Raw genomic sequence first — 55,958 nt, forward strand, 5'->3', positions numbered from 1 at the left:
ACGGGCGTCGGCGGCGATGCCGTACTCCGCCGCCGTACGAGCCGCGTGGGCACGAGCGTCGTACCGTGCTCCCCGCTCTCCTGCCCGTCCCGCCGGCCCTGGCTCTCCACCCCGCCCTCCCGCATCTTGCTCAGCACGCCCGCCACGCACAGCCGCCCCACCTCCGCGAAGTCCTGGTGGACGGTGGTGAGGGGTGGCAGGAAGGACGCGGCCTCGGGAATGTCGTCGAACCCGACGACACTGACGTCCTCGGGAACGCGACGCCCGCGCTCGTTCAGGGCCCGCAGCAACCCCAGCGCCATCTGGTCGTTCGCGACGAACACGGCCGTGCAGTCCGCCTGTTCGGCGATCCGCAGCCCGGCCCGGTACCCCGACTCCGCCGACCAGTCGCCCCGCACCAGCGGTGGCGCCGGGCGCCCGGCCTCGTCGAGCGTGGCGCGCCAGGCGTTGGCCCGCCGCTGCGCCGCGAAGGAGTCCTCGGGCCCGGCCAGATGCCACACCGTCCCGTGCCCCAGCTCCAGCAGATGCCGCACGGCGTCCCGCGCGCCGCCCGCCTGGTCGGTGTCGACGACGGTGTACCGGTCCCCGGCGTCCGAGTCCGCCACCACGACCTGCACCCCGGGCGGCACCGACACGGTGGCCGCGTCCAGCAGATGCACCTCCATGATGACGATCACGGCGTCCACGGCCAGCTCCCCGAGCCGTGAGAACGCCCCGTTCACCTCGTCCTGCGTCGGCACGGCGACGGGCAGCAGCGTGACCGCGTACCCCTCCCGCGCGGCGGACGTGGCGATCGCGTCGAGCGTGCGGATGTTCCCCAGGGTGGAGAGGGAGAAGGTGATCACGCCGAGCGTCCGGAACTCCCCGCGCCGCAGCGCCCGCGCGGCGCTGTTGGGCCGGTACCCCAGCTCCCGCATCGCGGTGAGCACCTGCCGCCGGGTGTCCTCGTTGACTCCGGCGAACCCGTTGGACACCCGGGAGACGGTCTGGGAGGAGACACCGGCGAGCCGCGCGACGTCACCCATGGAGGGCCCCTGCCGGGGCCGGGCGGAGCGTCTCCTCGTCGTGCTACGACCGTCGGTCGCGTCCACGTGATTCCCCCGACTCTTCCTGCTGGTCCGGCCCTTGTGCCACTTCCGGCACTTCCGGAACGACGTGTTGATCTCTGACGAATCCTTGACCGCCGCGATTCGGACAGTGTAGACATCCGCCTCAGTGGATGTTTACGTAAACATGCATCGCGACAAACCCTACGAGAGCGCATCGAACCACTCCGTACCAGTCTGAACCCGTACCAGCCCGAACCGCACCACCACGCGTCGCACGAACCGCACCACGCCGAACGCCGGCCCCTTTCTCCGTGTCTCGCCGGGACGCGACCCACGGAAGAGTTGGAGTACTCGAATGGCACACCGCACCCGTACGAGACGGCTCTTGGGGGCCATCGGCGTCACGGCCCTGGCCACCGGAACGGCCATGGCCACGACCTCGCTGCCGCTGGCGCACGCCGACACGGCCGCCGTCGCCTCGGTGACGGTCCGCCCCGACCCCTCCTACAAGGCGGCCGGCTTCGAGGGCTGGGGCACCAGCCTGGTGTGGTTCGCCAACGCCACCGGCGACTACCCCCCGGCGGTCCGCGAGAAGCTGGCCGACCTCCTCTTCGGCAAGGACGGCCTCGACCTCAACATCGCCCGCTACAACATCGGCGGCGGCAACGCCCCCGACGTCAAGGACTACCTGCGGGCCGGCGGCGCGGTGGAGGGCTGGTGGAAGGCTCCGGCGGGCACCACCCGCACGGACGTCGACTGGTGGAGCGCCGACGACAAGAACGACTGGAACAAGGACGCCGACGCCACCCAGCGCTGGTGGGTCGACCGCATCAAGAACGACATCGACCACTGGGAGACCTTCAGCAACTCCCCGCCGTGGTTCATGACGGAGAGCGGCTACGTCTCCGGCGGCTTCGACTCCTCCAAGGACCAGCTGAAGGCGAGTTCGGTCGACGACTTCGCCAAGTACCTGGTCGGCGCCACCGAGCGCCTGGAGAAGGCGCACCACATCAAGGTCGACACCCTCGACCCCTTCAACGAGCCCAACACCCCCTACTGGGGCACCAAGCTCGGCGCGGACGGCCAGCCCACCGGCGGCCGCCAGGAGGGCGCCCACATCGGCCCGGAGCTGCAGCAGAAGGTCCTCAAGGCGCTCGCCCCGGTCCTGGACAAGTCCCGTACGGACGCGGAGATCTCCGCGATGGACGAGACCAACCCGAGCATCTTCGCCACGAACTGGAACTCCTACCCGCAGGACGTCCGCGACCTCGTCGGCCAGATGAACGTCCACACCTACGGCACCGGCCAGCGCACCATGGTCCGTGACCTCGCCAAGGCGGCCGACAAGCCGCTGTGGATGAGCGAGGTCGAGGGCGACTGGGGCGACGGCCAGAGCTTCACCGACATGCGCCCCGGCCTGGGCCTCGCCCAGCAGATGGTCAACGACCTGCGCGAACTGGAGCCCCAGGCCTGGGTCTTCTGGCAGCCGGTCGAGGACTACGACAACATGAAGCCGGGCGGCGAGTCCGCCAAGGGCGGCAACTGGGGCTCCATCCAGATGTCGTTCTCCTGCAAGTCGACGGACACGCTGAAGTCGTGCCCCATCTACACGAACACCAAGTTCGACACGGCCCGTAACTTCACGCACTACATCAAGCCGGGCGACCGCCTCATCAAGACCGACGACACGTCGAGCACGGCGGCGGTCGCGAAGAAGGGCAAGAAGGCGACGGTCGTCCACGTCAACAGCACGACGGCACCGCGCGCGGTGACGCTCGACCTCTCCCGCTTCGGCGACGTCGGCAAGCACGCGCGGGTCACCCCGGTGGTGACGGACGCCTCCGGCAAGCTGGTCCGCCAGAAGGCCGTGGACGTCCGGGACAAGAAGGCCACCATCACGGTTCCGGCCCAGTCGGTGACGTCGTTCCTGATCAGCAGCGTCTCGGGCGTCGCCGCCTCCGCCGCCGAGCTGCAGGACGACCACACCTACACCCTGACCGGCGTCCAGAGCAGCAAGAACCTCGCCGTCGCCGCCGACGGCAAGAGCCTGGTCATCAAGAACCCCAACACGACCGCCGCGGCCGGCCAGCGATGGACCTTGGACCGCGTCGGCACCGGCCCGACGGACAACCGCACCCGCTACGTCCTGACCGAGGCGGCCTCCCACAAGCGCCTGGCGGTCCGCAGCGGCTCCCTGGTCGCCGAGCCCGACACGGGCACCCGCGACAAGGCCGCCCAGTGGATCCTCTCCACCACCGGCGACTCCACCTGGACCCTGGTCAACGCGGCCACCGGCCAACTCACCGACGTCGGCGGCCAGTCCACCAACGACGGCGCGGGCGTGGGCCTCTGGATCCCCAACTCGGGCTCGAACCAGCGCTGGAAGCTGACGGATGTGACGCCGGCTTCGTAGCCGCCGGAAGCGACCGTCCACGGCCCACGAGGGAGCCCCAGGCATCGTCCTGGGGCTTCTTCGTGCCTTCGTGCCTTCGCGCCTTCGTGCCTTTGTGTCTTTGTGCTTGCGGGCTCTGGTACCAGCTCCCCTCCGCTCCGCCCGATGGTCAGCCTTACCGCGCGTCGAGCGGCCCTCCGCCGGTGGTCTGTGCCTGTGCCTGTCATGTGGCGGATCCTGTCAGTCGGCGCTGACAGCACCCGCGCATACCCGACGTTGCTGCCGCAGCGTCGCTCCGACGCTCGTACGGGCGCGCCGAACCCTGGCGTGTGGCGCTGAAAGGGACGCGTAACCCCCGCCTTCAGGAGGTGCGTGCGTGGGCCCCTCACGGCCGCCCCACCTACGCCGAGTGGGACGACGCGCTCGACGCGGGGCGGCTGCCCCACCCCGGCCGCGCCCAGGGAAACTGCACGGTGCTCTACGTCGACGGCCGGCCCTCACAGATCGGTCACTGGGGGGTCACGGCCGATTGGATCCGCAGCCAGGGCGAGGAGTCGTCGCGGGATGCGGCGGAGTCGGCTCGAACAGTCGAGAAGGCTTGCGTCGTGGCAGGGCTGCCCTGTGCGCCCGCTAGCCGGTGACGCCTGGCGGCAACTCGGCCCCTTCGCGGTCTCACACACCCCGACGTTCGGGATCTGGACCGTGAGCCGGGCCGGGCCGCCGCCGCGACGGTGCCGCATCGCGTGAGGCGTCGTGCGTGGCCTCGGTCGCGAGTCCGGTCACCTGGAAAGAATGTCCGGTGCACCGAACCTCCGCCGGGCAATACCCCTCTTGAGGTGCGTAGGCGCGCATCGACCTGGCGCGCCGATTCGTACGCGAGGGGAATCCGTAACTTCATGAAGAGCAAGCTGACCGTCATGGCCCTTGCAGCCGTCGTCGTCGCCGGTACTGCCGCCACCGCCTTACCTGCCTCGGCCGCCGCCAAGGCCGCGCCCACCCGCTGCCACACGGCCGACCTGAAGGCCGGCTTCGCCACCGGGGGTGACGCCGCGCCGGAGATGGGGCAGACCGAGAAGCAGACGCAGGCGTACATCTGGTTCACCAACCAGAGTGAGCGCACCTGCACCCTGTCCGGCTTCGCCGGTGTCGACATGGTCGGCGCGCAGACGACCGACGGCACCTGGTCACTGGTGCGCTCCTCCAGGACGCCCTCGAAGCTGACCCTGGAGCCGGGCGACACGGTGGACTTCAGCATCACGCTGCTCCCGGTGGCCGCTTCCACTCCGAAGGCGGAGAAGTTCGTTCCGGCGAAGTTCGTGGTGACCCCGCCTAACGAGACGAAGTCCTTCACCCTGAAATGGCCGTTCGGCGGCCAGATCCTGAAGCAGGACGGCGCCACCCACCCGGGCACCTTCCTCGACCCGATCGGGCTGTGACCATCCTGACCTGCGTCTGAGCCCTCCTCAGGCGGTATCGGCGGCGGCCACCGCCGGACTCGCGGTACGAGTCGAGGCCCCTGGGCGGAGCGGTGGCCACGTCCGAGAGGCGGTACGCCTGCCTTCCCTCAGACCTTGATGACGGTGATGCGGGAGCCGCACAGGGCGGTCAGGTCCTCGGGGTCCGAGGTGAGGACCGTCGTGGGGCCGGGGGCGGCGAGGGCGGTGGCGCCGAGCATGGCGCCGATGGCGTACTTGTGGCCGTGCAGGCGCGCGTCGGCGAGGAGTTCGGCGGCGTGGCGGGCGATGGGCTCGGTGACCGGTTCGATGACGAGACGGGAGAGGGTCCATTCGAGGGCCGGGCGGTTGATCCGGGGATGGATCACTTCCGCGAGGGTGGCCGCGGAAGTGATCACCCGCAGATCATCGGCGCGGGCGAGGGCGAGCCAGCCGGTGACGGTGCGGTCGCGGAGAACGGCCTTCGCCAGCCCTTCGCTGTCCAGGACCAGGGTGCCGCCGGGGGCGGCGGCCGAGGAGCGGGTCATGCGGCGCTCGCACCGCCGTGCGCCTGCTGCCGTCGGGCCTCGTGCAGCTGGTCGCGCAGGGCCTGGATCTCTTCGTCGGTGACGGGCCCGTGCTCGGCCTCGGCGACCTGGATGAGCTCGTTGAGATTGTCCCGCTCGATCTGGCGTGCGACGGCGGCGGCCACATAGGCGGACAGGCCGGAGGGGCCGCTGCGGGCTTTGGCCGCCTCGGCGATGTCGCGCGGCATGGTGATCGAGTACTTGCCGGTAGGGTCACTCATGCTACTTATCCTACCTCCAATCCTCCTCCTGGTCCTGCGTCGAAGCCCCACATGTCACGCCATATACGCCGCGCAGAGCACCGGTCCATCGAATCGCAGACCACGCTGACCAGCACGAACCTTGTGACAGAGACTCAGCAACTGCTTCACTGTGGCGACCTACGGGCCGTGTGGCAGTCTCGCCATCTCCGCTGCTGTCATGCCGTCATCCAGGAAGCGGGGGCATGAACGATTCAGCGCTGATCACGACCGGTTTGCCCGTCGCGCTCGCCGTCATCATGTTCGGCCTCGGGCTCTCGCTCACCACGGGCGACTTCAAGCGGGTGGCCCGTTCGCCGAAGGCGGTCGTATTCGCCCTGACCGTGCAGGTAGCGGTCCTGCCACTGCTCGCCTTCGGGCTGGTCGAACTCTTCGACGTGGACCCGCTGCTCGCCGTGGGCGTGATGCTGCTGGCCGCCTCCCCGGGCGGCACCACCGCCAACCTCTTCAGCCACCTGTTCCGCGGCGATGTGGCGTTCAACATCACCCTCACCGCCATCAATTCCGTGCTGGCCGCCGTCACCATTCCCCTCATCACCAACCTGGCCATCAACCACTTCGATGCCGAGGGCGACCTGGGACTGCAGTTCGGCAAGGTGCTGCAAGTGATCGCCATCGTGCTCGTCCCGGTCGGTCTCGGGATGCTCGTCCGGAAGCGCTCCGCGGACTTCGCCGCCCGCGCGGACCGCCCGGTCCGCGTGTTCTCCATCGTCATCCTGGTCGCGGTGTCCCTGGGGGCGCTGTTGGGAGAGCGGGAGAACCTCGCGGACTACCTTCGCCAAGTCGGCCTGGTCACCGGACTCTTCTGTCTGGCAAGCCTCGGTATCGGCTACGGCGGCGCCAAGGCCCTTCGCCTGAACGAGCCCCAGGCTGTCGCCAGCGCCATGGAGGTGGGCATCCACAACACCACGGTGGCCCTCACCATCGCCCTGAGCATTCTCGACAGCACCGAGGTGGCGGTTCCCAGCGCTGTCTACTCGGTTCTCATGTATGTGTTGGCGACGGCTTTCGGCTACGCCATCACCCGGAACCGCTCAGAGATTCCCTCGACGGCGAGCTGAGCCCGTGAGCGCGTACGGAGAGGGAGGGACGGCCGTGACGACCATCGCGGTGACCGGGCATCTTGATCTGACCGAGAACACCGTCCCCCTCGTGCGGGCGGCCCTGGACGCGCTGCTCCGGCCGTACGCCGCCGACGGGGGGCTCATCGGGGTGTCGTGTGTCGCCAAGGGGGCCGACACCCTGTTCGCCGAGGCCGTGCTCGCGCTCGGGGGGCGGCTGGTCGTCGTCACGCCGTCGCGGGACTACCGCCGGAACACGGTCGAGGCCGAGCACGGGGCGTCCTACGACCGGCTGGTCGAAGCCGCCGAGGAGGTCGTCGCGCTGCCCTACGAGACGGCAGGACGGCAGGCATACGAGGCCGCCAACGCCGTACTCGTCGCGCGCGCCGACCGACTCGTCGCCGTATGGAACGGCGCACCGCCCACCGGCAACGGCGGCGGCACCGCCGACGCCGTCCTCGACGCCCGAGCGGCCGGCATCCCCGTGGACGTGGTGTGGCCGGACGGGGCCGCCCGGCGGGGCTGAGGGAAGCGGGGGAGAGCGGGTCCCTCGGGGGTGCGGGTGGCCGCACCCCCGGTTCGGTGAGGGTCGCATGGTCCTGGGCACTCGGGTGCGGGACCGTGGAGTGAGGCGGGTTCCGCGAGCGCACGGTTCCCAGACGGAGGGAGACTCCCCATGAAGTCGACGCGGCCTTCGAAGCCGAGCGCCACCGGGACGGAGACGCACGCCCCCGAGGCACGGGACGACGGCGGGTTCGGCCCGTTCCTCGTCGCGTGGGACCGGGCGCACCCCGCCCCCGTCGCCGACCCCGACTGGCGGCATCTTCTGGACGAGATGGTGCACCCCGGCACCACCCGGGCGTTCCACCGGCTGGCCGAGGCCAGGGCGGTGGCCTGAGACGTCGTCGTCCTGACCGCGTCGGGAGGAAGTCAGGACGACGTCGGGATGACCGTCGGCCGCGTCGCCCGTGTCATCGCGACGTCAGGACGACCAACCGCTGCGTCGCCCGTGTCATCGCGACGTAGTGGTCCACCGCCCCCTCGATGCCCTCGCCGAAGTCCTCCGGATCGATGAGGACCACGAGGTCGAATTCGAGGCCCTTCGACAGCTCGGGGGTCAGGGTGCGGACCCGGGGCGACGTAGGGGTCGTACGGGGCGGCGGCCCCGGCGCCGCGATGACGCAGGCGATGCCGTCCGCGTGGGCGGCCAGCCACGTCTCCAGGGCCTCGTCCAGGTCCGAGACCGGGCCGTGCACGACCGGTACGCCCCCGCTGCGGATCGACGTCGGGACGTTCGCGTCCGGGAGCACCGCCCGGATCACCGGCTCCGCCTCCGTCATGATCTCCTCCGGCGTCCGGTAGTTGATCGTCAGGGACGCCAGGGTGACGCGGTCGAGGCCCACGCGCTTCAGGCGTTCCTGCCAGGACTCCGTGAAGCCGTGCCGGGCCTGGGCGCGGTCGCCGACGATCGTGAAGCTCCGGGACGGGCAGCGCTGCAACAGCATCTGCCACTCCGCGTCCGTCAGCTCCTGCGCCTCGTCCACGACGACATGGGCGAACGGACCGGCGAGCAGGTCGGGGTCGGCGACGGCCAGCTCGGAGTCGTCCACCAGGCTGACCTGCGCGTCCTCGCCCCGGAGCATGTTCACCAGGCCGATGCCCTCGTCCCCGTCGGCGCCGGAGTTGGCCACGGCCTGGACCAGGTTGTCGACGACCTGGCTCATGCGCTCGCGCTGCGCGGCGAGGGTCGCCGCGTGCCGGCGCTTGCGGCGGGCCGTCTCCGGGTCGCCGAGGCGCTGACGGGCCGCGTCCAGGAGGGGAAGGTCGGACGTCGTCCAGGCCTGGGGCTCCTCGCGCTGGAGGCGCTGAACCTCCTCGCGGCTGAGCCAGGGCGCGCACATCCGCAGGTACGCCGGCACCGACCACAGGTCTCCGACCAGGTCCGCCGCCTCCAGCAGGGGCCAGGCACGGTTGAAGGTCGTGACCAGGTCGCGGTTCTGGAGGAGGGACCTGCGCAGGAGCGCGGGGGTGGGGGCGGCGGTGGTCTCCGGGTCGGGATCGGGGTCGGCCTCGGCGTCGTGCTTGTCCGTCAGGATCGTCAGGAGCTCCTCCCAGACCTGGTGCCGGGCCTCGTTGTGCGGGGTGCCGGGTTCCGCCGCGTCGAAGGCGGCCGCCCAGTCCTCGGGACTCAGCCAGATGTCGGACCAGGGGGTGGTGACCGTCATGCCCTTGGCGGGGGGTTCCTCGTAGAAGCGGACGGCCTTCTCGATCGAGCCGACCAGAGCCGCCGACGACTTCAGGCGCGCCACCTCCGGGTCGCCCTCCGTACCGGCCGCCGCCCCTTCCGCGACCAGGTCGCGCAGGATGCACGTCTGTACGCCCTCCTCGCCGAGGCTCGGGAGCACGTCGGCGACGTAGGAGAGGTACGGGCGGTGCGGACCCACGAAGAGGACGCCGCCCCTGCGGTGGCCGAGCCGGGGGTCGGAGTGGAGGAGGTACGCCGAGCGGTGCAGGGCGACGACGGTCTTGCCGGTGCCGGGGCCGCCGTCCACGACCAGCGCGCCCCGGGAACTCGCGCGGATGATGGCGTCCTGGTCGGCCTGGATGGTGCCGAGGACGTCCCGCATGCGCTCTGACCGGTTGGTGCCGAGGCTGGCGATGAAGGCCGACTGGTCGTCGAGGGCGGCGGCGTGGTGGCCGGTGCGTCCGTCCAGTTCGTCGCGGGAGAACACCTCGTCCCAGTAGTCGCTGATCCGGCCGTTCGTCCAGCGGTAGCGGCGGCGGCTCGTCAGGCCCATCGGGTTGGCGTGGGTCGCGCCGAAGAACGGCTCGGCGGCCGGGGAGCGCCAGTCGATCAGCAGACGGCGGCCGGTCGCGCTGTCCGTGAGGCCGAGGCGGCCGATGTGGACGGGGTCGGGGTCGTCCGGGCTCACCATGTGGCCCAGGCACAGGTCCAGGCCGAAGCGGCGCAGGGTGCGCAGGCGGGCGGTCAGACGGTGGACCTCCGTGTCCCGGTCCATCGCGTGCCGGCCCATCCCGCCGGGAGCCCTGCGTGCGGCGTCGAGCTGGGCGGACACCTCGGCGATCGACCGGTCGAGACAGTCGGCGAGCGCGGCGAAGTACCGCTCGTCGGCGGCGATCAGCGCCGGGTCGGCCTTGGCGGAGAGGCGGTCGGGGAGGTCGAACGCGCTGGGGCTGGTGGTCGGGGGGTTCATGTCAATCGCTCCGAACGCTCCGAATGGGGGGTTGTCTACGACCATGGGTGCTGCTGGGTGTCCTGCCTGCGGTGTTACTGGTCCTCCTGGGGTGTGTGGGACAAGCCTGCACGGTCGGTGGTGCGGGGCGCGTGGTGGGTGTCGCCCGGCGGGTGTCGCTCGGCAGGTGGGTGGCTCAGCCGCGCACGACCGTGTCGAGGAGCAGCTTCGCCGCCACCGCCGCCCCGTCCGTACGGACCGTGGCGGCGACGTCGGCCGCCCGTACGCGCGTCCCGGGTGCCAGGGCCACATCCAGCGCCGCCGACAGGGACGCGAAGGTCGGGGCCGGGCCGTCGTGCGCCGCGCCGATGCCGAGGGCGGCGACCCGGCCCGCGAAGTACGGCTGGTCCCCGCCCTGGGCCACCACCACCTGCGGCGCGCCCGCCCAGGCCGCCGTGGTCGTCGTACCCGAGCCGCCGTGGTGGACCACGGCGGCGACCCGGCGGAACAGGGCGTGGTGGTTGGCCTCGCCGACGACGAAGCAGTCGTCCCGGTCGTCGACCGGCGCCAGCTCCGTCCAGCCCCGGGAGACGACGGCGCGGCGGCCCTGTGCGCGGACGGCCTCGACGCAGGCGCGGGCGGCGGCCCCGGAGTCGCCCAGAGCCATGCTGCCGAAGCCGACGTACACGGGTGGTTCGCCGACGTCCAGGAAGGCCGTCAGCTCGGGCGGGAGCGGGCGTTCGTCGGGCACGATCCAGGTGCCGGTCTGGACGACGCGGGGGGCGGATGATCCCTGTCGCGGGTCCGGGGCGGGGCCACGAGACGCCCCTGCGTCCCACGGGTCGAGCACCGGGTCCGTCGCCAGCCACGGGTGATCGGTGAAGACGTGGTCGCGCACCTCGTCCACCGGTGCCAGACCGACCGACGCCCGCCGCTCGTTGACCACCTCGCGGAACAGGTCGTTCGCGCTCCGGGCGTCCACGTCCCACAGCGCACGGTTGTCGGTCTCGTCCGGCGGCAGAGGCCTGCCCGGCCGCGGCATGGGCGGATGGTGCGGTGACGGCAGGGAGACGGACTGGAAGCTCGCGTACACGTACGGGACGTCCAGCTTGTCGGCCACCGCCCGCACACAGGCGGCGGCCGGGAGCAGGCCCGTCGCCACCAGCACATCGCAGCCCTCGGCCGCCTCGGCGACGGTGTCGAACCGCGCGAGCAGCTCGGCCGCGCGCCGGGGCACGCCGTCCGCCGTCGGCGGCGTGGCCGCGGTCATCAGCGCGCGCACCGGCCGACCGAACGGCACCAGCGGTACGTCGACCCCGGCCAGCCGTCGCGCGAACTCCTCGTCCGGCGGCGCGCACACGCGCACCTCCACGCCGAGTTCGCGCAACCGGACCGCCAGCCCCAGCAGCGGCTCCAGCCCTCCACGCGAGTCGTAGTTCGCCAACAGCACACGCATGCAACGCCCCCGGTTCCCCTCGACACTGGCTCAGGCCGGAGATTCTGCGCCACGACGGGGGCCTTGCCGCAAGCCCCCCGGTGCGCTATACGTTGAGAGTGGCAAGGAGAGCGTGACCTCCTTGCCTTTGCTTTTGCCCGGGCGCCGAGGGCGCGCGACGCCGGACGCGCGTCGGCGTACCGGGGCGACGAACCCCCGGTACGCACGACGGCGAGGCCAAGGGGAGCACACCAGGCATGCCGGACGCCATTCCCGCCCCCGTCCTCCGAGAAGTCGTGGCGGAGATCCGCAGATGGTCGTCGACGCGATGTCATGAGCCCAGCCCCCGCGACATCAGGGTCGTGGCGACCACGCGCGACGCCGCTCATGCCTTGCTGCACCCAGGCACCAGATCCAGCGAGGTCCCGGTGTTCTTCGCTGTCGCCCGAGGGGACTTCCACCTGACCGGCTCGGGAGCCACGCGCAACGGGGTGTGGGTCGCGCTGTTCGTCACCCACCCCCCGGCACGCGTCAGCACGTTCACGCTTCGCCCGGAGGCGTACGTCCCCCTGCTGGATCTCACCACCCTGGGCCAGGTGCACCCCGCCCCCCGGACCCACTGAGCCGGGACCCATCGAGCCCGGCAGTGCTCGTTCACAACCTCGGATGGGAAGCCGGTAGCAAGGCGATCCCAACTCCCCTCAACGCCCTGGCGCCAGTCCCGCCTTTGGGTTCCCCAGCAACCTGAACAGCAGATTTTCGCCCCTCCGAGGCGGCACCCACCACTCTCCCGCGAATTCATCCATGTGAACACAACCCACGTACCAGTCTATTGACGTGTCCAGAACATCCTCAGACACTCAACTGGAGAAAGCGCTTTCTGACTCTCATCGGCCAACCCGTCCAGGAGATCAACGATGCATACGACGCATATGAGACCCGTCATGGCGACGGCGAGCGCGGCTCTGGTGGCAGGCCTGCTGGTCGCGGCGGCCGGTACGGCGGCGCGGGCCGCGAGCGCGCGGTACGAGGCCGAGGTGTCGCCGGCGGTCTGCACCGGCACGATCGACTCCGACTGGGCCGGCTACTCGGGCAGCGGATTCTGCAACGGCACCAACGCCGCCGGCGCCTACGCGCAGTTCACCGTGACCGCACCCGCATCGGGCACGGCGACCCTGTCCGTACGGTTCGCCAACGGCACCACCGGGGCCCGTGCCGCGAGCGTCACGGTGAACGGCACCACCGCCGCGACCACGTCCTTCGAGAGCACCGGCACCTGGACGGCGTGGACCACCAAGACGCTGACCGTGCCGGTGACATCGGGCAGCAACGTCATCCGCGTCAACCCCACCGCCGCCACCGGCCTGCCCAACATCGACTACCTCGACGCCACCGTGCCCGACGGCGGCACCACGCCCCCGCCGACGACCGGCTCCACGCTGTACGTCGCGCCGAGCGGGACGGACTCCGCGGCCGGCACGATCTCCGCCCCCACCACCCTGACCTCGGCGGTCAGCCGGATCACCGCGGGCGGCACCATCTACCTGCGCGGCGGCACATACGCCCAGGCCGCGACCGTCACCATCCCGGCCGGCAGCTCCGGAACCGCCGCCGCCCGCACCAAGCTCTCGGCCTACCCGGGCGAGAAGCCGGTCCTCAACTTCTCCGCCCAGAGCGAGAGTTCGTCGAACCGGGGGCTGCAGCTCAACGCCTCGTACTGGCACGTCTCCGGGCTGATCGTCGAGCGCGCCGGGGACAACGGCATCTACGTCGGCGGCAGCGACAACATCATCGAGCGGACCGTGACGCGGTTCAACCGGGACACGGGGCTGCAGTTGGGCCGGATGGCCTCCACCACCCCCGCCGCCGACTGGCCCTCGGACAACCTGATCCTGAGCGCCGAGTCCCACGACAACGCCGACTCCGACGGCGAGGACGCCGACGGATTCGCGGCGAAACTCACCACCGGAACCGGCAACGTCTTCCGCTACGCCGTGGCCCACAACAACATCGACGACGGCTGGGACCTCTACACCAAGACGGGCACCGGCCCCATCGGCCCGGTGACCATCGAGGACTCGCTCTCCTACGAGAACGGCACGCTCACCGACGGCTCGCAGGCCGGCAACGGCGACCGCAACGGCTACAAGCTCGGCGGCGACGACATCGCCGTGAACCACGTCGTCCGGCGCAGCATCGCCTACGACAACGGCAAGCACGGTTTCACGTGGAACAGCAACCCGGGCTCGATGGCGGTCTCCGGGAACGTGAGCATCGACAACACCGAGCGGAACTTCAGCTTCGACGGCGGCACGTCGGTGTTCCGCGACAACACGTCGTGCCGCAGCGGCAGCGGTACGAACGACCGGATCATCGGCAGCTCCGACAGCTCCAACCAGTTCTGGTCCGGGACGAACGGCTCCCGCTGCTCCTCCTACTCCGGCGGCCTGCACTGGTCCTTCGGCGGCGACGGCAAGCTGAACGTCACCTTCGGATAGTCCCCGCCCCGCCGTTGCCCCGCCCCCGCCCCCGTCCGTGACGGTCCGCCCTCACGGACGGGGGCTCTCTTCTGCCCGACCGACGCCGGCACCCGCATCCGCATCCGTACCCGTACCCGCATCCCCACTCGCCCCGGCCCCGTCCACGAAGGCCGTCACCGCCCGCGCGTACGCCTCCGGGTGAGTCACGTGCGGGATGTGACCCGCGCCCTCGAACGTGAACGTGTCCGCCTGGGGGAGGGCCTCCATGAGCCGCCCGGTGATCGGGGCGAACCACGGCGGACTGTCCGTGCCCCGGGTCAGGAGGACCGGGCCGGTGTAGCCGGAGAGGCCGGCGAGGTCGAGGTCCGCCCAGTGCGGGTCGCCGTGCTCGTCGAGGAACGTGGGGGCGTTGGCCAGGAACGTCTGCCGGACCGGGGGCGGCAGCCGTTCCCAGGTGCCGGGGCCGAGAGCGATCTCGTCGGTGAACCGCCGTGCCGCCGTCAGGGGTTCGTGTGCGCGGAGGTGGGTGAGGACGGAGGCGAACCGCTCGCCCACGGCCCTCATGAGCGGCCGTGCGCGGGGGTCGTCGGGGACGATGCCCGTGAGCGGGGGGTCGTGCGCCACGATTCCCCGGAAGAGGTCGGGGCGGCGCGCGGCCAGACCGAGGGCGGTCGAGGCGCCGAAGGAGTTGCCGGCGACGTACGCCGGGGCGAGGCCCAGGCTCTCCATCAGGGCGGCCAGGTCCTCCTCGTCCTCGCGCCGGGCGCCCTGTCCCGGTGGGCGTTCGCTGCGGCTGTGGCCGCGGCGGTCGTACACGAGGACGCGGAAACGCCCGGCGAGGGCGGGGAGGACGGGGAGCCAGTGGTGGTGGTCGCCCCAGGAGTCGTGCACCAGGACCAGCGGGTCGCCGGACCCGGTCATCTCGTAGAAGAGTTCGACACCGTTCGCCTCGGTCCTTGGCACGCCCGGTCTCCTCGGTTCGTCGGTCCACTGGGGGTTGGTGCTGTGGACTTCAACGAGGGGGCGCCCCGCGCGGCACTGTGACGCCGGTCCTCAGCCCTGGGGCTCGCCGATGTTCACCATCCACGGCACGCCGAAGCGGTCCGTGCACATGCCGAAGACGTCGCCCCACATCTGCTTGTCGAGGGGGACGGAGACGCTGCCGCCGACGGAGAGCTTCTCCCAGTAGCCACGCAGTTCTGTGTCGTCGTCACCGCTGAGGCTGACGGAGAAGTTGGACCCGGGGGTGTACTCCATACCGGGCGGAGTGTCGGCGCCCATGAGGGTGAAGCCGCTCGGTGTCTCCAGCATGCCGTGCATGATCTTGTCGGAGACCGGGGTGCCGGGCTGCCCGAAGTCGCCGAAGGTGTTCAGCGTCAGATCGCCGCCGAAGACCTCCTGGTAGAACTCCAGCGCCTGCCGGGCGTCGCCGTCGAAGCTGAGGTAGGGGTTGAGTCGCGAGACCACGAGAACCTCCTGAAGGGACTCGGAAACTCCTGAAGAGGAGCAAACGGTCAGTTGTCCGGAGACTAGCCCCGGCCACTGACAACGGCATGCCGTGGCCTCTGTCACAAACGCCTGTCGACGCGTCAAGTCTTCACAAAGTACCCATGGGTAGCGGGAGTCCCGGCTGTTACTTTCCCTTTCAAGATTCGCGCTCGCGCGATGCCGACGCAGCTTCTCGAACCTCTCGAACCTCCCCCACCCCGAGGCCCCCCATGTCCAGCTCCCCCTCCCCGTCCACCGTCCTTCGCGCGAGCGGCCGGCACCGCAAGGCCAAGGCGCCGAACCCGGCGCTGCGACGGGCGGCCGTGCTCGCCGTGGTCGCGCCGGTCGCCGGGACGATCCTGGCCGGCACGTCCGCCTTCGCCGCCGACAAGACGACCGCGAAGCCCGGCGCCGCCGAACTCGACGCCGCGGAGCAGAAGATCGCGGACAACCTGAACACGCGCAGCCAGGACACGCGTCTCGGGAACAGGCTCAGTGGTGTCGTCATCGACGCCAAGTCCGACAAGGTGGTGTGGGGTCACGACGCGGACACCGCGCTGATGGCCGCGTCGAACACGAAGCTGGCGACCGCCACCGCGGCGCTGACGGTGCTCGGCCCGGACCACCGGTTCACCACGAAGGTGGTGTACGGGGACGGCACGCTCACCCTCGTCGGCGGCGGCGACCGCACGCTGACGACCGCCGACCTCGACGCGCTCGCCGAGACCGCCGTCGCCGGGCTGAAGAACGCCGGCCTCACCTCGGTGAAGGTCCGCATCGACGACAGTCTCTTCCCCGAGCCGACCCTGGCCAACGGCTGGAACACCGGCTACTACCCCGACTCCGTCGCCCCCGTACGCGCGCTGGTCGTCGACTCCCACAACGTCGACGACACCTCCCTCGACGCGGGCGGCGTCTTCGCCAAGCAGCTCGCCGCGCGGGGCGTGACCGTCGACGGCGGGGTCACGCGCGGGGTCGTCGGCACGGGCGACGTGCCGGTCGCGACGCACACCTCCGGCAAGCTGTCCACGGTCGTCAAGCAGATGCTCAAGGTCAGCGACAACGACATCGCCGAGTCGCTGCTGAGGCTCACCGCGCTCGGCGCCGGCCGCTCCGCCACCTTCACGGACGGCACGGCCGTCGTCCGCGACGTCCTCACCCGGTACGGCATCTCGCTCGCGAACTTCGAGATGTACGACGGCAGCGGGCTGTCCCGCGCGACCCGCATCCCGGCGCGGACCATCGCCGACATCGTCGACCTGGCCGCCGACCCCCGGCACGCGCAGACGCTGAAGTACGTCATCGACGGGCTGCCCGTCTCGGGCGAGGCGGGCGCCACGCTGGGCCCGGAGTTCGGCCGCTTCGACACCGCCGACTCCCAGTGCGCCGTCGGTCAGGTCAAGGCCAAGACCGGCACGCTCACCGGCGCCGTCGCCCTGAGCGGTCTGACCAAGGCCCAGGACGGCGAGTGGAAGGTCTTCTCCTTCATCGAGAACGACTCCACCGCCGGGCCGTCCGACATCAAGGACGCCCTGGACGGCCTCGCGGCCACGGTCAACGGCTGCTGGGTGTAGGGCTGTAGGGGGCCCACCCCTCAGAACTCCACGGACGCCGGGTGTGGGGACGGCCGGCGTCCGTGGGGCACGTCGGCGCCCGTCAGAGGCCGAACTCCTGCGGCGACAGGTTGAGGGCCGCGCACGCCTCGCGCAGGACCTGCTCCTCGGACTGGGCGATGTACCCGTCCGCGCCCGCCACCACGAAGCCGGTCTGCACGACGGCCCGTGCCTCGGTCGGCTTCTTCGCGGCCTTGGCGATCTCCTGCATGGCCTCGGCCTTGCCCTGCTGGAAGTTCCGGGACAGCAGGTCGACGTGCTTGTGGAAGCGCTGGCGCAGCTGGTCGGCCGGGAAGTTCTGCAGGACGTCGTTGTTCAGGATGAGCGACTCCACGTGCGCCCGCTCGTGCTCGTCCACGTTCCCGTCGGCGGCGGCGACCAGGGCGCACATGGCCATGCTGGCGTCCCGGTAGGCCCCGCTCTTCAGCTCCGTCTTGAGAGAGGTGAGCTGGGACTTGAGCGCGCTCACCAGCTGGGCCTTCGAGCCGCCGCCGGACCGCCCGGAGCCGGAGGACCCGGTGGAGCCCAGGGGCCCCGCGCCGGGCCGCCCGTGTGCGGTGCCGCCCCGCGCTCCCTGTGCCTGCTGCTGCAGACCCTTGGCCTGGTCCTTGATCCGATCCCACATCGCCATGCGTTGCCACCTCGGCTTCAGCCCGTGTCGTGCCGGTCGTTCGTCCGCGTGCGTTCCGCACGTCACCCGGTGAACGGCCGCCACCCCCTTCGAAGTTCCGAGGCCCGCGCCGCCGCTGTCAGCGGCCGTTGCCCTTCGCGGGGGCACGGCGGCGGCCCTGGGCGGGGCGGCTGCGCCGGTTGCGCGAGGACGAGGACGGACGGCCGGCCGGCTGTGCGGTGACCGGCGGGGCGAGGACGACCGGGACGCCCGAGGGAGCCTGCGCGCCGGTGATGCGGTTCAGGTCGTCGTCGCCGGAGCGGACCCGGGTGGTCGTCGGGGTGATCCCGGCGACGGCCATCAGCCGGGTGACGTCACGGCGCTGGTGCGGCAGGACGAGGGTGACGACCGTGCCGGACTCGCCGGCGCGCGCCGTACGGCCGCCCCGGTGGAGGTAGTCCTTGTGGTCGCCCGGCGGGTCGACGTTGACGACGAGGTCGAGGTCGTCGACGTGGATGCCGCGCGCGGCGACGTTCGTGGCGACCAGCGCCGTCACGTCACCGTCCTTGAACTGGCTCAGGGCCCGGTTGCGCTGGGACTGCGACTTGCCGCCGTGCAGGGCGGCGGCGCGCACGCCGACCGCCAGCAGCTTCTTGACCAGCCGGTCCGTCGCGTGCTTGCTGTCCAGGAACATGATCACCCGGCCCTCACGGGCGGCGATCTCGGTCGTGGTGGCGTGCTTGTCGTCGTCCTCGATGTGCAGCACGTGGTGGTCCATCGTGGTGACAGCGCCCGCCGACGGGTCGACCGAGTGGACGACGGGGTCGTGCAGGTAGTCGCGGACCAGCCGGTCGACGTTGCGGTCGAGGGTGGCCGAGAACAGCAGCCGCTGGCCGCCCGGACGCACCTGGTCGAGCAGCGCGGTCACCTGCGGCATGAAGCCCATGTCCGCCATCTGGTCGGCCTCGTCCAGGACGGTGATCGCGACCTGGTCCAGCCGGCAGTCGGCGCGGTCTATGAGGTCCTTGAGCCGTCCGGGTGTCGCGACGACCACCTCGGCGCCGCCGCGCAGCGCGCTGGCCTGACGTCCGATGGACATGCCGCCGACCACCGTGGCGAGCCGCAGTCGCAGCGCGCGGGCGTACGGGGTGAGGGCGTCGGTGACCTGCTGCGCCAGTTCGCGGGTGGGTACGAGGACGAGGGCGAGCGGCTGGCGGGGTTCGGCCCGCTGCCCGGCCGTACGGGCCAGCAGCGCGAGACCGAAGGCGAGCGTCTTGCCCGACCCGGTGCGCCCGCGGCCGAGGACGTCCCGGCCGGCGAGCGAGTTCGGCAGCGTCGCGCCCTGGATGGGGAAGGGGGCGGTCACTCCTTCGGCGTGGAGGGTCTCCAACAGCCGCCCGGGAAGGTTCAGTTCGTCGAACGAATCGACCGCGGGCAGCGCGGGCGTGACCGTCACCGGCAGCGCGAACTCCCCGCCGACGGCCACGGCGGCGGGCCTGCCGCCTCCGCCTCCGCGTCGGCTCCGGCCGTTCTTGGGCGAGCCGTTCTTGGCGCCGCCGGACTGGGCCGCACCGTTCTTGGAGGCGCCGTTCCTGGCCGCACCGTTCCTGGCCGCACGTGAGGGAGTGCCGGGGTTGCCCGACCCCGTTCCCGTCCCCGCACCGGCTCCCGATCCCTGTGCGCGGGTGCGGTTGCCCCGGGAGGCGCCCGCACCGGTGGAGCCCTTGTCCGAGCGGGTGGCAGAGCCCTTCTCCGTACGGGGGCGGGAGGAGCTGCTGCTGTTGGTACGAGCCGTGCGGTTCATGGGGACCTTCCTCGATGCGGCGACGCCGGTCACACACGAGCCGGGGCCCGCACCTTTCGGGCGCGGGCCCCGGCTCATGCGTACGCGTCAGAGTCAGGCGGGAACGATGTTCTCGGCCTGGGGGCCCTTCTGGCCCTGCGTGACGTCGAAGGTCACCTTCTGGCCTTCCTGAAGCTCACGGAAGCCGGAGGTGGCGATGTTCGAGTAGTGGGCGAAGACGTCGGGGCCGCCACCCTCCTGCTCGATGAAGCCGAAGCCCTTTTCCGAGTTGAACCACTTCACGGTGCCGGATGCCATGCTGTAACTCCCTTGATGCAGTGCCCGGAGTCCACACTTTGCGGACCCGGTGTCGCAGCACGGTTCGACCCGCCGGGAAGGTTTCAACGTCCCCGTAAGCCCCGGAAACAACAAAGAGTGCTCGTCGACGGAAGGTCGAAGAGCACTCAGAAGCCTCTGGTAACCAAAACTGCCACTTCATGTCAAGGTAGCACAGGCTGGGGGTGACTGGTGTGAGACACGGGACACCCTCAGCGAAATTTCTCCGCCGGGCGCCGCGTCAGTCGGCGGCCGGGGGCGGAGGCGGTGGCTGACGCGGCACCGCCGGCGGTGCCGACGGGTACGGCTGGGCCACGGGCGCGCCCGGTGCGCCGGGGGCGGCCTGCCAGGGCTGTGCGGGCTGCCGCGGCGGTGGGGCCTGTGAGGCGGGCGGGGCGTGGAACGCGGCCCGGGCGGGGCCGGGGAAGGCAGTGGCGGGGCCTCGGAGGGCGAGGACCGTGGTCACGGTCGCGCCGAGGGCGAGGAGCAGGGCGACGGTCAGCAGATAGAAGCCGGGGCCGAAGGTCGTGGTCCGGCCGTCCCCGTCCCACTGTGTGTCGTTGACGGCGTCCGTCAGCACGGTGAACGTCGTGCCGAGCAGCAGCACCGCGCTCACGATGCCGAACGCGGGCCCCAGCGGGGAGCGGCGGCTGCGGCCGGTCAGCAGGAGCACGGCGGCGGCGATGGCCAGCAGGCCGCCGAGGAGCAGCGGGACCCCGGAGAACTGCGTGACCGAGGTCGGCTTGTCGATCGCTCCCGAGCCGGAGTAGGACCACGCCTTCGCCACGTTCTCGTAGACCGCGCCCCCTTCCTTCTCGCCGCCGAGGTACTGGACCGACTTGTCCAGCGTGGCGAACGAGCCGCCGATGGCGAGGAGGGCGCCGAGTATCAGCAGCGCGCCGGACGTGCGGTCGGCGGTCGTCGCCGGGTCTGCCGGCGGGGCGGGAGGTCCGCCGTGTCCGGCGGGCGGCGTGGTCGCGTAGGGAGAGGGGGCCCCTTGCCGCGGGGGCGGAGGGGTGGGCGGGCCCGTGTACGGGCCGGGCTGAGTCGGTTCCGTCATCATCCGATCATAGGGAGCGGAGATCGTGTGCATAAGGTGAAGTCACTCCGAAAATAAGGGAGTTGAGTCTAGAATTCACGCCCTCGTTCTCCGGTTGTGATATCGGATCTGCATACGTCGATCGCAAAGCATCACTGTGCGACCAAAATTCGTTACTCTCCGGGCATGGCTCTCCTCGGTCGCCGGCGCAGCACGACCAGACTCGCTCCCGAACTCGACGACACCGACCTCGGGAAGGTGCGCAAGCGTCTGGTGGAGAGGGGGAGTTCGGGTGGCCGCAGTCTCGCGGTGGCCATGATCGAGCAACTGCTCCGCGACAGCGGCCGGGACTGGGACCGCCGGTCCCATCGGCTGAGCGTCCTCGCGGAGTCGTCGTCACCGCCCCTGCAGCGCTCCTGGGCCGAGGAACAGCCGCAGGACCCGGACGCGCAACTGCTGTTCGCCTGGGGCGTCCTGCTGCGTGCGCGGTACGAGGCCCAGCCGGTGCCGGGGGAGACCCGGGAGGCGCTCGACGCCTGCGAACGCGCCGTCGCGCTGCGGCCCGAGGACCCCACCCCGTGGGTGGTGCGGCTCGGACTGCTGCGGCTGTGGCGGCGGCCGGCCGCGGAGGTCTTCCCGCTCTGGGACGAGATCGTCCGGCGTGATCCCTGGCACCGTGAGGCCCACTTCCAGATGCTGGGCTATCTGTCGCCGTGGGAGTGCGGTTCGCACGCGCAGACCGTCGACTTCCTGGACCGGGTACGCGCGGGCGCGGCGCCCACGGCGCCGACGGCGGGCCTGGAGATAGCGGCCCTCATCGACCTCTACCAGGGCACGCTCGACCAGGGCGGTCTCGAAGCGCTCACCGCCGTGCATCTGTGGAGCCGGCCCAACGCGGTGGCGGCCCTGGGCCGGGCGCTGGCCGACTGGCCCCGCCCCGGGTATCTGACCCACGCGGGGGCCGTCGCCGACCTGAACCTGCTGGCGTACGCGATGGTGCAGGCGAAGCGGGCGGGGGAGGCGGGGGAGGTGTTCCGCGCGATCGGGGGCCTCGTGACGGCGTACCCATGGGGCCTGGAGAGCGGCGACCCGGTCACGTCCTTCACCAACTGGCAGCAGCGCGCGATGAGCTGACCCTCGGGCGGGGGGCGGGTGGGGGCGGTGCGGTGCGTTGTCGGGTGCGGGCCGGTGGGGCTGGCGCGCAGTTCCCCGCGCCCTAAAAACCCAGGCCCCCGCGGGGCCTGAAAAGCGATGGGGCTGCGGGGTTGAAAAGCACGGGGCGCAGCCCCGGCTTTTCAGGGGGGCGGGGAACTGCGCGACCAGCCCCCACTCACCCGCACCGACAACGCACCCCCCGGCCCCCCACGCCCCCCGTCCAAACCGCCGGAGGCTACCGCCTGCTCGGCGCCCGTGCCAGCAGGGGCATCGCCATGCCCGCCAGCAGCGCACCCGGCACGGCCAGGCCGAGCCAGACGGCCGTGGCGGTGTCGCCGCCGATGAGGGTGGTGAAGTTGGAGACGATCAGCCAGATGGCACCGGCGATGCCGCCCGCGCCCAGGGCCGGGGCGATCAGGGTGTTCCACAGCCGGGTGTCACCGGACTGCGCGTGGCGGAAGTACACGATGACCGACACGGACGTCAGCAAGTACAGCAGCATGATCGCCAGCACGGCGAGACCGCTCAGCCAGGAGAACAGGGTGAGGACGGGGTCCTTGCCTGCCAGGGCGAAGGGGAAGACCAGCAGCGCGGCGATGCCGGTCTGCGCGACACCCGCGAGCCACGGCGACTGGCGGCCGTTGAGCGTGCTGAGCGCGCGCGGCAGCAGGCCCTCCCGGCCCAGCGAGAACAGATAGCGGTTGGCGGAGTTGTGGAAGGCCAGGATGCTGGCGAAGAGCGAGGTGGCCAGCAGGATCGGCAGTGCGTCCCCCGCCCACGCGCCCAGCTCGGCGGCGACCGGCACGGCGACGAAGGCCGCCCCGTCCCCGGCCTCCAGGGCCCTGCCCGCGGCGGCCGCGCTGGAGGACGGTCCGTGCGCGGAGATGAGCATCCAGGACGTGAAGGCGAAGAACGCGGTGACCAGGACGACCGCCAGATAAGTGGCCCGGGGGACCGTCCTGTGCGGCTCGCGCGCCTCCTCGCCGTAGATCGCGGTCGCCTCGAAGCCGAACATCGACGCCACCGCGAACATCAGCGCCACCCCGGGCGCCCCCTCCAGCGCCGCCGACAGGGAGAAGGAGGAGCCCGGTGCCAGTCCTTCGGGGCCGCCGCCCTTGAGGAGCATCACCACGCCGAAGACCAGCAGCAGGCTGATCTCGGCCAGCACGAACACCGCGAGGACCTTCGCGCCCACGTCGACGCCGGTCGCGCCGAGTCCCTGCACGATCGCCATCGTGCCGAGCGCGAACAGCCACCAGGGGACGTCCGTCTCCAGGTACTGCAGGGCCAGCCCGTTCATCACCGCGCCGAACAGGCCGTACACCGCCGCCTGGATGGCGTGGTAGGCGAGCAGCGCCACACCCGCGCTGCCCGCGGCGGCCGTACCGCCGAGGCCCTTGCCGACGTAGGAGTAGAAGGCGCCCGCGTCGACCACGTGGCGGCCCATCGCGACGTACCCGACGGAGAAGAGCAGGACGACCACACCGGCCACGACGTACATCGCGGGGACGCCCGGACCGTTGCCGATGGCTATCGCCACCGGGGCCGCCCCGGCCACACCGGTCAGCGGCGCCTGCGCGGAGAGCACGAAGAAGAGGATGCCCAGGACGCCGAGCGCGTTCTGTTTGAGGGAGCCGGTGGACGCGTAACCGTCGCCGGCCGCGTGCCGCATTCTGGACGCACTTGTAGACATGCCTCACCTGTCGGGCGGAAGAGAAGGATGTGGTTTCGGCTCAAACGAGCTGCCCCATGTTTGCCCCAACGGGCGTGCCTGGCAAGGGAGTGACACGTGTAGGGCCACAGATTGTTCGGGTGCGTACGACGTTCCGTGTGCGCCGGGTGTCCGCGATCCGGCACCGCGCCCGCCGCTGAGGTGTCGATGCCCGGTTGATGGTCCCGAAATAGAGTGAAAAGGATGCAAACGGACATACCAAAGGTAGCGATGAGAGCCTCGGTGAGGGTGGGATCGGGCGAGAGTGAGATGAGCGGCCATGGAACGGCATGTCGTCGGCGGACCGGGAGCGGCCCCGGGCCCGGACGCGGTGGGTGAGGCACCCACCGCGCGAGCCACCGTCGACGAACAGGGCACCGTGACCGGCTGGAGCGCCGGCGCCGAGCGGCTGCTCGGGTACACGCCGGCGCAGATCCTGGGCCGGCGGGCCGTCGCCCTGCTCGCCGAGGAGCCCGCGCCGAGCGCCCTCCCGTCCTTCTCCGACCGGTCGAGATGGCACGGCACGCTCGTCCTGCGGCACCGGGACGGCCGCCGCGTGGAGGTCAGGGTCCTGGCGCACCACCGCACGTCGTACTGCGGGACCCGCGACTGGTTCCTGGTCTCCGCCCTCACGGGCACCCGGCCCCGCCCCGGCGACGACGCGCTCGCGCTCCGCGGGTTCCTCGACTCCCCGTGCTGCTCCACCTCCGTGCACGACACGGACCTGCGCTTTCGCCGGTCCAACCTGGCCTCGAGAGGTGCCCTCGGGCTGGGCGACGACCACCTGCGCGGGCTGCGGATGACGGAGGCGGTGGACGACCCCGCCGTCGGAGAGGTCGAGCGGCTGATGCGGCGGGCCCTGGAGACCGGCGAGCCGCAGTACGTGGAGAACCACGCGCGCGCCCCCAACGAGAGCCGCGAGCACGCCTGGTCGGTCCACTGCTACCGGCTGGAGGACGACGACGGCCGGGTCCTCGGCGTGGCCACCACCGGGCACGACACGACGGAGCAGTACCGCGCCCGCACCCGCCTCCAGCTGATCGCCGAGGCCGGCCGGCGCATCGGCAGCACCCTGGACGTGACGCGGACGGCCCAGGAGCTGGCGGACGTCGGGGTCCCGGACCTCGCCGACTTCGTCAGCGTCGACCTGCTGGCGTCCCTCGACGACGTGCACGAACCGCCCACGCAGGCCCCGGCGTCGGGCCGTGCGCTCGCGCTGCGGCGCATCGCCCACCAGTCCGTGCTGCCCGGGAGCCCGGAGGCGGTCGTCGCGCCGGGCGAGGTCGACGAGTACCCGGACAACTCGCCGCCGGTGGAGAGCCTGCGCTCGGGAAGCGCGGTGCTGTACCGGGTGACCGAGCCCGCCATCGCCGACTGGGTGGCCGAGGACTCGCTGCGGACGTCCCGTATCCGCGATTTCGGGTTCCACTCGGCGATGACCGTGCCCCTGTCGGCCCGCGGCACCACTCTGGGCGTCGTCGTCTTCGCCCGACACCGGCACCCCGACTCCTTCCAGGACGACGACCTCGTCCTGGCCGAGGAACTGGCGGCCCGCGCGGCGGTCAGCATCGACAACGCCCTGCGCTACACCCGCGAGCGCGGAACTGCCGTCACGCTGCAGCGCAGCCTGCTGCCCCGGAGCCTGCCCGAACAGGACGCGGTCGAGGTCGCCTCCCGCTACCTGCCGGCCGGTGCCCGCGCCGGGGTGGGCGGCGACTGGTTCGACGTGATCCCGCTGTCGGGGGCCAGGGTGGCGCTGGTCGTCGGCGACGTCGTGGGTCACGGCATCCACGCCTCGGCGACCATGGGCCGGCTGCGCACCGCCGTCCGTACCCTCGCCGACATCGACCTGCCCCCCGACGAACTGCTCACGCACCTCGACGACCTCGTGGCCAGGCTGGCCACCGAGGCGGAGGCCGGCGCGGAGCTGGCCGCCGAGGAAGGGGAGGCGGCAGGGGACGCGACCGCGGGCGTCGTCGGGGCGACCTGCCTGTACGCCGTGTACGACCCCGTCTCGCGCCGGTGCACGCTCGCCCGCGCGGGGCATCCGCTGCCGGTCGTGGTGAGCCCGGACGGTGCCGCCGAACTGCTCGACATTCCGGCGGGACCCCCGCTGGGCCTGGGCGGGCTGCCCTTCGAGTCGCTGGAGACGGAACTGCCGGAGGGCGGCCTGCTCGCCCTCTACACCGACGGGCTGATCCGGTCCCGCCGCGGTGACGACAACGGTGGCGGTGACGGCAACGGCGGCGGTTCCGACGGCGGTGCCGGCTCCGGCAGCGGGACCGGCTCCCACAGCGGGGAGCGAGGCGACATCGACGACGGCATCACCCGCCTGCGTCAGGCCCTCGCCGCCCCCGACGCCTCCCTGGACGCCCTGTGCGACCGGGTCCTGGACGCCGTACTGCCGCGGCGGCCGACCGACGACGTGGCCCTGCTGCTCGCCCGGCCCCGCGCACTCGACCCCGAACGGGTCGCCACCTGGGAGGTGTCCCCGAACCCGTCCGCCGTCGCGGACGCCCGCAAGAACGCCCTGTGCCGACTGGAGAGGTGGGGACTCAACGACGCGGCCTTCGTCACCGAGCTGGTCGTCAGCGAACTGGTCACCAACGCCATCCGGCACGCCCAACCGCCCGTGCGGCTGCGCCTGATCCACGATCGGAGCCTCATCTGCGAGGTCTCGGACGCCAGCAGCACGGCCCCTCACATGCGCCGCGCCCGCAGCTACGACGAAGGGGGTCGGGGCCTGCTCCTGGTCGCCCAGCTGACCCGGCGCTGGGGCACCCGCCCCACCCCCACGGGCAAGACGATCTGGACGGAACAGGCCCTCGATTGACCGGACGACCCCTCGGAAAGGGCTACGGCCTGCCCTGCTTGGGTCCGTTCAGGGTGTCGGCGGCGTGCCGGGGGCCGTGTCCGGAGGAGAACTGGCCGACGAGTTCACGGAAACAGGCGAGGGCGGTGATCGGCGGGATCCCGACGATCACCATGGCCAGCACGGAACTCGTCGACTGGCCGATGCACAGCGCCACCGCCGTGCCGGAGCAGATGAACATCACGGCCCAGGACTTCCGGGCGGTCCGCTGCTGGACGGACGCCCGCAGGATGGACAGACCCGCCAGGAGCCACGGCCCGTACACGGTCAGGGGCCACCAGCGCGCCAGATGCTCCGCCACGACCAGCAGGGCGATGCCGCGAAGCTGACCGTACGAATAGGAGACGGACCAATAAAGCATTGTCAGCGCGCACACGGCGATTGTCGTAATTAAGAAAAAGACAGGGACGATCCTAGGGTTTTTCGAAAGCATGTGGGTGCCCGGGCGTGGCCGCCGTCGGCTGACCGGGCGGCGCGGGAGGTCGCGGACGTCCGGCAGGGGAGGGACGGGGACCTCCACGGCGTGGGCCACGTACGGCATGTGGATCAGCTCGTCGTTCGGGTCCCACACGCCGGACGACGCCCTCGGACCGGGGAGCCAGATGGGCTGCGTCTCGAACGGCTGGGCCCCGTCGAAATGATGATCCACCGGGTCGTAATCGGTTCTCATTTTGTATCCAGTCCATTCGGGATCCGCTTTTCCGACCGGTACGCGAGGAGTCGATACCTGATTTTGGGCATTCGGGAGAATAGCGACCGGCGGCGATTTTCGCGAGTTTCGAATCGCGATGGACGGCCGATGGAAGGCCGGTGAAATGGTGCCGGCGCGGCTGGCTCCGAACGAGTGGACTCGCCTCGACGCGTCCAGGACGGCGCTCGTTGTCCGGGGCCCGGATGGTGACGTTGGCCCCTCTGGTCCCCGCTCCGGAAGAGGCCCCCCGACATGCGAAGTACGCCCTCCCGCCGACTGTTCGCCGCCGCCGTGCTGGCGGCGTCCGTGCTGGTCCCGATGGCGGTGACGCCGGCCGCGACCGTCCACGCCGCGGCCGTCGGCCGCCACGACAACGGCGACCGCCCCGACAACGGCGACCGCCACGACAGGCGCGACCACGGCGAGCGCGACCGCCCCGACAAGGGCGACTGCCCGGCGGGCGGTCTCGGTCGCTCGCTGACCGCCCGGCTGGACCGGGCCGTCGCGGACGTCCGCCGTGAGGCCGGCATCCCCGGCGTCGTCGTCGGGCTGTGGATGCCGGGGCAGGGGTGCTACGTCCGCGCGACCGGCGTCGCCGACACCGCCACCGGCAGGCCGATGACCACCGACCAGTACGTGCGGATCGGCAGCGAGACCAAGACCTTCACGGTCACCGCCCTGCTCGAACTCGTCGACGACCGCCGGATCCGGCTCGACAGCCCGATCTCCCGCTATGTGCGCGGTGTGCCGAACGGCGACAGGATCACGCTGCGCCAACTCGCGGAGATGCGCAGCGGACTGTTCCCGTACAGCGCCGACTCGGACTTCGCGCGGGCCCTGCTGAGCGACCCGAGCCGCTCGTTCACCCCGCGCGAGTTGCTCGCGTACGGCTTCCGGCACCAGAACACCTTTGCGCCGGGTGAGCGGTTCCAGTACTCCAACACCAACCTCATCCTGCTCGGTCTGGTGATCGAGAAGGTCGGTGGGCGGCCGCTCGCCGAGTTCATCCACGACCGGGTGCTGCGCCCGGCCCGGCTGCGGCACACGCTGTTCCCCGAGGGCCGCGAGTTCCCCGAGCCGCACGCGCGCGGCTACACCGACCAGACGCTGAGCGGTGAGGTCGAGGACGTCACGGACTGGAACCCCAGCTGGGCCTGGGCGGCCGGGGCGATGATCTCGGACCTGCACGACCTGCGCCGCTGGGCCCGGATCGTCGCCACCGGGACGCTGCTCAGCCCGCAGACCCAGCGGGAGCGGCTCAGGATGCTGCCGACCGGCTTCCCCGGCACCAGCTACGGCCTCGGCATCTTCGAGACCGGCGGCTGGATCGGGCACAACGGCTCCATCCCGGGCTACCAGACCGTCACCGTCCACCTGCCGTCGCGCAAGGCCACCCTGGTGCTGCTGCTGAACACCGACATCACCCACGACGGACAGGAGCCGTCCTCGCTGCTGGCCCGCGCGGTCACGGAGATCGTCACCCCGGACAACGTCTACGACCGCCCCGCGCCCCCGCGCTGACCTGTATGCGGTGAATGCGGCAAATGCGGCACCTGTGCGCATAGGCGGGAATCAGCCGGATACCCGCCCGCCATGATGCGGACGTTGAAACGACATGACAAGCGGCCCGACGCCGAACAAGGCGTCGGGCCGGACGAGCAGGTGGAGCGGCGGGCCCCCGACAGCCCCACGGACCTGTCCGGCCGCTCCTGGCGGTCGGTGCTGAAAGGCACCCTGAAGGAGTTCAAGAAGGACGAGCTGACCGACCGGGCGGCGGCGCTGACCTACTACGGCATCCTGGCCCTGTTCCCGGCGCTGCTGGCTCTGGTGTCCCTGCTGGGGATCGTCGGGGAGTCGGCGACACAGCAGGTGCTGGACAACATCCAGAAGCTGGCCCCCGGCGCCGCCCGGGACGTGCTGACCAACGCCATCCAGCAGATGCAGAGCAACGCCGGGCTCGGCTCGATCATGGCGATCGTCGGTCTGGTGCTCGCGGTGTGGTCGGCCTCCGGCTATGTCGCGGCGTTCATCAGGAGCGCGAACGCGGTGTACGACGTCCCCGAGGGGCGGCCGGTGTGGAAGGTGCTGCCGGTCCGCGTCGGCGTGACGGTCGTGCTGATGGTCATGGCCGTGATCAGCGCACTGATCGTGGTGTTCACCGGTGGCCTCGCGCGCGAGGTGGGCACCGCGCTCGGGGTCGGCGACACGGCGCTGACCGTGTGGTCGATCGCGAAGTGGCCGGTGCTGATCCTGCTGGTCACGATCATGATCGCGGTCCTCTACTGGGCCACCCCGAACGCCAAGATCCGTGGCTTCCGCTGGGTCACCCCGGGCAGTTTCCTCGCCCTGCTGATCTGGCTGGCCGCCTCCGCCGGGTTCGCCTTCTACGTGGCGAACTTCGGGTCGTACAACAAGACGTACGGCGCCCTCGCGGGTGTGATCATCTTCCTGGTCTGGCTGTGGATCACCAACCTGGCGATCCTGCTGGGCCTGGAGTTCGACGCGGAGCTGGCCCGGCGGCGGGCCGTCGAGGGCGGTCATCCCCCGCACGAGGAGCCGTACGTCCAGCCGCGTGACACGCGGAAGTGGGACGAGGACGACCGGCGCCGCCTCGGATCCTGAGGAGTTGGTGATGAAGGTTTCCAAGGTCGCCTACAAGCCCGTCGGTCTCGCGCTGGGCGCCGTCAGCGGTGCCCTCGCCGGCGGGGTGTTCAAGCAGGTGTGGAAGAAGCTCGGGCACGACAAGGACGCCCCCGACGCCACCGACGAGGACCGCGCCTGGCGCGAGGTCGTGTCGGCGGCCGTCCTGCAGGGCGCGATCTTCGCCGGCGTCAAGGCCGTGGTGGACCGCGGCGGCGCGGTCGCGACCCGGCGGCTGACCGGCACCTGGCCCGGCTGACCGGCAGTTGAACCCGGCTGACGGCCGTCCGCCATCGGCGCAGGTCGGCGGGGTCGGCGCCCGGGTGGTCGGCGGTCGGGCGGTCGACGCTCCGGCGCTCGGCGGTCGGGGCGGGGTGGCGGGGGACACGCCGTCGGATGGGCTATCGGGCCTTTCGCGCCGAAGCTGGTCATATCTTGCGGAATATGACGAAATGGCATATTGCCTTTGTGGCGAGCATCGTGGCGGTCATCGGGGCGGGGCTCGGGGCCGCCCCGTCGGCCGTCGCCGACCAGCACCGGACCCATGTGGTCTTCCCCGGCGAGTCGATCCAGGAGGCGGTGGACGCCGCCGCGGCGGGCGACACCGTCCTCGTGGCCTCCGGCACGTACCGCGAGAGCGTCCGGGTCAGCACCCACGGGATCACCCTGCGCGGCATGGGCCGCGGCACCGTCGTCGTCCCGGCCGCGGCGAAGGCCGCCGGCGGCTGTGCCGACGGCAACGGCATCTGTGTGATCGGGACCAAGGACCGCAAGGTCGAGGACGTGACCGTCGCCGCCCTGACCGTGACCGGCTTCACCGGGTCCGGGGTGTTCGCCCAGGACACGGACGGCCTGACCGTGCGGCACGTGACCGCCGAGAAGAACGGCGTCTGGGGCATCGCCCAGGAGCGTTCGGTACGCGGGGTGTTCCGGAAGAACACCGCCCGGGACAACGGCGACGCGGGCCTGTTCCTCGCGAACACCGTCAAGGCCGAGCAGGGCGCCACGGACAGCGGCGCGGCCCTCGTCGCGCACAACCGGCTGGAGGGCAACCGGATCGGCCTCACCGTGCGGCGCCTGCGCAACCTCACGGTCGCGGACAACCACCTCACCGGCAACTGCGTGGGCGTCTTCGTCGTGGGCGACGAGAACATGCCGAGGGCCGGCGCGCTCACCGTGCGCGACAACCTCATCGAGCGGAACAACAAGTCCTGCCCGAAGACCGCGCGGCTGGACGCGCTGCAGGGCACCGGCATCGTGCTGACCGGCGCCGAGGACACCCTGGTGACCCGCAACCGCGTCACGGAGAACGTCGGCGCCTCCCCGCTGTCGGGCGGCATCGTCGTCTGGAAGAGCTTCGTGGGCACCACCAGCGAGCGGAACCGGATCACCGACAACGTGCTGGAGGGCAACTCCCCGGCGGACATCGTCAACACCGACACCGCCGGCAAGGGCAACACCTTCACGGGCAACACCTGCCGGGCGTCCCGGCCCGCGGGACTGTGCTGACCGGCCCCGGTCGCTCATGAACTCGAAGAAGGAGGCCGTCGCATGACGACCGCTCAGACCAGACAGACCACCACCACGCCCCTCTCACCGGCCAAGGCCCAGCACGCCGCGCAGGAGGCCCCGGCGCCCCCGCCCCCCATGCGGTTCAGGGAGCTGGTGTTCGGCGCCGCCTGTGCCGCGGCCCTGCGCGCCGCCGCCCGGCTGGGGGTCGCCGACGCCCTCGGTGACACCCCGTCGTCCGCGGAGGACCTCGCGGCCGCGGTGAAGGCCGAACCGAAGCCGCTGCGACGGCTGTTGCGGGCCCTGTCCTGCTACGGCGTCTTCACCGAACGGCCGGACGGGACGTTCGCCCACACCGACATGTCCCGGCTGCTGCGCGAGGACGACCCGCACAGCCTGCGCGCCATCGCCCTGTGGTGCACCGAGCCGTGGACCTGGGACGCCTGGCCGAAACTGGACGAGGCGGTGCGCTCCGGCCACAACGTCGTCGAGGAGCTGTACGGCAAGGAGTTCTTCGTCTACCTCAACGAGGACGCCCCGGAGTCGGCCGACGTCTTCAACCGCGCCATGACGACCTCCAGCGTGCAGTCCGCGCGGGACGTCGCCGAGTTCCTCGACCTGTCGGGGAGTTCGTCCGTCGCCGACATCGGCGGGGGACAGGGGCACGTGGTGGCGAGCCTGCTGGAGAAGCACCCGGCGCTGCACGGCACCCTGCTCGACCTGCCGCGCGTGGTGGAGAACGCCGACCCCCGGCTGCGACCGGGCGGCGCGCTCGCGGAGCGGACGCGCGTCGTCCCCGGCGACTGCCGCGAGGCCGTCCCGGTCCGGGCCGACGTCTACGTCATCAAGAACATCCTGGAGTGGGACGACGACAGCACGGTCCGGCTGCTGCGCAACGTCATCGGGGCGGGCGGCCCCGGCACACGCGTCGTGGTCATCGAGAACCTCGTCGACGACTCGCCCTCGATGCGGTTCAGCACCGCCATGGACCTGCTGCTGCTCCTCAACGTCGGCGGGGCCAAGCACACCACCGAGAGCATGACCCGCAGGCTGACGGACGCGGGGCTGGTGATCGACGACGTGCGCCCGGTCAACGCGTATCTGCACGCCTTCGACTGCCACGTGCCGGGATGACCGCACGGGCCGCCGGGCACGCGCGTTCGCACGTGCCCGGCGGCTCGGCGGGGGTTCAGGAGCGGCTGTCCCGCTCCCACCGGTAGAAGCGGTTCGCCATCGCGTCCTTCGGCGAACGCCAGGTGGCCGGGTCGTAGGCGGTGACGTACGACGACAGCCGTTCGCTGATGGCCCGGAACTCGGGGTGTCCGGCCATCTTGGTGATGACGGGTGTGGGGTCCCGCTCGGACTCGACGAGGTGGATGTACACGTCGTCGAACTGGAAGAGGCTGCGCCGGGAGACCCCGATGAGGTGCGGCAGCTCACCCCGGTCGGACTCCTCGAAGATCTTGGCGATGTCCGGGGCCGACCCCGGGGCCATCCGGGCGACGATCAGGGACTGGTGCATACGGTGTTCTCCGTCCGGCTCGTTCGGTCGGCGCGTGGGGCGCTCATGGTGCGTGGGGCGCTCATGGTGCGCGTGGCGCTCAGTCGGTCAGTCCCGGCGCGGCGCCCTGCTCGGCGGCGGCCTTCTCGATGCGGTCCCGGATCAGGGCCATCTGGACCTTGGAGTTGCGGTTGATGTTGTCCGTCATCCAGTCGTCGTCGACCGGCGCGTCGGGCTTCATCGCGAAGTCCTGCGTCCACGTCATCCGGGTGCCGGTGGGGACCTTCTCGTACTCCCACAGGATGTTCATGTAGGCGAAGGGCCCGGTCTCGACGCGGCGGGCCTCCACGCTGAGCGTCTCGCGGTCCGTCTCCCGCTCCGAGACCCAGCTCCAGACCTTGCCGTTCTCGTCCGGGTGCATGGTCAGCCGGAACGTCACCCGGTTCCCCTCCTCGGAGAGGATCTCGGCGGTGGCGTACTCGCTGAACAGCCGGGGCCAGTTCGCGACGTCGTTGGTCATGTCCCAGACCAGGTCGACCGGAGCGGCGATGGTGATCTCGTTCTGCGTGTGTCCGGTCATGTCAGGCACCTGCCATCAGCGCGGTGTTGACCTGGTCGAGGAACTGCTTGGGGCTGCGGCTCTTCTCCGCGTCCGGCGGCATCGGCGTGCCGTAGCGGTTCTCCAGCTCGCCCACGATGCCGAGCAGACCGAGCGAGTCGATGCCGATGACGTCGAAGCCGGACTCCATACGGCGCTGGAGCTCCTCCGGGGTGACGGTGACCCCGGCGGCCTTCTTCATCAGCTCGGACAGCTCTTCCACGGTGATGCGGTCACTCATGCGGTTCTCCTTGGTGCGTCGGTGGTGCGTGGTGAGGGGGGTGTGGCGCGGGGGTGCGGTGAGGGGTGGTCAGGAGGCGCCGCCGGGGCCGAGCCGCAGCACCAGCGCCGCGTTCGACCCCATCAGGCCCCGGCTGAGGACCAGGGCCGTGCGCGGCTCGGCGGCGCGGGCGGTGCCGGTGACGAGGTCGAGGTCGTGGCAGACGTCGAAGACGTTGGGGGTGGGCGGGATCACGCGGTGCTCCATCGCGAGCACGGCCGCCGCGACGTCCAGCACGGCCGCCGCGCCGTTGCCCCGGCCGACGGCGGTCTTCGGCGCCGTGACGGGGACGCGGGTGCCGTGCGCGCCGAGGGCGTCCGTGATCGCCAGCGCCTCCGCACGGTCCGCCGCCGGTACGCCGAGGGCGTCGGCGAAGACCACGTCGATCTCCTCCGGGGCGCAGCAGGCCTCCTCCAGGGCGACCCGGACGGCCTCGGCGAGGCCCGCCCGGGACTCCTCCCAGCGGGAGGCGCCGGTGAAGGTGGCCGCGTGGCCCGCGAGGAGGGCCCGCACGGGCGCGCCCCGCTCCCGGGCCGTGTCCTCGGCCTCCACGACGAGCATCGCGCCGCCCTCGGCGGGGACGAACCCGCAGGCCGCGGCGGTGAACGGGCGGTAGGCGCGGGCCGGGTCGTCGACGGTGCTCAGCTCCTCGTAGCCGAGCTGGCAGACCACCGAGTAGGGGGCGAGCGGCGCCTCGGTCGCACCGGCCACCATCACGTCCGTGCCGCGCCGCACGGCCCGTGCCGCGTGCGCCACGGCGTCCAGCCCGCCGGCCTCGTCGGAGGCGATGACCCCGCAGGGGCCCTTGAAGCCGCGACGGATGGAGATCTGGCCGGTGCTCGCCGCGTAGAACCAGGCGATGGACTGGTACGGGCCCACGAAGCGGCTGCCCTTGGACCACAGCTGCTGCAGTTCCCGCTGCCCGAACTCGCCGCCGCCGGAGCCGGCCGCGGTGACCACGCCCACCGAGAACGGCGCGGCGTCGGTCTCGGGCCGGTCCAGGCGGGCGTCGTCGAGCGCCTGGTCGGCGGCGGCCATCGCGAAGTGCGTGAAGCGGTCGGTCTGGACGAGGTAGCGCTCCTCGACCGCCGACGGCGGGTCGAAGTTGCGGACCTCGCCCGCCACCCGCAGCGGCAGATGCTCGCAGCCCTCGCGGGTGACCCGGTCCAGGACGCTGATGCCCTCCCTGGTGGACTTCCAGAACGTCTCGGTGCTCGTTCCGTTGGGCGCGACCACGCCGATTCCGGTGACGGCCGCGCGCCGAGGACGCCGTTCGCTCATCGTGTCTTCTCCCTCGGCAGGCTCATGACCACCGCGGACTGGAACCCGCCGAACCCGCTGCCCACGGAGAGCACGTTGGTCAGCTTCCGCTCACGGGCGACGCGCGGCACGTAGTCCAGGTCGCACTCGGGGTCCGGGGTCTCGTAGTTCGCGGTGGGCGGGACGACCTGGTGGGCCAGGGCCAGCGCACAGGCGACGACCTCGATCGCGCCGATCGCGCCCAGCGAGTGGCCCACCATGGACTTGATGGAACTCATGGGCGTGTCGTAGGCGTGCGCGCCGAGCGTCCGTTTGACGGCGGCCGTCTCGTGCCGGTCGTTCTGCTTGGTGCCCGAGCCGTGGGCGTTGACGTAGTCGACGGCCGTACGGTCGATCCGGGCGTGGTCGAGGGCGTCCTCGATGGCCCGCGCCATCTCCAGGCCCTCGCTGGTCAGACCGGTCATGTGGTAGGCGTTGCCGAAGGTGGCGTAGCCCCCGATCTCGCAGTACACGTGCGCGCCGCGGGCCCGTGCGTGTTCCAGCTCCTCCAGCACCAGTACGGCGCCGCCCTCGCCCATGACGAACCCGTTGCGGTCGGCGTCGAAGGGGCGCGAGGCGTGGGCCGGGTCGTCGTTGTCGGGGGACGTGGCCTTGATCGCGTCGAAGCAGGCCATGGTGATCGGGGAGATCGGCGAGTCCGAGGCGCCCGCTATGCAGACGTCGGCCCGGCCCTCCTCGATGGTGTGGAAGGCGTACCCGACGGCGTCGAGCCCCGAGGTGCAGCCGGTGGAGACCGTCTGCACCGGCCCGCGCGCCTCGAAGCGCTCCGCGACCGTCGAGGCCAGGGTGCTCGGCGCGAACGCCCGGTGCAGATGCGGACCGGCCTCCCGGTGGTCCACGTCCCAGCGCTGCCCGCCATGGCTGACCAGCACGTAGTCGTGCTCCAGCCGGGTGGTGCCGCCGACCGCGGTGCCGAGGGAGACCCCGACCCGCCAGGGGTTCTCCGCGGCGAGGTCGAGCCCGGAGTCCCGTATCGCCTCCTCACCGGCCACCAGGGCGAACTGGATGTACCGGTCGCAGCGGGCGATCTGCCCGGCGTCCAGTCCGTGGGCCGCCGGGTCGAAGTCGCACTCGGCGGCGATCCGCGAACGCAGCCCGGACGGGTCGAAGAAGGTGATGCCACGTGTCGCCGTGCGACCGTCGGCCAGCAGGTCCCAGAACGCCGGGACACCGATGCCGCCCGGAGCGACGATGCCTATGCCGGTGACCGCCACGCGCCTGGTCATGAGCGGACCTGAGGCCGCTCGGCCCGTCCGGCGTGGGCCGCCTCCACCGGGATCGGTACGCCGTTCGCATCCTCGGTGTCGACGTGGCCGAGCGGCGGGCTCGGGGCCAGCGGGCCGAGGTGGAAGACCATGCGGGCCTCCACCTTGCCGACGTTGCGGAACCGGTGCCGCATGTGGGCGGGGATCAACAGCCCCTGCTCCGGCTGGAGTCGGTGGGGCTCGCCGTCGAGGTCCACCTCCAGCTGTCCGCAGATGACGTAGATGAACTCCTCGGAGTACGGGTGGTAGTGCTCGGCGATGCGGTCGCCGGGCGCCACGATGGCCACGCCCATGAAACCGCTGGTGGAGCCGACCGTGGAGGGGGTCAGCATGGCGCGCAGATCGCCGCCGCGCCGGGTGTTGGGCTCGACCTCGCTGACATCCACGATGCCGGGATGGCGATTGATCACGACGTTCCTCCGAACATGAGCTGAGTCGAACGGGTGCGGGTGCGGGAACGGGAACGGGGCGGGGGCGTGCGGCGCTGCCGCACGGCCCCGGGTTCCGGGGGATCAGGCGTCGGGCGCCCGGCGGTCGGTGACGAGTTCCATGCGGGCGACCGTGAGCAGGCGGGCGGGGGCGCCGTCCCTCGGCGTGCCGTCCGCGCCGAGGGCGCCGCCGTCCAGGAGCGCGGTCAGTTCGGCCGCGCGGGCGCGGTCGGTGAGACCGAGCACGGGGCCGGGGTCGTTGTCGATGCCGCCGCGCACGTCGACCAGGCGCACCACGATGTCGTCGCGCTGGAAGATCGTGCTGCGCAGCACCGGCCCCTGCGGGTCGTCCGCCGCCGCCTCGTCCTGCCGGGCGAGCAGCTCGGCCAGCCGCAGACCGCAGCCCTCGCGCGCCGGGTAGTACAGCGCGTGCCGTACCGCGTCCGGGCTCTCCTGGCCGGCCGTCACGTGGTGGACGGCGGGGAGCGCCGCGCGGGTGAAGAAGACCCGGGCGGAGTCGGGGTCGTCGAGGTCCCGGTCCTGCTCCAGATAGGGGTTGATGGCCTCCTCGACGGCCCGCACCTCGGGCTGCCGGGCGACGTGCCGCAGCGCGGCGAGCAGGTCGCCCCGGACCTCGACGGCCCGGACCACCCGGTTGCCGTGCATGAACAGGGACGTGCGGCACAGCCGGGTGGTGTCGTCGACCTTCGGCTCCGGCGCGGCGTAGTCGGCGAGGATCCTGGCGACCTTCTCCTCGCTGCCGGGCTTGACCGTGAAGGTGAGCGCGTGCCGGATCAGTCCGTCGCCGATGCGGGGCGAGGTCTGCAGACGGCGCTGGCCGGCCTCGGCCTCCACGGCCGGGCCGCCGGTCTCACGGACGATGTGGAAGCGCAGGGAGCGGGTGTCCCGGACGCAGTTGTGCAGCGGCTTGACCATGTCCACGTGTTCCTCGCTGTTCACCCAGGTGAGGAACGGCGGGGCACTCTCCCACTCGCTGGTGATGAGCCACTGGGAGGGGTTCTCGATGGACTGGCACAGCTGGTCGCTGACATGTCCGGGCACGGAGGCGACCTGGTTGCACAGCTGCTCGTACGCCTCCAGGAACTGCTGCTGGGCACCGTCGTAGACGTCCACGAGGAGGACGACACGGAGCCGGGAGCCGTCGAAGACGGACTGGGAGACCCGCTGCGACACCTGTCGCTTCAGCGTCTCCGTAAGACGTTCGGACGTGGTGGTCATCCTGCGCACATCTCCTCGGTGGGGGGCGGGGACGGACGTATGTCGGCCGGATCGGCGTGACGTCGGCGTGCCTCGATCCTGGGCCCGCCCCTTCCGGCGCGCGACTCGTATGCACTGCGCGGGTGACCGGTGCGCCGCTCGGGTGAAGGGCGGTGCGCCGCTCGGGTGAAGGGCGGTGTGCCGCCCGGGGCGCGGCCGGGCCACCACACCGTGCGGCGGGTCACGGGGGCTGGTCACGGCGGCTGTCGGCGGCCGGCAGGGGGCGGGCCGGGCGCGCGGGCGGTCCGCGCCGGTCCTGCCGCGGCGCACCGCGTAAGGGCGTCGCCCGCCGGGCTTCTCGTGACCGTCGCCCAGGACCCCTCGTCCCGCCGTCGGCACCGTCGGCACTGCCGACGCCTCGTCAGCCGGGGCGAGGAGCCCACGATGTGATCCACCGTCAGCTCGGTATGTCCCGGCCGCCCCGCAGGACCGTCACGCGGGTGAATCCGGCGGCCGGGCACGCGAGTTCGGCGCGGAGCCGCGGCGGCGTACGGCGGCGCGCAGGCGCACGACGGCGGGCACCGCATGACTCGGCCGGCCGGCCCGGGGTGTCCCGGGGCCGGCCGGCCGCGTGAGGTGGGGTCAGGCCGTCGCCAGCAGGGTGGTCAGGGCCTCGCGCAGGGCGGACTCGGCGTCCGGGACCGCCCCCGGCGAACGCCACGCCACGAACCCGTCGGGCCGTACGAGTACGGCGCCCGCGGCCGTCGTCCCGTGGGCGGCCGACCAGTCCGTGTCGCCCTGCGGGGTCAGCTCGGCGTCGGGCCCCGTGCCGAACCGGTACGAGGCCAGGGGGACGGACATGGCCTCGGCGAGGCGGAGCGCGGCCGCGTGCCAGCCGCCCGGTCCGCCGGCCGTGGCGTCCGCGTCGCTCAGCAGGACGAGGGAGCGTTCGTAGAGGTCCAGGGTCGAGATGCTCTCGCCCTGGTGCCGTACCGCCAGATGGGGGGCCCTGCTGCCGGGTTCGCCGGTCAGGTCGAGGCGTTCGGGGACGACCGGCGCGGTGGGGTCGGTGCCGAGGACGGCTCCCTGCGGATAGCGGTAGCCGAGCGCCACGTTGAGGATGCCGCGCTGCGGGCCCCCACCGCCGCCGACGCCGGGGGCCGGGGCGAAACCGGGGTGGCTGTGTTCGACCGACCGGGCGGCGGCGCGGGCGCTGGTGGCCTCCGCGACCGGGCGGCGCTCGGCGTCGTACGAGGCCAGCAGCCCCTCGCCGGCCCAGCCGCCGAGGACCGCCGCGAGCTTCCAGGCGAGGTTGTGCGCGTCCTGGATCCCGGTGTTGGAGCCGAAGGCCCCGGTCGGGGACATCTCGTGGGCGGAGTCGCCGGCCAGGAAGACCCTCCCCGACCGGTAGCCGCGGGCGACGCGCTGGGCCGCGTGCCAGGGGGCCTTGCCGGTGATCCGGACGTCGAGGTCGGCGACCCCGACCGCGCGGCGGATGTGCTCGGCACACCGCTCCTCGGTGAACTCCTCCAGCGTTTCGCCGTGTTCGGGGTGCCAGGGCAGGTGGAAGACCCAGTTCTCCCGGTTGTCCACGGGCAGCAGCGCCCCGTCGGCGTCCGGGTTCGTCAGGTAGCAGACGATGAAGCGGCGCTCGCCCACGACCTCGGCGAGGTCGCGGGAGCGGAAGGTGACGCTGACGTTGTGGAACAGGTCGCCGGGGCCGCTCTGCCCGATGCCGAGCTGTTCGCGGACGGGACTGCGGGGGCCGTCGGCGGCGATGAGGTACTGCGCGCGGATGGTGGTGTGCTCGCCCGTCTCCCGGCTCTTGACGATCGCGGTGACACCGGAGGGGTCGCTGTCGAACGACATCATCTCGGTGGCGTACCGCAGATCGCCGCCGAGCCGCTCGGCGTGCTCGAACAGCACCGGCTCCAGGTCGTTCTGGCTGCACAGGCACCAGGAGCTGGGGCTGAAACGGGCGAGCCCGCCGCCCGCGTCGATCTCCTTGAACAGCCACTCGCCCGCGTCGCCGACCAGGGTGGGCGTCTGCAGGATGCCGTGGTTGCCGGCCAGCGTGGCGGCGGCCCGCCGGATGCCGGACTCGACGCCGGCCGCCCGGAACACCTCCATCGTGCGGACGTTGTTGCCCCGGCCGCGCGGATGGATGGAGGTGCCCGTGTGCCGCTCCACCAGCGTGTGCGGCACCCCCAGCCGGCCCAGGAACACCGAGGCCGACAGGCCGACGAGAGACCCCCCGACGATCAGGACCGGGACTTCGTGGGTCGCGGCGCCGGTGGGACCGGTCCGCTCGGGGCTCTGTTTCTTCGCGTTCATCGCTCAACTCCAGCGCGTCGTGTCCGCCGACTCGGCCGGATGCGGCCGGGGCTTCATCCATGCCCCGCACCACACACCGGAGCGCAGGCTTCACCCGCTTAGAGGGCAGGTCCCGCCCGCTCGGGTACTCGGGTGCGGATGAGTACCCGCGCTCTGTCCGGCCGAAGGGCGCGACGGCAGGCTGAGGTCATGAGCCAACGACTCCTGAGATCCGTTCCCGCACTGCTGCCGGCCCTGGTGACGACGGTGGCCTCCCTGACGATGTGGGCCGTCTGGCTGGGCTGGGACCAGCGGCGCGACCTGCATCCCGACGGTTCGTCGACCGGCCCGTACGAGCCGTGGCAGGTGATCGGCCTGGTGCTGACGCTGCTGGTCCCGGTGGTCTGGGCGGCGTCCCGGGGGCACATCGCGAGCGCCGTCGTCGGCACCACGGCCGGTCTGACCGCGGCCTCCTTCTACGACTGGTCCGACGACGCCAGCGGCCTCTTCGCCATCGGCGTCATGACGGTGGCGCTGGGGACCGCCGCCATGACCACGGGCCTGTCCTTCCTGGCCGCGTCCATCTGGCGGCGGCCTCAGCCGACGGCGCCCGTCACGTCGTAGGCCTCGGGGTCGAACCGCGCCAGCCGTCGGCGCATCCGGCCCGTGGACCAGGGCCAGCTGAAGCTGTTGACGCCGTTGTCGTCGAGGTAGTAGCTGGAGCAGCCGCCCGCGTCGTAGACCGTGGACGGCAGCGCCTGCCGCACCTCGGCGTGGAACGCCGCCTGCACCTCGGGCCGTACGTCCATGCTGGTCAGGCCCGCCGAGCGGAAGTGCCGCACCGCGCCCGTCACATAGTCGAGCTGGGCTTCGAGGACCGCGTACGCCGAGGAGTGGCCGGTGCCGAGATGCGGTCCGAGGAGGACGAAGGCGTTGGGGAAGCCGCTGACGGTGGTGCCGAGGTAGGCGTCCGGGCTGCCCTTCCAGTGGTCGTCGAGGCAGGCCCCGTCGGCGTCGAACACGCGACGGGCGATGGGCATGTCGAGGATGTGGAAGCCGGTGCCCAGGATGATCGTGTCGACGTCCGCGCGGCTGCCGTCGGCACCGATGACACGGCTGCCCTCGACGGCCTTGACGGCCGTGGCGTGCACGGTGACGTTGGGCCTGGTCAGCGCCTGGTAGTAGGTGTTGGAGAACAGCAGCCGTTTGCAGCCCAGGGTGTAGTCGGGGGTCAGTGCCCGCCGCAGTGCCGGGTCCTTGACGGTGGCCCGCAGATGGAGCGTGCCGACCTTCTGCACGGCCCGCAGGAGGGCAGGGTGGCGGAAGCCGACGCCGAGGGTCTCCAGCGCCGCGTACTCCGCCCGGCGCAGGGCCCGTTGGGCTCCGGGCAGGCTCCGCAGCAGCCATCGTTCGGCGCGCGGCACCGGGTGGTCGGGCTTGGGCAGCACCCACTGGGCGGTCCGCTGGAACAGGTGCAGCCGGCCGACGCCGGGCTGGACGGCCGGCACGAACTGCACCGCCGAGGCGCCGCTGCCGACGACGGCCACCCGGGCGCCGGTCAGGTCGTGGTCGTGGCGCCAGCGCGAGGAGTGGAAGACCTCGCCGGGGAAGTCGGCGAGGCCGGGCAGGTCGGGGAGCCGGGGTTCGTGCCAGGGCCCGGCGGCGGCTATCAGGAACCGGGCCGTGTAGCGGTCCCGGCTGGTCTCGACGTGCCAGCGGGCCTCGGCCCGGTTCCACCGCGCCCGGGTGACCTCGGTGCCGTAGCGGATGAGCGGGGTGACGCCGTACGCGGCCGCCGTGTCGCGGAGGTAGGCGCGGATCTCGGGCTGGCCGGCGAAGGCGCGCGTCCACTCCGGGTTGGGTGCGAAGGAGTACGAGTACAGGGCGGAGGGCACGTCGCAGGCGCAGCCCGGGTAGGTGTTGTCGCGCCAGGTGCCGCCCAGGTCGTCCGCCTTCTCGACGACGACCAGGTCGCGCACTCCCGCCTCGCGGAGTCTGATGGCGGCGCCGATGCCGGAGAGACCACTGCCGATGACCAGCGCCTCGACGTGGCGGGTCTCGCGGGTGACGGTTCCGGCCGGGCTCGCGGGGGCTTCGGGGCCGGCGGAACGCCCGGGGCTGTCCGGGCTTTCGGGGTTCGCGGGGGCTTCGGCGTTCGCGGGACGCGCGGGTCCGGCGGGTCTGGCGGGGCTTTCGGGACTGTCTGGGCTTTCTTCGGGCCGGGGCATCTCAGGCTCCTGTCCGGGCGTCGGTGCTGTCGGCGGTGGTGGCGGTGTCGGTGGCCTCGGTGGTTGCGACGGCTTCCACGGCCTCCACGGCCTCGCGGACGAGGGCGCGGGTGGTGCGCAGGGAGGTCTCCAGGACCGCCGGGCGGCGCCGGGGGTCCATGAAGTTGCCGCCCATCACCTCCAGGTCGGCGGCGGTGGGTTCGATGCGGACGACCCGCGTGCCCGCCGCCCGCAGGGCGGCGCACTCCGCGTCGAGCGTGCGGGTCATGACCCGGCGCAGCAGCGCCTCCGCCCGGCCGAGGCCCCGGCGCGGTCCGGGGGAGCGCGAACTCATCGGCGCGATGACGTAGACCTCGTCGAGTCCGCTCGCGACCAGCAGGTCGGCGGAGGCGGTGGAGAGGATGCCGCCGTCGGCGTACCGCCGGCTTCCCACGCGTACGGGCGGGTACCAGCCCGGCACCGCCCAGGACGCCCGGAGCGCGTCCCGCAGGGCGACCGGCGCGGTGTCCGGGTGACCGAAGACGGTACGGCGGCCGGTGTCGAAGTCGGTGGCCACCAGCCAGGTCGCCGGATGGCTCACCCACTGTCCGGGAGGGGTCAGCGCGTCCGCGAGGGCCGCCAGCCGGCGGGCGTCGCCGCGGCCCTGGGGGAGCAGGCCGGAGAGCCCGGCCAGGACGGGAGCGGTGCGGCCCAGCGCACGGCGGGCCAGCCGGGGCGACCCGGGGAAGGCCGCCGGCCGGGGCGGCAGCGCCCGGGGCGGGTCGGTGACGTGGCGGAGGAGTTCCGGACGGGCGCCCTCCCGGCCCAGCTGCGCGGCCAGCAGTTCGTCCACGCCGACACCGGCCCCGAGCAGCGCCGCGATCTCGGCCCCGGCGGAGGTCCCCACCAGGACCTCGGTGTCGCGAGGGTCCCAGCCCGTGGCCCGCTGGAGCGCGTGCAGGGCGCCGGTGGTCCAGGCCGCGCCCAGCGTTCCTCCGCAGCCCAGGACCAGGCCCCGGGAGGGGGTCGTTCGGGAAGGGGTCGTGCGTGTGCTCGTCGCGGTCACTGAGGTCTCCGCCCATTCGGGATACCGACGAGATCCGGATACTAGCGGTATCCGAAAGCGGGGGACAGACCGTGGCGGAGTTAGGATCCGGGGGCTGGGAGAGTGCGGAACCATGAGAGGTTCCCGAGTACACCGCGCCGGACGGGAGAGGGAGCGAGACATGGCCCGCCTCAGCCGCGTCGAGAGCCAGGAGCGCACGCGCGAGCGGCTCGTCGCCACCGCGCGGCAGCTGTTCCTCTCCCACGGCTACGCCGCCACCTCGCTCAGCGACGTCGCGGAGACGGCCGGCTACTCCAAGGGCGCCGTCTACTCCAACTTCCGCGGCAAGGGCCATCTGTGCCTCGCCGCCCTCGACGACATCCGGGCCGAACAGCTGGCGCTGCTCACGGCCGCCGTCATGGGCGAGGCCGGCATCGACGAACGCCTGGCGGCCTTCGCCGGGTGGGCCGAGGCCCATATCGGCGACGAGGCCTGGACGACGTTGGAGGTCGAGTTCCTCACCAGCGCGCGCCACGACGCCGAGCTGCGCCGGGAGATCACCGGGCGCGTCGGCGTGATCCGCGAGGCCCTCGCCCAGCTGATCGACGCGCTCGCCCAGGAGCTGGGCGTCACCGCGGCCATGCCCGCGGACCGGGCCGCGATGACCCTGCTCAGCCTGGGCATCGGCCTCGGCGTCCAGCGCGTCGCCGACCCGACCGTCCCCACCGCCGTCCTGACCGAGACCCTGCGGCTCGTCCTGCGGATGGACGAGCCGGACACCGCCGGGTGACCCCGCGGGCCCTCGTCGAGGCCGGGTGACGCGTGTGCCGTCAGGCCCGCGCGCGTGATTCCGCCGCCCGGCGGGCCAGCGAGTCGAAGACCACCGCGACGAGCAGCACTCCACCGGTGATCATGAACTGGACCGCCGGCTGGACCCCCAGCAGCGCCATGCCCGAGGCGATCGACTGGATGATGAGCACCCCCAGCAGTGCCGACCAGGACGAGCCGCGCCCGCCGAACAGGCTGGTGCCGCCGATGACGGCGGCGGCGACGGCGTTGATCAGCAGCATGCCGGAGCCCGGGACCTGGGTCGCCGAGGTGAGCCGTGAGGCGACGAACAGACCGCCGACCGCGGCCAGGGTCCCCGAGATCAGGAACACCGAGATCCGTACGCGCGCCACGTCGACGCCGGACCGCCGGGCCGCCTCCACACCGCTGCCCACCGCGAGGACCTGCCGGCCGTACACCGTGCGGCGCAGCAGGAGGTCCGAGGCGACGATGACGCCGAGGAAGATCACCAGCGCCAGGGGCAGTCCCTCGAACCGGTCCAGTACGGCGACGGTGGCGAACGCGACCGCCGCGAGCAGGGCCGTACGCACCCAGATCTCGGCACTCGCCCGGTACGGCATCCCGGCGGCAGCCCGGCGTCGGCGGTCGCGGAGGCAGAGGAGGAGGTACACGGCCGGGCCGAGCGCCGCCAGGCCGTAGGTGACGACGGGGGAGCCGAAGGACACGCTGGTCAGGTCGGCGACCAGCCCGTCGTCGCTGAAGCTGATGGAGCTCTCCGGCCCCAGCAGATAGAGCATCAGGCCGTTCCAGGCCAGCAGACCGGCGAGGGTGACGACGAACGCGGGCACGCCGATCCTGGTGAAGATGATCCCGTGCAGGGCCCCGGCCGCCGCGCCGCAGCCGACCGCGACGAGTACGGCGAGCCCTTCCGGCATGCCGTGGTTCACGTTCAGCGTCGCGAACATGGCGCCGGAGAGCCCGGCCAACGAGCCCACCGACAGGTCGAGTTCGCCGATCAGCAGCACGAAGACGACACCGACGGCGACCATGCCGGTGCCGACGATCTCCACGCTGAGGACGGACAGGTTGCGCGGCGAGAGGAAGTTCTCGTTGAGGCTCTGGAAGACGGTCCAGGTCACGGCGAGGGCGAGCAGGGCCGGCGCCGGACCCAGCCCACCCGCGTGCACCCTGCGGCGCACGGCATGCGCGTACGCGCGGGGGCGTTCGCCGTACCACCGGCGCCCGCCCTCCCGCGGACTCCCCGTCTTCCCGGCGTCGCCCCTTCCGCTGCCGTCGCCCCGCCCGCTCCCCCTCACGGCCATGTCTCCTCCGGGTCGGTGGGGCGATGGTCGGCGGTGTTGTCCACCGCGCCGGTGATGGAGGAGATGATCTGCTCCTGGGAGGTCGTGCTCACGTTGAACAGGCCGTTGTTGCGGCCGAGGCGCAGGACGGCGATCCGGTCGGCGACGGCCTTGATGTCCCCCATGTTGTGGCTGATGAGGAGTATCCCGGTGCCCCGGTCGCGCAGTTCCTCGATGAGGTCGAGGAGCTGGTTGGTCTGTTCGAGGCCCAGGGAGGCGGTGGGCTCGTCGAGCAGGAGCAGCCGGGGCGCGCTGACGAACGAGCGGGTGATCGCGACGACCTGGCGCTGCCCGCCGGACAGCGTCGCGAGCGGCACCCGCACGTCGGGGATGCGGATGGAGAGGGTGCGCAGCAGCTCGCGGGTGCGGCGCTCCATCTCCACCTCGTCGAGGACGCCGAACCGGCGGATCTCCCGGCCGAGGAAGAGGTTGCCGACGACGTCGAGGTTGCCGCACATCGCGAGGTCCTGGTAGACGGCCGCGATCCCGAGGAGCTGGGCGTCCTGGGGGCGCCGGATCTGGACGGCGGTGCCCTCCCACTCGATGACGCCCCGGTCGGGGGGACCGACCCCCGAGATCACCTTGACCAGGGTGGACTTCCCGGCGGCGTTGTCGCCGACCAGGGCGACCACCTCCCCGGCCCTGATCTCCAGCTCGACGTCCACCAGCGCCTGGACGGCGGCGAAGCGCTTGGACACACCGCGCAGGGCCAGCAAGGGCTGAACCACCGGGCCACCTCCTGGATGAGGTTCACGGGCTGAGTCCGGCCTTGTCGCAGGCGGGCCGGAGCTTCGGGGTGCAGATCTGGTCGATGGTGTACATACCGTCCTTGACCAGAGTGTCCTCGATGGTGCCGGCCGTCACCGGGACCGACGGGAGCAGGACCGCCGGGATGTCCTGGTCGGTGGGGCTGTCGACGGTTCCGGTGGCGATGGAGTCGACGCTCTCGTCGCGCCCCAGGGCCACCGCCATCTCGGCGGCGGCGTCGGCCGCCGGCTTGAACGGCTTGTAGACGGTCATGTACTGCTCGCCCCTGATGATGCGCTGCGCGGCCGCGAGATCCGCGTCCTGCCCGGTGACCGGCGGTGGCGGGCTCACGCCACTGGCGCCGAAGGCGGAGACCACGGCGCCGGCGAGGCTGTCGTTGGCGGCCAGGACGCCGTCGATGTTGTTCGCGCCCAGGGCGGAGATGGCGCCGCTCATGTTGACGTACGCGTTCTCCGGACGCCATCCGACGGTGTCGTACGACTTTCCGATCTTCACCTTGCCCTCCAGGGCGGAGAGCGCGCCGCGCTTGTACCAGCCGGCGTTGGGGTCGGTGGTGGCGCCGTTCATCATGACGATCTGGCCGCCGTCCGCCTCGGGGCCCATGGCCTTGAGGAGGGCTTCGCCCTGGAGCCTGCCGACGGTCTCCCCGTCGAAGGTGACGTACCCGGAGATGGGTCCCTGGGCGAGCCGGTCGTAGGCGACGACCGGGATGCCGGCCCGGTCCGCGGCCTCGACCGAGGAGCGCAGCGCCTTGGGGTCGACGGCGGCGACGATCAGGACGTCCACGCCCCGGGTGATCATGGCGTCGAGCTGCTGCCGCTGGACCGCCGGTTCGGCCGTGGCGGCGACGGTCGCCGCCGGGCAGTCCGGGCACAGCTCCTTCAGCTTCTTCTCGATCAGGGGCCTGTCGAACTGTCCGAACCGGGAGGCTCCGCCGCCCGGGAGCAGTACGCCGACCTGAAGGTCGTCACCCCCGCCCCCGCCGCTCCCGCCGCTTCCGTCTGCGCCACACGCCCCGGTCAGCACCAGGCCGACGGCGACCACGCCCGCCGCTCCCGCCCGGCTGAGGGACCTTCGCTTCACGGCCGACCGGCCGACACCGAGACCCATTTTCGGTTCCTTAGGGAATTTGCCCGATCTTACCCTGCTATGAGTGGTTCTCATCCAGCGTAGTCAAGCGGCTGGTGCGATCCGGTGCGATCCGGTGCGATCCGGTGCGGTCCGGGGGGTCCGGGGGGTCCGGTGCGGTCCGGTGCGCTCCAGAGGGTCCTGTGCGGTTCAGGGGCCCCGCCGGAGGTCCCACGGGGTCCGGTGCGGACTGCGGCGCTGAGCGAGGGAGTGTCCGGCGTCCCGTGCCCTCGGGTGCGTGAGGTCGTTGGGGCCGATGTGAAGAAGATCATGACGCTGGCCCTGCTGCCCGCCGCCGCCCTTGCCCTAGCCGCCCCCGCCCACGCGGACAATGACAGCAACTTCGGCTCCGGCGTGAACGCCGCGAACAACTGGAACTTCAGCGCGGCCGCCGTGTGCTTCCAGGAACTGGCGGTGGTCCCGGTGGGCGGTGCCTGGAGCGGCAACGCGGTCAACCACTGCGCGAACGGAAACGTGCTGAACCCCGCGGGCTGACCGGCCCCAGCCGGTACGTCCACCCGGGGAGCGGAGCCGGCGCGTCCCCCGGGGGGGGGGGCGGGCCCGGCGGGCGGCGTCCGGCACGCCCCGCCGCACCCCGCCGCACCCCGGCACACCGCGGCGCGACCGATACGTCTGTCCTGCTCGCCCTGTCCGTCCGGCCCCTCCCGCGTGCCCCGGCCACTCCGCCGTCCCCGCCGCCAGGCCCTCGCCCGGCCCTCACCAAGCCCTCGCCCGGCCCCCGCCGACCCCGGACGCCGTAACTGACCCGCCCGAAGGCCTGGACCAATCCCGCGCCGCCCGCCATAGTGACGCTGCCATGACAACCTCGCCTCGTCCATGGAGGGTGACCGTGCGCCGATCCTTCGTCGGGGCCGCCCTGACCGCCACCGTGTCCCTGCTGCTGCCCCTGGCACCCGCTCTGGCGCACGCCCCGGCGGTCGCCCCGGCGGTCGCGACGGCGGTCGCGACGGCGGTCGCGACGGCGGTCGCGCCGGCGGTCGCGACGGCGCAGGACCCCGCCCCCGGGTCCGCCGCTCCGCCCGGCGCCGCCGTGACCGCGGCGGACGACTGGACGGCACCGCTCAGCACCAGGGGCCGCTGGATCGTCGACGCCGACGGCGACCGCTTCAGGCTGCGGTCGGGCAACTGGCACGGCGCGAGCGGGACATGGAACGGCTCGGGCGGCACGGACCAGGACGCGAACCACCACGCGGGCGAGAACTCCGGCCGGACCCCCCTCGGCCTGGACCGTGCCCCCGTCGCCGAGATCGTCGCCGGTTTCCGGGAGATAGGGATCAACAGCGTCCGGCTGCCGTTCTCCAACGAGATGATCCACGACAGCGTCCCCGTCACGGACGCCGCCGTCGCCGCCAACCCCTCCCTGCGCGGCAGGACGCCCCTCCAGGTGTACGACGCCGTCGTCCGCGAACTCACCGCCGCCGGCCTCGCCGTCATCCTCAACAACCACACCAACACCACCCGTTGGTGCTGCGGCGTCGACGGCAACGAACGCTGGAACGCCTCCCAGACCACCGCCGCCTGGGAGAACGACTGGCTCTTCATGGCCCGCCGCTACCGGGACAACAAGCGTGTCGTCGGCGCGGACCTCTACAACGAGGTGCGCCGCGACATCTGGGACGACCCCAACTGGGGCCTCGGCGACGCCCACGACTGGTTCGCCGCCTCGCAGCGCGTGGGCGACCGCATCCTGACGGAGGCCGCCCCCGACCTGCTGATCATCGTCGAGGGCATCAACTGGACCGGCATCCCCGTCGACGGCCTGCCGCACGAACGCCCCACCCTGGAACCGGTACGCCGTCTCTCGCACACGCTCGTCGACTCGGACAAGCTGGTGTACGCGGCCCACTTCTACGACTACACCGGCCCCCGCCACAGCGGCGCCACCGGAACGGGCGAGACCAGCGACCCCCGCTACCGCGATCTGACGCCCACCGAGCTGACCGACGTACTGAACCGCCAGGCGTTCTTCGTCACCGCCGAACAGGACCGGCACTTCACCGCCCCCGTCTGGATCAGCGAGTTCGGCGTCGGGGGCCGAGCGGAGACCGGCGCCCGCCAGCGCGCCTGGTTCGAGAACTTCGTCGACCAACTGGTCCGCGCCGACGCCGACTTCGCGTACTGGCCCCTCGTCGGATGGCACGAGAACCGCACCGGCAACGGCTGGGCCCTGCTCCACTGGGACGCGGCCGGCAACCGCATGGGCCTGTACGACGGTGACGACTGGCGAGCCGCCGCGTGGACCCGGCTCGTCGGGGCCGAGGGCCGCACCGGCCGCGTGGCCCCGGTGACCGACTGGTCGATGCTCAGCCCCGACCACGGCGACTTCGTCGCGTCGCGCCGGATGCGCGCCCTGCCCGACTGGGATCCCGGCGCCCGCAAGGCCGTCTGCCCCGACGGCAGTCGCCTCGTCGGCCTGAGCCACACCGGCAACCGGGGCCTGTGCTCGAACGTGTCCGGCGGGCCCGTGTGGGACCCGGCCGCCGGGCACAGGGTGGTCGTCGACGAGCGGTACGTCACCCCGGGCCGCGACTGGGCGTCCGGCTACACCAAACTCCAGTGCCCTCAGGGTCACTTCCTCACCGGTTACAGCGTCCGGGGGGCCGCCGTCTCCGCCGCGCTGTGCGTGCCCGCGCCGCCCGGTTCGCTCGTCGGCACGAGCGGCCGCACCGTGTGGTTCGACCGCGGCGACAACCGGGGCGACACCCCCAAGGGCGGTGACTTCGCGCAGGGTCACCACAAGGGGCAGTGCGCCGACACCGAGTACGCCGCCGGGATCGCCTACACGGGCCGCGTGGGCTCCTCGCGCACCCCCGACGCGCTCTACTGCCGCCCGAAAGGCTGACCCTCTCCCGATCTACTCCGAGCCGCCCGGACCCGCTCCGAACGGTCCCGTGGAACCCGCCCTGCCCTCATCCGATCCGACCCGCTCAGCCCCGCTTCGCTCCGGTATGCGGCCTTCCGCTTCCCGTGTACATCCAAGGCCCTGTCGCGTGTGTCTTACGAGGCAAGTCCGCTGCTCAAACGGGAAGTTGACCGCCACCGGAGGATCCGATGCAACGACGCCTCGTCATCTCGGCCATCACCACAGCCCTGTGCGGCACCACACTGGTCGGTACCGCCACATCCGCCTCGGCCGCACCCCAGGCCGTCGACTGCCGCAAGGTCAAGTGTGTCGCCCTCACCTTCGACGACGGGCCGGTCACCGACACCCAGCGCCTGCTGCGCCTGCTGAGCGAGCGGGACGTCAGGGCGACCTTCTACGCCGTCGGTACGAACGTCCAGCGAAACCCGTCGACGATGAACGCCGCGGCGCTCGCCGGCCACCAGATAGGCAACCACAGCTGGGACCACGCCGATCTGACCAGACTCAGCGCCGCCAAGATCAAGTCGCAGCTCTCCCGTACGGACACGGCGATCAAGCAGGCGACCGGCAAGAAGCCCACCACGTTCCGCGCCCCCTACGGCGCCCACAACGCGGCGGTCCGCTCGGCCGCCGGACGGCCACTGGTCCACTGGAGCGTGGACACCCTCGACTGGAAGTACCGCGACTCGGCCCGGCTCATCAAGTACGTCGACGCGCAGACCAAGCCCGGTGACATCGTCCTCATGCACGACATCCACCGGACGACGGTCGACGCGGTGCCCGGCATCATCAAGGCACTCAAGGCCCGCGGCTTCCACTTCGTGACCGTCGACCAGCTCTTCGCCCCGGCCAAGCTGCCCAGCGGCAAGGTCACGTACCACAACCGCGCCGCCTATCGGCCGTGAGACGTCAGCCGGAACCGGACACCGAGCCGGGCACCGAACCGGAGACCTCGCCGTCGAGCGCCTCGTGCCCGGAACGGCGGCGGTACTCGGCGTTGATGCGCTGCGCTTCCTCCAGTTGGTCCTCGAGGATGACGATGCGGCAGGCGGCCTCGATCGGGGTGCCCCGGTCGACCAGTTCGCGGGCGCGCGCGGCGATCCGCAGCTGGTAGCGCGAGTAGCGGCGGTGTCCGCCCTCCGAGCGCAGCGGAGTGATCAGCCGCGCCTCACCGAGGGCGCGGAGGAATGCCGGGGTGGAGCCGAGCATCTCGGCGGCCCGCCCCATCGTGTATGCGGGGTAGTCGTCGTCGTCCAGACGACCACTGAGGGGGTTATCTGCTGTCATGTCACCTCGTAGTGCAACGCGTCGAGGGGCCCTGGTGCCGTACGGCACCAGGGCCCCGAAGGAAATTCAACACCATCTGTCGGCTCTCGTGCTGTGCCGACCTTCTGTATCCGCTACCAGCCCTGACGAAGGGGGGTGCGGGGATCGCGGCTGCTTGACCGGAGACCACCTTCCCATCCGGGGTCTTGCGGTACCCGGGCCGAGTGCCTCTCGGGCCGGGCGATCCTGATGGCGTCTCCTCCGTTCTTGCTCGTGTACTGCGACCTCGCCGGTCCGTGGCCGGTAGGTCGCCAGACCGTCTCAACGAGTAGAAGGCTAACCGCGTCGGAGGTCAATGTCTACTGTGGCCAAGATAGATTTCAGTCGTCTGGAGGCGCAGATAGCCTGCTACCAGGGGTGATGGGCGACATGCGATCCGTTACGGCGGCGCCTGGCGGCCGGCGCAGGCCGGGTAGGACCGGGGTGACCGGGGTGACCGGGGGGCCCGGGGGGCCCGGGGGTGTGGGCCGGGTCGGCCGCGATCGGTGAATTCGACGGCGGAAAGCGAAAGCGGCGCTGTGTCCTGCGCGAGGGAATCGTCGGAGCGGATCGGAGGCGACACACGCGGAACGCGTGATCGTGCGACCGTGATCCGCCTCGGCCGGGGAAGTGCCCCGGTGGGGAAGTGCCCCGGTGGGGCGGAAACGCAACGAGCTGGGGCCCGCACCTCAAGGTGCGGGCCCCAGCTGCTGAGAATATGTGCCGCGAGTGTCAGGCGGTGACGATGTTCTCGGCCGTCGGGCCCTTCTGGCCCTGCGCGATGTCGAACGACACCTTCTGGCCTTCCTGCAGCTCGCGGAAGCCCTGGGCGGCGATGTTCGAGTAGTGGGCGAAGACGTCGGGGCCGCCGCCGTCCTGCTCGATGAAGCCGAAGCCCTTTTCCGCGTTGAACCACTTCACGGTGCCAGTAGCCATGTCATTTCTCCTTCGGAGACGAGGTACGGAATTCGCCGTGTGCGGATTCCGCGTCGCCGTGCTGATCAACCCGTCAGGAAATGAACCTTCTGGCAACCACACCTGCAACTGGCATCGACATTAGCACGGCACGATCCGGTCTGAATGATCCAAAATTCCGTTCGGGTCGGGGGTCGAGGAATACTCGTCGCACGCCCCGCCTATTTCTCACTTCGCGGATACAGATATTCCTCCGCGCCCCGTTGCGGTCCCCGCGCTACTCCGCCCGCCCTGCGGTCCAGGTGATGAGCGGGGGCTCGACCCGTGCGCACAGGGGGCCGCCCTGGGGGTCGGTCAGACCGAGGCGTCCGACCAGCAGCCCGTCGCGTGCGGCGACGGCGAGCACCTCGGCGGGGATCACGTCGAGCATGAGCTTGGCGCGGCGGAACATCGTGAAGGTGCCCGAGACGTCGACCGTTCCCCACGACAGGTAGACGAAGCGCCGGCCCAGCCGGTCCTGCACATAGGGCCCCTTGATCCCGATGCCGTCCGCCGAGGTGCTCGCGGTGCACTCCAGGGTCCAGGTCGCGGACGGGGCGTCGCCGGGCTGCGGATCGAGGAGTTCGGCCGGACGGTCGCGGCGCTGCACGGCGACATGGAGGTTGTCGTACGCCGGGACTCTGCCGTCGGCGGAGGCGGGGCGGGTGCGGCCGGGGAGGTCGACGGCGTCGATGCGGATGCGCATGACTCCCATCATCCCGCCGCCGGTGCCGGTGCCGACGCCGACTCCACCCACCCGGCGGTGTCGCAGACCGTGTACGTGCCCGGCGCCAAGGGGAGACGTCGCCGAACTCTTCCAACTGGTCCAGCGTGCACGGCGCGTCGACCTCGGCCCCCGCCTCGCCGCGTAGGGACCGCCATGCTGCCGCCACCCACCCCCGCCCGGGTGACGCGGACGGTCGATGCGGCGGTCGACGCGGGCACTCGCTACGGCGGTCGATGGCCGGCCCGGGGCATCGAAATCGGCCAGATCGCGACCCCCTGTCACAGACGCCGTGCCTCATGCTGGACGTCACCGAGAACCACACCCCAGGTCCTCGTGGCGGACAACTACTGAAAGCGTTTGTGTGCGTTCCGTTGACACCCGGCACATCCGCTCCTAATGTCACGCCAATCTCGCCAATCTTCCGACCATGTGACGAGATTTCGAACGACGGGAAAGGCAAGTGCCCTGCGTAGCACCGGAGTCAGCACAGACGTGGCCGGGACGCCGTGGCGCAGCCTCACCCTTGTCCAGGTGCACGCGGGCAGCGGGATCACGACAGCCGACGGGCCCCGGGACGCCGACGCGTCCGGGCAGCGGCTCGACCGATGTGCCGGGCGACCCGCACCGCGATGACCCAGCGCGGTCCGTCCCCCGCTCACCGGCACCGAGGCGGCACGACGAGGCCGCCGGGCCGATCCTCCGCGGCCGCCGCCGCTCCACCTGACGTTCGGTCCGTCTCGACGACGACAAGAACAGGGAAAGACACCATGCCCAACCGAAGAGCCGCCCTCGCCTCCCTCGCCGGAGCGGTCTCGCTCGCCCTCACCCTGTCCGCCTGCGGCGGCGAGACCAGCGAGAGCAGCTCCGAGAGCGGCACGATCGGCATCGCCATGCCCACGCGCGCCTCCGAGCGCTGGCTCACCGACGGCAAGAGTGTCGTGGAGGACCTGCAGGACAAGGGGTACAAGACCGAGCTGCTCTACGGTGAGGACAACCCGCAGACCCAGGTCAAGCAGATCGAGAAGCTGATCAAGCAGGGCGTCGACGCGCTGATCATCGCGGCCATCGACAACAAGTCGCTGAACGGCGCGCTCGAACAGGCCGCCGCCGCGAAGATCCCCGTGATCTCCTACGACCGGCTCATCCTCGGCACCAGGAACGTCGACTACTACGTCTCGTTCGACAACGAGCAGGTCGGCCGGCTCCAGGCCCGCCACATCATCGAGAAGCTCGGCCTGGAGGACGGCAAGGGCCCGTTCAACATAGAACTGTTCGCCGGCTCTCCCGACGACAACAACACCAAGTTCTTCTTCGACGGCGCGATGCATCTGCTGCAGCCGTATCTGGACAACAAGCAGTTGGTGGTCAGGTCCGGCCAGACCGAGATGGACAAGATCACCACGCTGCGCTGGGACGGACCCACCGCGCAGAAGCGCATGACCCAGGTCCTCTCCCAGTCGTACAGGAGCCAGCGGGTCGACGCGGTCCTGTCGCCGTACGACGGCATCTCCATCGGCGTTCTCACCGCGCTGAAGGCGGCCGGTTACGGCACCGCCGCCAAGCCCCTCCCGATCATCACCGGACAGGACGCCGAACTGGCCTCGGTGAAGTCGATCATCGCGGGCGACCAGTCGCAGACCGTCTTCAAGGATCTCCGCCAACTCGCGGGCAGGGCGGCGAACATGGCGGACGACATCCTCAACGGCGAGACCCCGGAGCTGAACAACAGAAGGGCGTACAAGAACGGCGTCAAGGCCGTGCCCGCGTACCTGCTGCAGCCGATCAGCGTCGACAAGTCCAACTACGAGTACGTCCTGGCCGCGAGCGACCTCTACACGGAGGAAGACCTCAAGTAGCCTCGGGTCCCAGTGACCCGGATCACACCTTGAGGCCGGTCACATTCGCGACCCCCGCCGGTCATGACCGACGACACGTGCCGACGCACGCGGACCCGCGCCGCGCCCGGCCGACCGACGGAAAGGACGCGACCGACATGACCGCACCCGTGAAGGGCCCCGCCAGTTATTTCCCCTCGATCGAGAAGAAGTACGGCCGTCCCATCGCCGAGTGGAAGGACATGATCCGGGCCTCGCCGCTCACCAAGCACATGGAACTCGTCTCCTGGCTCAAGAGCGAGCACGGCCTGGGCCACGGCCACGCCAACGCCCTCGTGGCCCACACGCTCGCCGAACAGTGAGCGGGGCGGCCCCGCCGCGCACCGGTCGCCTGTCCGCGCATACGTGTGCACCTGTGTAGTACGCCCCGGTTTGAGGTCTTCGTATCCCCGTGTCCGGGTATCCGGTGAAGGACGGGACCGGGTCCGTGTCCGGGTCGACGACCGGATCGCCTGATCGGCGTGCAGAGAGGGGCGACGGCATGCAGACCTTCTTGCCGTATGCCGATTTCCGGGCCTCGGCGGAGGCCCGGGACCGTCGTCGGCTCGGAAAGCAGCGCGTCGAGGCGCTGCAGGTGCTGCGCGGACTCATCCGGCCCGGGTACGGGTGGCGGCGGCATCCGGCGGTGCGCATG

Annotated in this window: 52 protein-coding genes (2 of these 52 only partly in view); 23 read left to right on the forward strand and 29 right to left on the reverse strand. The window is 71.6% G+C overall.

Going from position 1 to position 55,958, the window contains the following annotated elements; genetic code table 11:
• A protein-coding gene (locus tag H4687_RS24210) for a LacI family DNA-binding transcriptional regulator (RefSeq protein ID WP_050398841.1) crosses the window boundary here: on the reverse strand, positions 1-1,025 show its 5' portion. It extends 7 nt beyond the left edge of the window; 1,025 of the gene's 1,032 nt are visible here — the first part of the coding sequence; it begins with the start codon at positions 1,023-1,025; its stop codon lies beyond the left edge, outside the window.
• 379 nt (positions 1,026-1,404) lie between these two features.
• Here H4687_RS24210 and H4687_RS24215 point away from each other — a divergent pair, with 379 nt between their 5' ends.
• Both H4687_RS24215 and H4687_RS24220 read left to right on the forward strand, forming a co-directional pair.
• Positions 1,405-3,462 carry an RICIN domain-containing protein gene (locus H4687_RS24215; protein WP_050398839.1) on the forward strand — a complete coding sequence of 686 codons (2,058 nt, stop codon included), beginning with the start codon at positions 1,405-1,407 and terminating at the stop codon, positions 3,460-3,462.
• A gap of 875 nt (positions 3,463-4,337) precedes the next feature.
• On the forward strand, positions 4,338-4,877 hold the full coding sequence (locus H4687_RS24220; protein WP_046914583.1) for a DUF4232 domain-containing protein: 540 nt from the start codon (positions 4,338-4,340) through the stop codon (positions 4,875-4,877).
• A gap of 128 nt (positions 4,878-5,005) precedes the next feature.
• On the opposite strand, the gene H4687_RS24225 is transcribed toward H4687_RS24220, so the two are convergent.
• Together H4687_RS24225 and H4687_RS24230 are read right to left on the reverse strand one after the other, a co-directional pair.
• Positions 5,006-5,422: a type II toxin-antitoxin system VapC family toxin gene (locus tag H4687_RS24225; protein ID WP_046914582.1), complete on the reverse strand. Its 417-nt coding sequence runs from the start codon at positions 5,420-5,422 to the stop codon at positions 5,006-5,008.
• Complete coding sequence (locus H4687_RS24230; RefSeq protein ID WP_046914581.1) at positions 5,419-5,682, reverse strand: CopG family transcriptional regulator; 264 nt, start codon at positions 5,680-5,682, stop codon at positions 5,419-5,421. Before H4687_RS24230 ends, H4687_RS24225 begins: the two co-directional genes overlap by 4 nt.
• Before the next feature lie 224 nt (positions 5,683-5,906).
• Between H4687_RS24230 and H4687_RS24235 the strand changes: the two genes are divergently transcribed.
• From H4687_RS24235 to H4687_RS24245, 3 genes are all read left to right on the forward strand, one after another.
• The gene (locus H4687_RS24235; RefSeq protein WP_046914580.1) at positions 5,907-6,782 is read left to right on the forward strand and encodes a bile acid:sodium symporter family protein; all 876 of its coding nucleotides are present in this window, start codon (positions 5,907-5,909) and stop codon (positions 6,780-6,782) included.
• A gap of 34 nt (positions 6,783-6,816) precedes the next feature.
• On the forward strand, positions 6,817-7,308 hold the full coding sequence (locus tag H4687_RS24240) for a hypothetical protein (protein WP_046914579.1): 492 nt from the start codon (positions 6,817-6,819) through the stop codon (positions 7,306-7,308).
• Between the two features lie 150 nt (positions 7,309-7,458).
• Positions 7,459-7,680 (forward strand): hypothetical protein, encoded by a 222-nt coding sequence (locus tag H4687_RS24245; RefSeq protein ID WP_046914578.1) that lies wholly within the window; start codon positions 7,459-7,461, stop codon positions 7,678-7,680.
• Between the two features lie 73 nt (positions 7,681-7,753).
• On the opposite strand, the gene helR is transcribed toward H4687_RS24245, so the two are convergent.
• Together helR and H4687_RS24255 are read right to left on the reverse strand one after the other, a co-directional pair.
• Positions 7,754-9,997 (reverse strand): RNA polymerase recycling motor ATPase HelR, encoded by a 2,244-nt coding sequence (helR, locus tag H4687_RS24250; protein ID WP_046914577.1) that lies wholly within the window; start codon positions 9,995-9,997, stop codon positions 7,754-7,756.
• A 175-nt stretch (positions 9,998-10,172) separates the two neighbouring features.
• The gene (locus H4687_RS24255) at positions 10,173-11,432 is read right to left on the reverse strand and encodes a glycosyltransferase (RefSeq protein WP_046914576.1); all 1,260 of its coding nucleotides are present in this window, start codon (positions 11,430-11,432) and stop codon (positions 10,173-10,175) included.
• A gap of 236 nt (positions 11,433-11,668) precedes the next feature.
• Here H4687_RS24255 and H4687_RS24260 point away from each other — a divergent pair, with 236 nt between their 5' ends.
• Together H4687_RS24260 and H4687_RS24265 are read left to right on the forward strand one after the other, a co-directional pair.
• Positions 11,669-12,034: a hypothetical protein gene (locus H4687_RS24260; protein WP_046914575.1), complete on the forward strand. Its 366-nt coding sequence runs from the start codon at positions 11,669-11,671 to the stop codon at positions 12,032-12,034.
• 309 nt (positions 12,035-12,343) lie between these two features.
• Positions 12,344-13,909, forward strand: coding sequence for a carbohydrate-binding protein (locus tag H4687_RS24265; protein WP_046914574.1), 1,566 nt, complete (start codon positions 12,344-12,346; stop codon positions 13,907-13,909).
• Positions 13,910-13,960: 51 nt separating this feature from the next.
• On the opposite strand, the gene H4687_RS24270 is transcribed toward H4687_RS24265, so the two are convergent.
• The gene (locus H4687_RS24270) at positions 13,961-14,854 is read right to left on the reverse strand and encodes an alpha/beta fold hydrolase (protein ID WP_046914573.1); all 894 of its coding nucleotides are present in this window, start codon (positions 14,852-14,854) and stop codon (positions 13,961-13,963) included.
• Between the two features lie 90 nt (positions 14,855-14,944).
• Positions 14,945-15,358, reverse strand: a complete 414-nt coding sequence (locus H4687_RS24275; protein ID WP_046914572.1) for a VOC family protein — start codon at positions 15,356-15,358, stop codon at positions 14,945-14,947.
• A 251-nt stretch (positions 15,359-15,609) separates the two neighbouring features.
• On the opposite strand from H4687_RS24275, the gene dacB reads away from it, so the two are divergent.
• Positions 15,610-16,953: a D-alanyl-D-alanine carboxypeptidase/D-alanyl-D-alanine endopeptidase gene (dacB, locus tag H4687_RS24280; RefSeq protein WP_046914571.1), complete on the forward strand. Its 1,344-nt coding sequence runs from the start codon at positions 15,610-15,612 to the stop codon at positions 16,951-16,953.
• Positions 16,954-17,035: 82 nt separating this feature from the next.
• On the opposite strand, the gene H4687_RS24285 is transcribed toward dacB, so the two are convergent.
• From H4687_RS24285 to H4687_RS24300, 4 genes are all read right to left on the reverse strand, one after another.
• Complete coding sequence (locus tag H4687_RS24285; RefSeq protein ID WP_046914570.1) at positions 17,036-17,623, reverse strand: tellurite resistance TerB family protein; 588 nt, start codon at positions 17,621-17,623, stop codon at positions 17,036-17,038.
• 118 nt (positions 17,624-17,741) lie between these two features.
• Positions 17,742-19,406 (reverse strand): DEAD/DEAH box helicase, encoded by a 1,665-nt coding sequence (locus tag H4687_RS24290; protein ID WP_046914569.1) that lies wholly within the window; start codon positions 19,404-19,406, stop codon positions 17,742-17,744.
• A gap of 93 nt (positions 19,407-19,499) precedes the next feature.
• Positions 19,500-19,703 carry a cold-shock protein gene (locus tag H4687_RS24295; protein WP_005483357.1) on the reverse strand — a complete coding sequence of 68 codons (204 nt, stop codon included), beginning with the start codon at positions 19,701-19,703 and terminating at the stop codon, positions 19,500-19,502.
• A 259-nt stretch (positions 19,704-19,962) separates the two neighbouring features.
• Positions 19,963-20,781: a hypothetical protein gene (locus tag H4687_RS24300; protein ID WP_225968446.1), complete on the reverse strand. Its 819-nt coding sequence runs from the start codon at positions 20,779-20,781 to the stop codon at positions 19,963-19,965.
• 165 nt (positions 20,782-20,946) lie between these two features.
• On the opposite strand from H4687_RS24300, the gene H4687_RS24305 reads away from it, so the two are divergent.
• A complete protein-coding gene (locus tag H4687_RS24305) occupies positions 20,947-21,894 on the forward strand; it encodes a hypothetical protein (RefSeq protein WP_050398835.1) in 948 nt (315 codons plus the stop codon).
• 256 nt (positions 21,895-22,150) lie between these two features.
• Here the strand turns inward: H4687_RS24305 and H4687_RS24310 are convergent, their stop codons facing one another.
• Positions 22,151-23,587 (reverse strand): APC family permease, encoded by a 1,437-nt coding sequence (locus tag H4687_RS24310; protein ID WP_050398832.1) that lies wholly within the window; start codon positions 23,585-23,587, stop codon positions 22,151-22,153.
• A 319-nt stretch (positions 23,588-23,906) separates the two neighbouring features.
• On the opposite strand from H4687_RS24310, the gene H4687_RS24315 reads away from it, so the two are divergent.
• Positions 23,907-26,459 (forward strand): SpoIIE family protein phosphatase, encoded by a 2,553-nt coding sequence (locus tag H4687_RS24315; RefSeq protein ID WP_046912991.1) that lies wholly within the window; start codon positions 23,907-23,909, stop codon positions 26,457-26,459.
• 22 nt (positions 26,460-26,481) lie between these two features.
• Here H4687_RS24315 and H4687_RS46605 read toward each other — a convergent pair whose 3' ends face one another.
• Positions 26,482-26,874 (reverse strand): DUF2637 domain-containing protein, encoded by a 393-nt coding sequence (locus tag H4687_RS46605; protein ID WP_225966801.1) that lies wholly within the window; start codon positions 26,872-26,874, stop codon positions 26,482-26,484.
• 567 nt (positions 26,875-27,441) lie between these two features.
• Between H4687_RS46605 and H4687_RS24325 the strand changes: the two genes are divergently transcribed.
• The 5 genes from H4687_RS24325 to H4687_RS24345 all read left to right on the forward strand — a co-directional run bounded on the left by H4687_RS24325 (position 27,442) and on the right by H4687_RS24345 (position 32,472).
• Positions 27,442-28,710, forward strand: a complete 1,269-nt coding sequence (locus H4687_RS24325) for a serine hydrolase domain-containing protein (RefSeq protein WP_046912989.1) — start codon at positions 27,442-27,444, stop codon at positions 28,708-28,710.
• Positions 28,711-28,782: 72 nt separating this feature from the next.
• Positions 28,783-29,811, forward strand: a complete 1,029-nt coding sequence (locus tag H4687_RS24330; protein ID WP_046912988.1) for a YihY/virulence factor BrkB family protein — start codon at positions 28,783-28,785, stop codon at positions 29,809-29,811.
• Between the two features lie 10 nt (positions 29,812-29,821).
• Positions 29,822-30,088: a DUF4235 domain-containing protein gene (locus tag H4687_RS24335; protein ID WP_046912987.1), complete on the forward strand. Its 267-nt coding sequence runs from the start codon at positions 29,822-29,824 to the stop codon at positions 30,086-30,088.
• A 185-nt stretch (positions 30,089-30,273) separates the two neighbouring features.
• The gene (locus H4687_RS24340) at positions 30,274-31,338 is read left to right on the forward strand and encodes a right-handed parallel beta-helix repeat-containing protein (RefSeq protein ID WP_046912986.1); all 1,065 of its coding nucleotides are present in this window, start codon (positions 30,274-30,276) and stop codon (positions 31,336-31,338) included.
• Between the two features lie 42 nt (positions 31,339-31,380).
• The gene (locus H4687_RS24345) at positions 31,381-32,472 is read left to right on the forward strand and encodes a methyltransferase (protein WP_046912985.1); all 1,092 of its coding nucleotides are present in this window, start codon (positions 31,381-31,383) and stop codon (positions 32,470-32,472) included.
• 55 nt (positions 32,473-32,527) lie between these two features.
• Here the strand turns inward: H4687_RS24345 and H4687_RS24350 are convergent, their stop codons facing one another.
• The 8 genes from H4687_RS24350 to H4687_RS24385 form a co-directional block, all read right to left on the reverse strand.
• Positions 32,528-32,860 carry a TcmI family type II polyketide cyclase gene (locus H4687_RS24350; RefSeq protein WP_046912984.1) on the reverse strand — a complete coding sequence of 111 codons (333 nt, stop codon included), beginning with the start codon at positions 32,858-32,860 and terminating at the stop codon, positions 32,528-32,530.
• A gap of 79 nt (positions 32,861-32,939) precedes the next feature.
• Positions 32,940-33,419, reverse strand: a complete 480-nt coding sequence (locus H4687_RS24355; protein WP_005483379.1) for an SRPBCC family protein — start codon at positions 33,417-33,419, stop codon at positions 32,940-32,942.
• A gap of 1 nt (position 33,420) precedes the next feature.
• On the reverse strand, positions 33,421-33,678 hold the full coding sequence (locus tag H4687_RS24360; protein WP_005483381.1) for an acyl carrier protein: 258 nt from the start codon (positions 33,676-33,678) through the stop codon (positions 33,421-33,423).
• Positions 33,679-33,747: 69 nt separating this feature from the next.
• Complete coding sequence (locus H4687_RS24365) at positions 33,748-34,998, reverse strand: beta-ketoacyl synthase N-terminal-like domain-containing protein (protein ID WP_046912983.1); 1,251 nt, start codon at positions 34,996-34,998, stop codon at positions 33,748-33,750.
• On the reverse strand, positions 34,995-36,263 hold the full coding sequence (locus tag H4687_RS24370) for a beta-ketoacyl-[acyl-carrier-protein] synthase family protein (RefSeq protein WP_046912982.1): 1,269 nt from the start codon (positions 36,261-36,263) through the stop codon (positions 34,995-34,997). Before H4687_RS24370 ends, H4687_RS24365 begins: the two co-directional genes overlap by 4 nt.
• Positions 36,260-36,712: a cupin domain-containing protein gene (locus H4687_RS24375; protein ID WP_050398829.1), complete on the reverse strand. Its 453-nt coding sequence runs from the start codon at positions 36,710-36,712 to the stop codon at positions 36,260-36,262. The genes H4687_RS24370 and H4687_RS24375 overlap by 4 nt, the downstream gene beginning before the upstream one ends.
• Positions 36,713-36,814: 102 nt before the next feature.
• Positions 36,815-37,969, reverse strand: coding sequence for a SchA/CurD-like domain-containing protein (locus tag H4687_RS24380; RefSeq protein WP_050398827.1), 1,155 nt, complete (start codon positions 37,967-37,969; stop codon positions 36,815-36,817).
• Positions 37,970-38,590: 621 nt separating this feature from the next.
• Positions 38,591-40,282: an FAD-dependent oxidoreductase gene (locus tag H4687_RS24385; RefSeq protein ID WP_046920239.1), complete on the reverse strand. Its 1,692-nt coding sequence runs from the start codon at positions 40,280-40,282 to the stop codon at positions 38,591-38,593.
• A 189-nt stretch (positions 40,283-40,471) separates the two neighbouring features.
• Here H4687_RS24385 and H4687_RS24390 point away from each other — a divergent pair, with 189 nt between their 5' ends.
• Positions 40,472-40,885, forward strand: coding sequence for a hypothetical protein (locus tag H4687_RS24390; RefSeq protein ID WP_046920238.1), 414 nt, complete (start codon positions 40,472-40,474; stop codon positions 40,883-40,885).
• Here H4687_RS24390 and H4687_RS24395 read toward each other — a convergent pair.
• Complete coding sequence (locus tag H4687_RS24395; RefSeq protein WP_046920237.1) at positions 40,858-42,489, reverse strand: flavin-containing monooxygenase; 1,632 nt, start codon at positions 42,487-42,489, stop codon at positions 40,858-40,860. The genes H4687_RS24390 and H4687_RS24395 overlap by 28 nt on opposite strands.
• A 1-nt stretch (position 42,490) precedes the next feature.
• The gene (locus tag H4687_RS24400) at positions 42,491-43,534 is read right to left on the reverse strand and encodes a patatin-like phospholipase family protein (protein WP_046920236.1); all 1,044 of its coding nucleotides are present in this window, start codon (positions 43,532-43,534) and stop codon (positions 42,491-42,493) included.
• A gap of 160 nt (positions 43,535-43,694) precedes the next feature.
• On the opposite strand from H4687_RS24400, the gene H4687_RS24405 reads away from it, so the two are divergent.
• The gene (locus H4687_RS24405; protein ID WP_046920235.1) at positions 43,695-44,303 is read left to right on the forward strand and encodes a TetR/AcrR family transcriptional regulator; all 609 of its coding nucleotides are present in this window, start codon (positions 43,695-43,697) and stop codon (positions 44,301-44,303) included.
• 40 nt (positions 44,304-44,343) lie between these two features.
• Here the strand turns inward: H4687_RS24405 and H4687_RS24410 are convergent, their stop codons facing one another.
• The 3 genes from H4687_RS24410 to H4687_RS24420 are packed head-to-tail and all read right to left on the reverse strand — an operon-like array spanning position 44,344 to position 47,541.
• On the reverse strand, positions 44,344-45,624 hold the full coding sequence (locus H4687_RS24410; RefSeq protein ID WP_046920234.1) for a sugar ABC transporter permease: 1,281 nt from the start codon (positions 45,622-45,624) through the stop codon (positions 44,344-44,346).
• Positions 45,615-46,391: an ATP-binding cassette domain-containing protein gene (locus H4687_RS24415; protein WP_233443523.1), complete on the reverse strand. Its 777-nt coding sequence runs from the start codon at positions 46,389-46,391 to the stop codon at positions 45,615-45,617. The genes H4687_RS24410 and H4687_RS24415 overlap by 10 nt, the downstream gene beginning before the upstream one ends.
• A gap of 22 nt (positions 46,392-46,413) precedes the next feature.
• Entirely contained in the window at positions 46,414-47,541 is a 1,128-nt protein-coding gene (locus H4687_RS24420; protein WP_046920233.1) for a sugar ABC transporter substrate-binding protein, read from the reverse strand.
• Positions 47,542-47,817: 276 nt separating this feature from the next.
• On the opposite strand from H4687_RS24420, the gene H4687_RS24425 reads away from it, so the two are divergent.
• The 3 genes from H4687_RS24425 to H4687_RS24435 all read left to right on the forward strand — a co-directional run bounded on the left by H4687_RS24425 (position 47,818) and on the right by H4687_RS24435 (position 51,348).
• Positions 47,818-48,054 carry a hypothetical protein gene (locus H4687_RS24425; protein ID WP_097249713.1) on the forward strand — a complete coding sequence of 79 codons (237 nt, stop codon included), beginning with the start codon at positions 47,818-47,820 and terminating at the stop codon, positions 48,052-48,054.
• Positions 48,055-48,376: 322 nt separating this feature from the next.
• The gene (locus H4687_RS24430) at positions 48,377-50,422 is read left to right on the forward strand and encodes a glycoside hydrolase family 5 protein (RefSeq protein WP_050398824.1); all 2,046 of its coding nucleotides are present in this window, start codon (positions 48,377-48,379) and stop codon (positions 50,420-50,422) included.
• 209 nt (positions 50,423-50,631) lie between these two features.
• A complete protein-coding gene (locus H4687_RS24435; RefSeq protein WP_046920014.1) occupies positions 50,632-51,348 on the forward strand; it encodes a polysaccharide deacetylase family protein in 717 nt (238 codons plus the stop codon).
• A gap of 4 nt (positions 51,349-51,352) precedes the next feature.
• Here H4687_RS24435 and H4687_RS24440 read toward each other — a convergent pair whose 3' ends face one another.
• The 3 genes from H4687_RS24440 to H4687_RS24450 all read right to left on the reverse strand — a co-directional run bounded on the left by H4687_RS24440 (position 51,353) and on the right by H4687_RS24450 (position 53,408).
• Positions 51,353-51,730: a helix-turn-helix domain-containing protein gene (locus tag H4687_RS24440; protein WP_046920013.1), complete on the reverse strand. Its 378-nt coding sequence runs from the start codon at positions 51,728-51,730 to the stop codon at positions 51,353-51,355.
• A gap of 750 nt (positions 51,731-52,480) precedes the next feature.
• The gene (locus H4687_RS24445) at positions 52,481-52,684 is read right to left on the reverse strand and encodes a cold-shock protein (RefSeq protein WP_020113641.1); all 204 of its coding nucleotides are present in this window, start codon (positions 52,682-52,684) and stop codon (positions 52,481-52,483) included.
• A gap of 256 nt (positions 52,685-52,940) precedes the next feature.
• Complete coding sequence (locus H4687_RS24450; RefSeq protein WP_225966802.1) at positions 52,941-53,408, reverse strand: DUF5990 family protein; 468 nt, start codon at positions 53,406-53,408, stop codon at positions 52,941-52,943.
• Positions 53,409-54,196: 788 nt separating this feature from the next.
• Here H4687_RS24450 and chvE point away from each other — a divergent pair.
• The 3 genes from chvE to H4687_RS24465 all read left to right on the forward strand — a co-directional run.
• Entirely contained in the window at positions 54,197-55,285 is a 1,089-nt protein-coding gene (gene chvE, locus H4687_RS24455) for a multiple monosaccharide ABC transporter substrate-binding protein (protein WP_046915928.1), read from the forward strand.
• A 137-nt stretch (positions 55,286-55,422) separates the two neighbouring features.
• Positions 55,423-55,626 carry a DUF4287 domain-containing protein gene (locus tag H4687_RS24460; protein ID WP_046915947.1) on the forward strand — a complete coding sequence of 68 codons (204 nt, stop codon included), beginning with the start codon at positions 55,423-55,425 and terminating at the stop codon, positions 55,624-55,626.
• A 179-nt stretch (positions 55,627-55,805) separates the two neighbouring features.
• Positions 55,806-55,958, forward strand: partial view of an MSMEG_6728 family protein gene (locus tag H4687_RS24465; RefSeq protein ID WP_046915929.1) — the 5' portion only. The gene runs 327 nt beyond the window's last position; 153 of the gene's 480 nt are visible here — the first part of the coding sequence; the start codon lies at positions 55,806-55,808; its stop codon lies beyond the right edge, outside the window.

The sequence above is a fragment of the Streptomyces stelliscabiei genome (assembly GCF_014873495.1).
GTDB classification, from domain to species: domain Bacteria; phylum Actinomycetota; class Actinomycetes; order Streptomycetales; family Streptomycetaceae; genus Streptomyces; species Streptomyces bottropensis.

Bases quoted from the DNA above. Each gene is read 5' to 3' on its own strand.
- H4687_RS24410 (WP_046920234.1), bottom strand. From the start codon at position 45,624: ATGGCCGTGAGGGGGAGCGGGCGGGGCGACGGCAGCGGAAGGGGCGAC.
- H4687_RS24440 (WP_046920013.1), bottom strand. From the start codon at position 51,730: ATGACAGCAGATAACCCCCTCAGTGGTCGTCTGGACGACGACGACTAC.
- H4687_RS24315 (WP_046912991.1), top strand. From the start codon at position 23,907: ATGGAACGGCATGTCGTCGGCGGACCGGGAGCGGCCCCGGGCCCGGAC.
- H4687_RS24445 (WP_020113641.1), bottom strand. From the start codon at position 52,684: ATGGCTACTGGCACCGTGAAGTGGTTCAACGCGGAAAAGGGCTTCGGC.
- H4687_RS24330 (WP_046912988.1), top strand. From the start codon at position 28,783: ATGATGCGGACGTTGAAACGACATGACAAGCGGCCCGACGCCGAACAA.
- H4687_RS24300 (WP_225968446.1), bottom strand. From the start codon at position 20,781: ATGACGGAACCGACTCAGCCCGGCCCGTACACGGGCCCGCCCACCCCT.
- H4687_RS24290 (WP_046914569.1), bottom strand. From the start codon at position 19,406: ATGAACCGCACGGCTCGTACCAACAGCAGCAGCTCCTCCCGCCCCCGT.
- H4687_RS24460 (WP_046915947.1), top strand. From the start codon at position 55,423: ATGACCGCACCCGTGAAGGGCCCCGCCAGTTATTTCCCCTCGATCGAG.
- H4687_RS24355 (WP_005483379.1), bottom strand. From the start codon at position 33,419: ATGACCGGACACACGCAGAACGAGATCACCATCGCCGCTCCGGTCGAC.
- H4687_RS24395 (WP_046920237.1), bottom strand. From the start codon at position 42,489: ATGCCCCGGCCCGAAGAAAGCCCAGACAGTCCCGAAAGCCCCGCCAGA.
- H4687_RS24365 (WP_046912983.1), bottom strand. From the start codon at position 34,998: ATGAGCGAACGGCGTCCTCGGCGCGCGGCCGTCACCGGAATCGGCGTG.
- H4687_RS24265 (WP_046914574.1), top strand. From the start codon at position 12,344: ATGAGACCCGTCATGGCGACGGCGAGCGCGGCTCTGGTGGCAGGCCTG.
- H4687_RS24420 (WP_046920233.1), bottom strand. From the start codon at position 47,541: ATGGGTCTCGGTGTCGGCCGGTCGGCCGTGAAGCGAAGGTCCCTCAGC.
- H4687_RS24215 (WP_050398839.1), top strand. From the start codon at position 1,405: ATGGCACACCGCACCCGTACGAGACGGCTCTTGGGGGCCATCGGCGTC.
- H4687_RS24385 (WP_046920239.1), bottom strand. From the start codon at position 40,282: ATGAACGCGAAGAAACAGAGCCCCGAGCGGACCGGTCCCACCGGCGCC.
- H4687_RS24305 (WP_050398835.1), top strand. From the start codon at position 20,947: ATGGCTCTCCTCGGTCGCCGGCGCAGCACGACCAGACTCGCTCCCGAA.
- H4687_RS24340 (WP_046912986.1), top strand. From the start codon at position 30,274: ATGACGAAATGGCATATTGCCTTTGTGGCGAGCATCGTGGCGGTCATC.
- H4687_RS24405 (WP_046920235.1), top strand. From the start codon at position 43,695: ATGGCCCGCCTCAGCCGCGTCGAGAGCCAGGAGCGCACGCGCGAGCGG.
- H4687_RS24370 (WP_046912982.1), bottom strand. From the start codon at position 36,263: ATGACCAGGCGCGTGGCGGTCACCGGCATAGGCATCGTCGCTCCGGGC.
- H4687_RS24220 (WP_046914583.1), top strand. From the start codon at position 4,338: ATGAAGAGCAAGCTGACCGTCATGGCCCTTGCAGCCGTCGTCGTCGCC.
- H4687_RS24325 (WP_046912989.1), top strand. From the start codon at position 27,442: ATGCGAAGTACGCCCTCCCGCCGACTGTTCGCCGCCGCCGTGCTGGCG.
- H4687_RS24360 (WP_005483381.1), bottom strand. From the start codon at position 33,678: ATGAGTGACCGCATCACCGTGGAAGAGCTGTCCGAGCTGATGAAGAAG.
- H4687_RS24380 (WP_050398827.1), bottom strand. From the start codon at position 37,969: ATGACCACCACGTCCGAACGTCTTACGGAGACGCTGAAGCGACAGGTG.
- H4687_RS24335 (WP_046912987.1), top strand. From the start codon at position 29,822: ATGAAGGTTTCCAAGGTCGCCTACAAGCCCGTCGGTCTCGCGCTGGGC.
- H4687_RS24235 (WP_046914580.1), top strand. From the start codon at position 5,907: ATGAACGATTCAGCGCTGATCACGACCGGTTTGCCCGTCGCGCTCGCC.
- H4687_RS24430 (WP_050398824.1), top strand. From the start codon at position 48,377: ATGACAACCTCGCCTCGTCCATGGAGGGTGACCGTGCGCCGATCCTTC.
- chvE (WP_046915928.1), top strand. From the start codon at position 54,197: ATGCCCAACCGAAGAGCCGCCCTCGCCTCCCTCGCCGGAGCGGTCTCG.
- H4687_RS24435 (WP_046920014.1), top strand. From the start codon at position 50,632: ATGCAACGACGCCTCGTCATCTCGGCCATCACCACAGCCCTGTGCGGC.
- H4687_RS24450 (WP_225966802.1), bottom strand. From the start codon at position 53,408: ATGCGCATCCGCATCGACGCCGTCGACCTCCCCGGCCGCACCCGCCCC.
- H4687_RS24345 (WP_046912985.1), top strand. From the start codon at position 31,381: ATGACGACCGCTCAGACCAGACAGACCACCACCACGCCCCTCTCACCG.
- H4687_RS24390 (WP_046920238.1), top strand. From the start codon at position 40,472: ATGAGCCAACGACTCCTGAGATCCGTTCCCGCACTGCTGCCGGCCCTG.
- H4687_RS24225 (WP_046914582.1), bottom strand. From the start codon at position 5,422: ATGACCCGCTCCTCGGCCGCCGCCCCCGGCGGCACCCTGGTCCTGGAC.
- H4687_RS24230 (WP_046914581.1), bottom strand. From the start codon at position 5,682: ATGAGTGACCCTACCGGCAAGTACTCGATCACCATGCCGCGCGACATC.
- H4687_RS24285 (WP_046914570.1), bottom strand. From the start codon at position 17,623: ATGGCGATGTGGGATCGGATCAAGGACCAGGCCAAGGGTCTGCAGCAG.
- H4687_RS24350 (WP_046912984.1), bottom strand. From the start codon at position 32,860: ATGCACCAGTCCCTGATCGTCGCCCGGATGGCCCCGGGGTCGGCCCCG.
- H4687_RS24310 (WP_050398832.1), bottom strand. From the start codon at position 23,587: ATGCGGCACGCGGCCGGCGACGGTTACGCGTCCACCGGCTCCCTCAAA.
- H4687_RS24260 (WP_046914575.1), top strand. From the start codon at position 11,669: ATGCCGGACGCCATTCCCGCCCCCGTCCTCCGAGAAGTCGTGGCGGAG.
- H4687_RS24295 (WP_005483357.1), bottom strand. From the start codon at position 19,703: ATGGCATCCGGCACCGTGAAGTGGTTCAACTCGGAAAAGGGCTTCGGC.
- dacB (WP_046914571.1), top strand. From the start codon at position 15,610: ATGTCCAGCTCCCCCTCCCCGTCCACCGTCCTTCGCGCGAGCGGCCGG.
- helR (WP_046914577.1), bottom strand. From the start codon at position 9,997: ATGAACCCCCCGACCACCAGCCCCAGCGCGTTCGACCTCCCCGACCGC.
- H4687_RS24255 (WP_046914576.1), bottom strand. From the start codon at position 11,432: ATGCGTGTGCTGTTGGCGAACTACGACTCGCGTGGAGGGCTGGAGCCG.
- H4687_RS24245 (WP_046914578.1), top strand. From the start codon at position 7,459: ATGAAGTCGACGCGGCCTTCGAAGCCGAGCGCCACCGGGACGGAGACG.